The 56,017-nt window shown below is 65.2% G+C and carries 56 protein-coding genes, 1 tRNA gene and 1 pseudogene (2 of these 58 cut by a window edge); 18 read left to right on the forward strand and 40 right to left on the reverse strand.

Annotation, left to right across the window (positions count from 1 at the left end):
• The 6 genes from thrB to FHX37_RS12755 form a co-directional block, all read right to left on the reverse strand.
• Nucleotides 1-105 carry the 5' portion of a homoserine kinase gene (thrB, locus tag FHX37_RS12730; protein ID WP_141924093.1) on the reverse strand. The gene continues 879 nt to the left of window position 1, outside the view, so the window shows 105 of its 984 coding nt (coding positions 1-105); it begins with the start codon at nucleotides 103-105; its stop codon lies off the left edge, out of view.
• A gap of 42 nt (nucleotides 106-147) precedes the next feature.
• Nucleotides 148-1,206 (reverse strand): threonine synthase, encoded by a 1,059-nt coding sequence (gene thrC / locus FHX37_RS12735; RefSeq protein ID WP_211351923.1) that lies wholly within the window; start codon nucleotides 1,204-1,206, stop codon nucleotides 148-150.
• 140 nt (nucleotides 1,207-1,346) lie between these two features.
• Nucleotides 1,347-2,645 (reverse strand): homoserine dehydrogenase, encoded by a 1,299-nt coding sequence (locus tag FHX37_RS12740; RefSeq protein ID WP_141924095.1) that lies wholly within the window; start codon nucleotides 2,643-2,645, stop codon nucleotides 1,347-1,349.
• A 225-nt stretch (nucleotides 2,646-2,870) separates the two neighbouring features.
• Complete coding sequence (gene lysA, locus FHX37_RS12745; RefSeq protein WP_141924096.1) at nucleotides 2,871-4,265, reverse strand: diaminopimelate decarboxylase; 1,395 nt, start codon at nucleotides 4,263-4,265, stop codon at nucleotides 2,871-2,873.
• A 114-nt stretch (nucleotides 4,266-4,379) separates the two neighbouring features.
• The gene (locus tag FHX37_RS12750; RefSeq protein WP_246062266.1) at nucleotides 4,380-5,507 is read right to left on the reverse strand and encodes a DALR anticodon-binding domain-containing protein; all 1,128 of its coding nucleotides are present in this window, start codon (nucleotides 5,505-5,507) and stop codon (nucleotides 4,380-4,382) included.
• Nucleotides 5,508-5,560: 53 nt separating this feature from the next.
• Nucleotides 5,561-5,941 (reverse strand): response regulator, encoded by a 381-nt coding sequence (locus FHX37_RS12755; protein WP_246062267.1) that lies wholly within the window; start codon nucleotides 5,939-5,941, stop codon nucleotides 5,561-5,563.
• A 107-nt stretch (nucleotides 5,942-6,048) separates the two neighbouring features.
• Here FHX37_RS12755 and FHX37_RS12760 point away from each other — a divergent pair.
• Nucleotides 6,049-6,120 (forward strand) — tRNA-Arg (locus FHX37_RS12760).
• 190 nt (nucleotides 6,121-6,310) lie between these two features.
• Here the strand turns inward: FHX37_RS12760 and FHX37_RS12765 are convergent.
• From FHX37_RS12765 to FHX37_RS12795, 6 genes are all read right to left on the reverse strand, one after another.
• A complete protein-coding gene (locus tag FHX37_RS12765; protein WP_211351819.1) occupies nucleotides 6,311-7,693 on the reverse strand; it encodes a tyrosine-type recombinase/integrase in 1,383 nt (460 codons plus the stop codon).
• A gap of 208 nt (nucleotides 7,694-7,901) precedes the next feature.
• Nucleotides 7,902-9,605: a replication initiator gene (locus FHX37_RS12775; protein WP_141924100.1), complete on the reverse strand. Its 1,704-nt coding sequence runs from the start codon at nucleotides 9,603-9,605 to the stop codon at nucleotides 7,902-7,904.
• A complete protein-coding gene (locus FHX37_RS12780) occupies nucleotides 9,605-11,044 on the reverse strand; it encodes an FtsK/SpoIIIE domain-containing protein (RefSeq protein WP_141924101.1) in 1,440 nt (479 codons plus the stop codon). Before FHX37_RS12780 ends, FHX37_RS12775 begins: the two co-directional genes overlap by 1 nt.
• The gene (locus tag FHX37_RS12785) at nucleotides 11,044-11,334 is read right to left on the reverse strand and encodes a hypothetical protein (protein ID WP_141924102.1); all 291 of its coding nucleotides are present in this window, start codon (nucleotides 11,332-11,334) and stop codon (nucleotides 11,044-11,046) included. Before FHX37_RS12785 ends, FHX37_RS12780 begins: the two co-directional genes overlap by 1 nt.
• Nucleotides 11,335-11,436: 102 nt before the next feature.
• Nucleotides 11,437-11,856: a plasmid replication, integration and excision activator gene (locus FHX37_RS12790; RefSeq protein WP_141924103.1), complete on the reverse strand. Its 420-nt coding sequence runs from the start codon at nucleotides 11,854-11,856 to the stop codon at nucleotides 11,437-11,439.
• Nucleotides 11,857-11,969: 113 nt separating this feature from the next.
• The gene (locus FHX37_RS12795) at nucleotides 11,970-12,701 is read right to left on the reverse strand and encodes a GntR family transcriptional regulator (RefSeq protein ID WP_141924104.1); all 732 of its coding nucleotides are present in this window, start codon (nucleotides 12,699-12,701) and stop codon (nucleotides 11,970-11,972) included.
• A gap of 977 nt (nucleotides 12,702-13,678) precedes the next feature.
• Between FHX37_RS12795 and FHX37_RS12805 the strand changes: the two genes are divergently transcribed.
• Nucleotides 13,679-14,458: an aminotransferase class IV family protein gene (locus FHX37_RS12805; RefSeq protein ID WP_141924106.1), complete on the forward strand. Its 780-nt coding sequence runs from the start codon at nucleotides 13,679-13,681 to the stop codon at nucleotides 14,456-14,458.
• Nucleotides 14,459-14,493: 35 nt separating this feature from the next.
• The gene (locus FHX37_RS12810; RefSeq protein WP_141924107.1) at nucleotides 14,494-15,468 is read left to right on the forward strand and encodes an SUMF1/EgtB/PvdO family nonheme iron enzyme; all 975 of its coding nucleotides are present in this window, start codon (nucleotides 14,494-14,496) and stop codon (nucleotides 15,466-15,468) included.
• Nucleotides 15,469-15,729: 261 nt separating this feature from the next.
• On the opposite strand, the gene FHX37_RS12815 is transcribed toward FHX37_RS12810, so the two are convergent.
• A complete protein-coding gene (locus tag FHX37_RS12815) occupies nucleotides 15,730-17,505 on the reverse strand; it encodes a recombinase family protein (RefSeq protein WP_170181572.1) in 1,776 nt (591 codons plus the stop codon).
• Between the two features lie 303 nt (nucleotides 17,506-17,808).
• Between FHX37_RS12815 and FHX37_RS22875 the strand changes: the two genes are divergently transcribed.
• On the forward strand, nucleotides 17,809-18,057 hold the full coding sequence (locus tag FHX37_RS22875) for a hypothetical protein (protein WP_170181573.1): 249 nt from the start codon (nucleotides 17,809-17,811) through the stop codon (nucleotides 18,055-18,057).
• 250 nt (nucleotides 18,058-18,307) lie between these two features.
• Here FHX37_RS22875 and FHX37_RS23980 read toward each other — a convergent pair whose 3' ends face one another.
• Both FHX37_RS23980 and FHX37_RS12825 read right to left on the reverse strand, forming a co-directional pair.
• Entirely contained in the window at nucleotides 18,308-18,745 is a 438-nt protein-coding gene (locus FHX37_RS23980) for an XF1762 family protein (RefSeq protein WP_342777614.1), read from the reverse strand.
• Nucleotides 18,746-18,843: 98 nt separating this feature from the next.
• Nucleotides 18,844-19,701, reverse strand: coding sequence for a hypothetical protein (locus tag FHX37_RS12825; protein WP_141924109.1), 858 nt, complete (start codon nucleotides 19,699-19,701; stop codon nucleotides 18,844-18,846).
• Nucleotides 19,702-20,089: 388 nt separating this feature from the next.
• Between FHX37_RS12825 and FHX37_RS12830 the strand changes: the two genes are divergently transcribed.
• The 11 genes from FHX37_RS12830 (at nucleotide 20,090) to FHX37_RS12875 (ending at nucleotide 32,070) form a co-directional block, all read left to right on the forward strand.
• On the forward strand, nucleotides 20,090-20,722 hold the full coding sequence (locus FHX37_RS12830) for a hypothetical protein (protein WP_141924110.1): 633 nt from the start codon (nucleotides 20,090-20,092) through the stop codon (nucleotides 20,720-20,722).
• Between the two features lie 311 nt (nucleotides 20,723-21,033).
• A complete protein-coding gene (locus FHX37_RS12835) occupies nucleotides 21,034-21,270 on the forward strand; it encodes a pilin (protein WP_246062268.1) in 237 nt (78 codons plus the stop codon).
• Nucleotides 21,267-23,108: a hypothetical protein gene (locus tag FHX37_RS12840; RefSeq protein WP_141924111.1), complete on the forward strand. Its 1,842-nt coding sequence runs from the start codon at nucleotides 21,267-21,269 to the stop codon at nucleotides 23,106-23,108. The genes FHX37_RS12835 and FHX37_RS12840 overlap by 4 nt, the downstream gene beginning before the upstream one ends.
• Complete coding sequence (locus tag FHX37_RS12845; RefSeq protein ID WP_141924113.1) at nucleotides 23,109-24,080, forward strand: PrgI family protein; 972 nt, start codon at nucleotides 23,109-23,111, stop codon at nucleotides 24,078-24,080.
• Nucleotides 24,046-25,839 carry a VirB4 family type IV secretion system protein gene (locus FHX37_RS12850; protein WP_246062269.1) on the forward strand — a complete coding sequence of 598 codons (1,794 nt, stop codon included), beginning with the start codon at nucleotides 24,046-24,048 and terminating at the stop codon, nucleotides 25,837-25,839. Before FHX37_RS12845 ends, FHX37_RS12850 begins: the two co-directional genes overlap by 35 nt.
• Complete coding sequence (locus FHX37_RS12855; RefSeq protein WP_141924114.1) at nucleotides 25,836-28,160, forward strand: type IV secretory system conjugative DNA transfer family protein; 2,325 nt, start codon at nucleotides 25,836-25,838, stop codon at nucleotides 28,158-28,160. The genes FHX37_RS12850 and FHX37_RS12855 overlap by 4 nt, the downstream gene beginning before the upstream one ends.
• A 12-nt stretch (nucleotides 28,161-28,172) precedes the next feature.
• Nucleotides 28,173-29,051 carry a replication-relaxation family protein gene (locus tag FHX37_RS12860; protein ID WP_246062270.1) on the forward strand — a complete coding sequence of 293 codons (879 nt, stop codon included), beginning with the start codon at nucleotides 28,173-28,175 and terminating at the stop codon, nucleotides 29,049-29,051.
• Nucleotides 29,044-30,102 carry a C40 family peptidase gene (locus tag FHX37_RS12865; RefSeq protein ID WP_141924115.1) on the forward strand — a complete coding sequence of 353 codons (1,059 nt, stop codon included), beginning with the start codon at nucleotides 29,044-29,046 and terminating at the stop codon, nucleotides 30,100-30,102. The genes FHX37_RS12860 and FHX37_RS12865 overlap by 8 nt, the downstream gene beginning before the upstream one ends.
• A gap of 365 nt (nucleotides 30,103-30,467) precedes the next feature.
• The gene (locus tag FHX37_RS12870) at nucleotides 30,468-31,568 is read left to right on the forward strand and encodes a helix-turn-helix domain-containing protein (protein ID WP_141924116.1); all 1,101 of its coding nucleotides are present in this window, start codon (nucleotides 30,468-30,470) and stop codon (nucleotides 31,566-31,568) included.
• 140 nt (nucleotides 31,569-31,708) lie between these two features.
• Nucleotides 31,709-31,864, forward strand: a complete 156-nt coding sequence (locus FHX37_RS22880) for a hypothetical protein (RefSeq protein WP_170181574.1) — start codon at nucleotides 31,709-31,711, stop codon at nucleotides 31,862-31,864.
• Nucleotides 31,861-32,070, forward strand: a complete 210-nt coding sequence (locus tag FHX37_RS12875; protein ID WP_141924118.1) for a MerR family transcriptional regulator — start codon at nucleotides 31,861-31,863, stop codon at nucleotides 32,068-32,070. The genes FHX37_RS22880 and FHX37_RS12875 overlap by 4 nt, the downstream gene beginning before the upstream one ends.
• A gap of 620 nt (nucleotides 32,071-32,690) precedes the next feature.
• Here FHX37_RS12875 and FHX37_RS12880 read toward each other — a convergent pair.
• The 19 genes from FHX37_RS12880 to FHX37_RS12965 form a co-directional block, all read right to left on the reverse strand.
• Complete coding sequence (locus tag FHX37_RS12880; protein WP_141924119.1) at nucleotides 32,691-33,671, reverse strand: N-6 DNA methylase; 981 nt, start codon at nucleotides 33,669-33,671, stop codon at nucleotides 32,691-32,693.
• Nucleotides 33,672-34,161: 490 nt separating this feature from the next.
• The gene (locus FHX37_RS12885; protein ID WP_141924120.1) at nucleotides 34,162-34,485 is read right to left on the reverse strand and encodes a hypothetical protein; all 324 of its coding nucleotides are present in this window, start codon (nucleotides 34,483-34,485) and stop codon (nucleotides 34,162-34,164) included.
• Nucleotides 34,486-34,529: 44 nt separating this feature from the next.
• Nucleotides 34,530-34,862 carry a hypothetical protein gene (locus FHX37_RS12890; protein WP_141924121.1) on the reverse strand — a complete coding sequence of 111 codons (333 nt, stop codon included), beginning with the start codon at nucleotides 34,860-34,862 and terminating at the stop codon, nucleotides 34,530-34,532.
• A 167-nt stretch (nucleotides 34,863-35,029) separates the two neighbouring features.
• Complete coding sequence (locus tag FHX37_RS12895; RefSeq protein ID WP_141924122.1) at nucleotides 35,030-35,548, reverse strand: hypothetical protein; 519 nt, start codon at nucleotides 35,546-35,548, stop codon at nucleotides 35,030-35,032.
• Between the two features lie 103 nt (nucleotides 35,549-35,651).
• Nucleotides 35,652-36,449 (reverse strand): hypothetical protein, encoded by a 798-nt coding sequence (locus FHX37_RS12900; protein ID WP_141924123.1) that lies wholly within the window; start codon nucleotides 36,447-36,449, stop codon nucleotides 35,652-35,654.
• 846 nt (nucleotides 36,450-37,295) lie between these two features.
• Entirely contained in the window at nucleotides 37,296-39,866 is a 2,571-nt protein-coding gene (locus FHX37_RS12905) for an OmpA family protein (protein ID WP_141924125.1), read from the reverse strand.
• Nucleotides 39,867-39,878: 12 nt separating this feature from the next.
• Entirely contained in the window at nucleotides 39,879-40,286 is a 408-nt protein-coding gene (locus FHX37_RS12910) for a hypothetical protein (protein WP_141924127.1), read from the reverse strand.
• Nucleotides 40,283-40,702 (reverse strand): TadE/TadG family type IV pilus assembly protein, encoded by a 420-nt coding sequence (locus FHX37_RS12915; protein WP_141924129.1) that lies wholly within the window; start codon nucleotides 40,700-40,702, stop codon nucleotides 40,283-40,285. Before FHX37_RS12915 ends, FHX37_RS12910 begins: the two co-directional genes overlap by 4 nt.
• Entirely contained in the window at nucleotides 40,699-41,097 is a 399-nt protein-coding gene (locus FHX37_RS12920) for a pilus assembly protein (RefSeq protein WP_141924131.1), read from the reverse strand. Before FHX37_RS12920 ends, FHX37_RS12915 begins: the two co-directional genes overlap by 4 nt.
• A gap of 4 nt (nucleotides 41,098-41,101) precedes the next feature.
• Nucleotides 41,102-41,269 (reverse strand): hypothetical protein, encoded by a 168-nt coding sequence (locus tag FHX37_RS22885; protein WP_170181454.1) that lies wholly within the window; start codon nucleotides 41,267-41,269, stop codon nucleotides 41,102-41,104.
• 19 nt (nucleotides 41,270-41,288) lie between these two features.
• On the reverse strand, nucleotides 41,289-42,185 hold the full coding sequence (locus FHX37_RS12925) for a type II secretion system F family protein (RefSeq protein WP_246062271.1): 897 nt from the start codon (nucleotides 42,183-42,185) through the stop codon (nucleotides 41,289-41,291).
• Nucleotides 42,182-43,045: a type II secretion system F family protein gene (locus FHX37_RS12930; protein WP_141924132.1), complete on the reverse strand. Its 864-nt coding sequence runs from the start codon at nucleotides 43,043-43,045 to the stop codon at nucleotides 42,182-42,184. The genes FHX37_RS12925 and FHX37_RS12930 overlap by 4 nt, the downstream gene beginning before the upstream one ends.
• Entirely contained in the window at nucleotides 43,042-44,385 is a 1,344-nt protein-coding gene (locus FHX37_RS12935; RefSeq protein ID WP_141924135.1) for a CpaF family protein, read from the reverse strand. Before FHX37_RS12935 ends, FHX37_RS12930 begins: the two co-directional genes overlap by 4 nt.
• Nucleotides 44,382-45,134 carry a P-loop NTPase family protein gene (locus tag FHX37_RS12940; RefSeq protein WP_141924136.1) on the reverse strand — a complete coding sequence of 251 codons (753 nt, stop codon included), beginning with the start codon at nucleotides 45,132-45,134 and terminating at the stop codon, nucleotides 44,382-44,384. The genes FHX37_RS12935 and FHX37_RS12940 overlap by 4 nt, the downstream gene beginning before the upstream one ends.
• The gene (locus FHX37_RS12945) at nucleotides 45,134-45,790 is read right to left on the reverse strand and encodes an SAF domain-containing protein (RefSeq protein WP_141924137.1); all 657 of its coding nucleotides are present in this window, start codon (nucleotides 45,788-45,790) and stop codon (nucleotides 45,134-45,136) included. Before FHX37_RS12945 ends, FHX37_RS12940 begins: the two co-directional genes overlap by 1 nt.
• 36 nt (nucleotides 45,791-45,826) lie before the next feature.
• Nucleotides 45,827-46,612, reverse strand: a complete 786-nt coding sequence (locus tag FHX37_RS23590; RefSeq protein ID WP_246062272.1) for a hypothetical protein — start codon at nucleotides 46,610-46,612, stop codon at nucleotides 45,827-45,829.
• Nucleotides 46,606-47,151: a hypothetical protein gene (locus FHX37_RS12955; protein WP_141924138.1), complete on the reverse strand. Its 546-nt coding sequence runs from the start codon at nucleotides 47,149-47,151 to the stop codon at nucleotides 46,606-46,608. Before FHX37_RS12955 ends, FHX37_RS23590 begins: the two co-directional genes overlap by 7 nt.
• Nucleotides 47,152-47,409: 258 nt before the next feature.
• The gene (locus FHX37_RS12960; protein WP_141924139.1) at nucleotides 47,410-47,730 is read right to left on the reverse strand and encodes a hypothetical protein; all 321 of its coding nucleotides are present in this window, start codon (nucleotides 47,728-47,730) and stop codon (nucleotides 47,410-47,412) included.
• 684 nt (nucleotides 47,731-48,414) lie between these two features.
• Complete coding sequence (locus FHX37_RS12965; RefSeq protein WP_170181575.1) at nucleotides 48,415-48,861, reverse strand: ATP-binding protein; 447 nt, start codon at nucleotides 48,859-48,861, stop codon at nucleotides 48,415-48,417.
• 132 nt (nucleotides 48,862-48,993) lie between these two features.
• On the opposite strand from FHX37_RS12965, the gene FHX37_RS12970 reads away from it, so the two are divergent.
• Together FHX37_RS12970 and FHX37_RS23880 are read left to right on the forward strand one after the other, a co-directional pair.
• Nucleotides 48,994-49,896: a Scr1 family TA system antitoxin-like transcriptional regulator gene (locus FHX37_RS12970; protein WP_170181576.1), complete on the forward strand. Its 903-nt coding sequence runs from the start codon at nucleotides 48,994-48,996 to the stop codon at nucleotides 49,894-49,896.
• 2 nt (nucleotides 49,897-49,898) lie between these two features.
• The gene (locus FHX37_RS23880; protein ID WP_170181577.1) at nucleotides 49,899-50,120 is read left to right on the forward strand and encodes a DUF397 domain-containing protein; all 222 of its coding nucleotides are present in this window, start codon (nucleotides 49,899-49,901) and stop codon (nucleotides 50,118-50,120) included.
• 333 nt (nucleotides 50,121-50,453) lie between these two features.
• On the opposite strand, the gene FHX37_RS12980 is transcribed toward FHX37_RS23880, so the two are convergent.
• Entirely contained in the window at nucleotides 50,454-50,792 is a 339-nt protein-coding gene (locus FHX37_RS12980) for a hypothetical protein (protein WP_141924143.1), read from the reverse strand.
• A gap of 171 nt (nucleotides 50,793-50,963) precedes the next feature.
• On the opposite strand from FHX37_RS12980, the pseudogene FHX37_RS23600 reads away from it, so the two are divergent.
• A pseudogene (locus FHX37_RS23600) lies at nucleotides 50,964-51,146 on the forward strand (transposase); the annotation flags it as partial.
• Nucleotides 51,147-51,194: 48 nt separating this feature from the next.
• Here FHX37_RS23600 and FHX37_RS12990 read toward each other — a convergent pair.
• The 5 genes in view from FHX37_RS12990 to FHX37_RS13010 are tightly spaced (at most 34 nt apart) and all read right to left on the reverse strand, a layout consistent with a single transcriptional unit that may run on beyond the window.
• Nucleotides 51,195-52,304 (reverse strand): hypothetical protein, encoded by a 1,110-nt coding sequence (locus tag FHX37_RS12990; RefSeq protein WP_141924144.1) that lies wholly within the window; start codon nucleotides 52,302-52,304, stop codon nucleotides 51,195-51,197.
• Between the two features lies 1 nt (nucleotide 52,305).
• Nucleotides 52,306-53,559, reverse strand: coding sequence for a methyltransferase, FxLD system (gene fxlM, locus FHX37_RS12995; RefSeq protein WP_141924145.1), 1,254 nt, complete (start codon nucleotides 53,557-53,559; stop codon nucleotides 52,306-52,308).
• An 11-nt stretch (nucleotides 53,560-53,570) separates the two neighbouring features.
• The gene (locus FHX37_RS13000; protein WP_141924146.1) at nucleotides 53,571-54,353 is read right to left on the reverse strand and encodes a thiopeptide-type bacteriocin biosynthesis protein; all 783 of its coding nucleotides are present in this window, start codon (nucleotides 54,351-54,353) and stop codon (nucleotides 53,571-53,573) included.
• A gap of 34 nt (nucleotides 54,354-54,387) precedes the next feature.
• Nucleotides 54,388-55,590, reverse strand: coding sequence for a lanthionine synthetase C family protein (locus FHX37_RS13005; RefSeq protein WP_141924147.1), 1,203 nt, complete (start codon nucleotides 55,588-55,590; stop codon nucleotides 54,388-54,390).
• Nucleotides 55,587-56,017, reverse strand: the final stretch of a protein-coding gene (locus tag FHX37_RS13010) for a lantibiotic dehydratase (protein WP_211351821.1). 2,692 nt of this gene lie beyond the right edge of the window; 431 of the gene's 3,123 nt are visible here — the last part of the coding sequence; its start codon lies beyond the right edge, outside the window; the stop codon is at nucleotides 55,587-55,589. Before FHX37_RS13010 ends, FHX37_RS13005 begins: the two co-directional genes overlap by 4 nt.

Consider the following 56,017-nt stretch of genomic DNA (forward strand, 5'->3'; position numbering starts at 1 on the left):
GTCGTACAGCCCCAGAGCCAGGCCGAACGTGTCGAACCCCGGACCGAGGTTGGCGCTGGTCGCCGGGGTGCGCACCCGCACCCCGGAGGGGAAAGGCTGGGACATAGCAGTATCTCCGGTGTTCAGAGGGGCGGCGGGCGTCGTTCCTCAGTCCAGGCCCAGTGCGCCCGCGGCAGCGTGCGCGTCGACCGGGATCCTCGTCGCCCGGGGAGCGCCCGAGAGCGCCCAGTCCGGGTCCTTGAGCCCGTTCCCGGTCACCGTGCACACCACCCGGCTGCCGGGCTCCACCCTCCCCTGCTGGACAGCCTGCATCAGCCCGGCCACGCTGGCGGCCGAGGCGAGCTCGACGAACACGCCCTCCTGCGCCGCCAGCATCCGGTAGGTCGTCAGGATCTGGCGGTCCGTCACCGCGTCGATACGCCCGCCGGACTCGTCCCGGGCCCGTTCCGCGTGGCTCCACGAGGCGGGGTTCCCGATCCGGATCGCGGTGGCGATGGTGCGCGGCTGCGACACCGGTTCGCCGTTGACGATCGGCGAGGAACCGCTGGACTGGAACCCGAACATGCGCGGTGTTCCGCCCGCCGCTCCCGCGGAGGCGTACTCGGTGTAGCCCATCCAGTAGGCGGTGATGTTGCCCGCGTTGCCCACCGGCAGACAGTGCACGTCTGGGGCGTCCCCGAGGGCGTCCACGACCTCGAACGCCGCCGTCTTCTGGCCCTGCAGCCGGTAGGGGTTGACCGAGTTCACCAACGCGACCGGATAGTCCACCGACAGTTTGCTGGCCAGTTCCAGGCAGTCGTCGAAGTTGCCCTGGACCTGCAACGGCCGAGCGCCGTGCACCAGCGCCTGGGCGAGCTTGCCCATGGCGATCTTCCCGTCCGGGATGAGCACGGCGCATGTCATTCCGGCACGCACCGCGTAGGCGGCGGCGCTCGCCGCGGTGTTGCCGGTCGAGGCGCAGATGACCGCCTTCGCCCCCTCCTCAGCGGCCTTCGTGATGGCCATGGTCATACCGCGGTCCTTGAACGACCCGGTGGGGTTGAGCCCCTCGACCTTGAGGTACACCTCGCAACCGGTCAGTTCGGACACCCGGTTGGCGGGAACGAGCGGTGTTCCCCCCTCGTGCAGTGTGACGACCGGTGCTTCCTCGGTGACAGGAAGACGGTCCCGGTATTCCGCGACGACACCTCGCCACGCCCGCGCCATGCTCACGTCGAGCCCTTTCCACGATCGAACGACATACTCCTGAGGCGGTGCGAGCAGCCGCGGCCAGCCCCGTGATTACCCCCGAGTCTAGAAGCCCACGGGCAGGGCACGCGCCCCGCGCCACGAGCGGGAGTGCGGACTCACGCCTGGTCGGCGAACGCCTCCACCCGCATGACACTGGCGACGGAACGCACCATGTCGAGCCCGCGCAGTTCCTCCACCGTCGCGCCCAACGCGGCGTCGGGCGCCTGGTGGCTGACGAGGACGAGCTGCGCGTCCTCTCCGTGCCCCTCCTGGCGCACGTTCTTGATCGAGACGCCGTTACCCGCGAACACGTCGGCCACCCGGGCGAGCACCCCCGGACGGTCCGCCACGTCCAGCGCTATGTGGTACCGCGTCACCGTCTTGCCCATGGGGTGGACCGGCATGCCGGTGTCGTCGCCGCCCTCCCCCGCGGAGGTCGCAGCGAGCCGGTTGCGAGCCACCGCCACCACGTCGCCGAGGACCGCACTGGCCGTGGGAGTGCCGCCCGCACCAGCACCGTAGAACATCAGGCGCCCCGCGGACTCCGCCTCGACGAACACCGCGTTGTAGGCCTCGTTGACGTTCGCCAGCGGGTGCTCCCGCGGCAGCATCACCGGGTGCACACGCACCCCGACCGCGTCGCCGTCGGCAGAGCGCTGGCAGATCGCCAGCAGCTTGACGACGCACCCCATGGCCCTGGCGCTGGCGATGTCTCCCGCCGACACCTCCGTTATGCCCTCCCGGTGCACGTCGGCAGCGGTCACCTGTTGGGTGTGGAACGCCAGCCGGGCCAGGATCGCGGCTTTGGCGGCGGCGTCGAACCCCTCGACGTCAGCCGTGGGGTCGGCCTCGGCGTAGCCCAGCGACTGCGCCTCCTCCAGGGACTCCGCGAACCCGGCCCCCATCGCGTCCATCCGGTCGAGGATGAAGTTCGTCGTGCCGTTGACGATGCCGAGCACCCGGTTCACCCGGTCCCCCGCCAACGAGTCCCGCAACGGCCGCAGCAGCGGGATGGCACCGGCGACCGCGGCCTCGTAGTACACGTCGACCCCGGCTTCCCGGGCGGCCGTGAGGATGGTGGCGCCGTCCTCCGCCAGCAGCGCCTTGTTGGCCGTCACCACGGACTTACCGGACTTCACCGCGGCCAGGATGAGCGAACGCGCCGGCTCGATGCCGCCGACCACCTCGACCACGAGGTCGATGTCGGGACGGGTCACCAGGCCCATGGCGTCGGTCGTGAACAGCTCCGGGTCCAGTCCCGTGCCGCGTGTGCCTCCGACGCGGCGCACCGCGACCCCTCCGATCTCCAGGGGTGCTCCCACGCGTGCGCCCAGCTCGGCCGACTGCTCGTTGATCAGCCGCACCACTTCCGCGCCCACAACGCCGCACCCGAGCAGCGCCACCTTCATCGCCATAGGGGGATGACTCCCACTTCTCTCACGTCGTTCTTCGCAATCCTCACGGCACCCGGACGCGGCCGGGGCCAAGGCCTGTCCGGCGGACACGTGTCCCGCCGCGCGCCGGCGGTTCCCCGCCGGCCGGCGGAGACTCCGCTCCGCCTCGCCCCTCGGGCGCACCGACGCGGCACCGGTCGCGCCGCTCGTGGCGAACAGCGCCCGTCGAACCGGCCCTGGCTCCTTTCAGCCTACGTCGCGGCGGAGCAGGTCCTCCTCGGTCTCCCGGCGCACGAGCGCACGGGCTTCCCCGGACCGCACCGCCACCACGGCCGGCCGCGGGAGGTTGTTGTAGTTGCTGGCCATCGAGTGGCAGTAGGCACCGGTGGCCGCCACCGCCACGAGGTCGCCCGCACGCACGTCACGCGGCAGGTACAGGTCGGGGACGACGATGTCGCCGCTCTCGCAGTGCTTGCCCACCAGGCGGGCCAGCACGGGCTCGGTGCCCTCCCCGTTCCGGGACGCCAGGAGGCAGGTGTACTCCGACCCGTACAGCGCGGTGCGGATGTTGTCGCTCATCCCGCCGTCCACACTGACGTAGGTGCGCAACCCCTCGACGTCCTTGACCGTACCGACCCGGTACACGGTGATACCGCTCGGGCCCGCGATAGCGCGTCCCGGTTCCACTCCCAGGCGCGGCACGGGTATCCCGTGGGTGTCGCATTCCCGTTGGACGATGTCGAGCAGGCTGTGCGCGATGGTCTTCGGATCCAGTGGCGTGTCGGAGGAGACGTAGGCGATACCGAGACCGCCGCCGAGGTTCAGCTCCGGCAGTGTCACCCCCAGCTCGCGGTGCGTCTCCGCCAGGAAACGGGTGACGCGGGCGGCGGCGACCTCGAACCCGGCGGTGTCGAAGATCTGGGAGCCGATGTGGGAGTGCAGCCCCACCAGGGAGAGGTTCTCGGCCGCGGACACTCGCCGCACCGCCTCCGCTGCGGCACCGGTGCTCAACGCGAGGCCGAACTTCTGGTCGTCGTGGGCGGTGGCGACGAACTCGTGGGTGTGCGCCTCCACCCCCGTGGTGACCCGCACCAGCACGTCGGGGACGCTGCCGCGTTCGGCCGCCAAGCGTTCCAGCCGCTCGATCTCGTCGAACGAGTCGAGGACGATCCGCCCGACGCCGGCGTCGAGGGCGCGTGCCAGCTCCTCCTCGGACTTGTTGTTCCCGTGCATCCCGATGCGCTCGGGCGGGAAGTCGGCCGCCAGTGCAACCGCGAGTTCGCCCCCGCTGCACACGTCGAGCTTGAGCCCCTCCTCCCGGACCCACCGCGCCACGGCTTTGGTGAGCAGCGCCTTACCGGCGTAGTAGACGTCGGCACCGCCGCTGCCGAAAGCGTCGCGGTATTCGCCGGCGCGGGAGCGGAACTCCGCTTCGTCCAGGACGAACAGCGGCGTTCCGTACCGGTCGGCGAGCTCGGAGACGCCGATCCCGCCGACCGTCAGCTCACCGTCCAGGCGTTCGGCGGTTCCCGGCCAGACCCGCGGGTCGAGGCCGGAGGGGTCGTGCGGCGGCGTCGGCGGGTGCTCCTCCGGTAGCACGTCGGCGTGACGCGGACCGGCTGGATGGGCGTAACGACTCATGGGACACACGCTCTCGGCTGGATCGTCGGCTTTCTCGGTGGCCGCGCGGACACGGCACGTCATCGCCCCACCCGGGTTTCCGGGAACAGGGCCGGGGCACCCGCACAGCGGCGGTCACAACCTTGTGGGCGCGGACACGCCGAGCAGGAACAATCCCGTTCGCAGCACACCCGCCGCGGCGGCACACAGGTCGAGCCGGGCGGCGGTCTCCCTGCGCGCGGCATCGGCCGCCTCCCGGCCGGTGGTCTCCCCAGGGATGACGCCGCAGGGCCCTCGCCACTCATGGTAGGCAACAGCGAGAGTCTCGAGGTAGCGCACCCAGAGGTGGGGCTGGCCGCGTCTGCCGGCGGCCTCCAGCATCGCGGGCGCGTCGAACAGTTTCCCCAGCAGCGCGTGCACGGAGGGGGTGTCGAGTGCGGCCTCCCCCGCGCGGGTGGTCTCCCCCGTCGCACTGGCGGGGGGCAGCCCCGCGTCCTCGGTCCACTGCCGGGTGGCCACGGCGTGAGCGTGCGCGTAGCGCAGGCAGAAGGCGGGGTTGCTGGCGGTGTGCCACGCCCAGTCTCCCGGGTGGTGGGCGTTCGGTAGTGCGGGAAGCCCGGGGCCGGTCTCCTCCCCCGGGCGGAGCTCCTCGGAGGAAGAACGGCAGAACGCGATCCGGGCGCTCGCCTCCCCCACGGCGTTGAGCAGCCGCGCGCTCTCCGTCCCGCCCGCGGGCGCGTCCAGGTACGGGTCCCGCCACGTCACGTCGTCGGTGGCGGCGGCCGGGGGCATACCAGCCGGGGCGGCCGCCACGGGAGCACGGGCGGAGCGGAGCCGCCGCCGCGCGTCGGCGCGTGCCCAGCGGCGGGCCTCTGCGACCGGTCCCGCGTCGGCCAGCACGGCCGGGGGTTCGGTGGCGGGGTCCCGCGTCCCGTCCCAGCGCCCCTCGGTGAGGTGCTCCGCCGCGTTCCGGGCGACGGTTCCCGCCAGCGCGACCCAGGCGGCCGTGGTACACGTCACGGAGAGGAACCCCCGGTCCGTGTGGGACACGGCGGCGAAGGCGCCGCTGGCGCGGAGCTCGGCGGCGGTGGCGGCGGCCGTCTCCGCTGCTGGGCGGCCGACGGTTCCCGCCAGCCGCAGCGGCAGGGCGCTGACGCAGTCACCCGCCGCGCCCCGCCGGGGGCGGTGCGGGTGCGCGTCCGGGACCGCGGCCAGCTCGACACCGTTGGCTCGGGCGGCGGCTTCCCGAAGTGCGGTGTTCACGCGAGCGGGTGTGGCTACGTTCCGGGGCGTCGTGTGGTCCGGCATCGGCGGCGTCAACCGACCCCGGCGAGGTCGCGCACGACGCGAACGAGCTGTGTGGGATCGAACGGTTTGGTGAGGTAGGCGTCCACCCCGAGTTCCCGGCCGCGCCGCAGGTCGTCGTCCTGGGCCCGCGCGGTGATCAGCACGATCTTCACTGCCTGGGTCTCCTCGGCCTCCCGCAGCCGGGATGCGGCGATCCACCCGTCCAGGTCGGGCATCATGATGTCGAGCGTCACCACGTCCGGCCCGACCTCACTCGCCCGGCGCAGACACTCGTGGCCGTCGACGGCCGTGTGCACCTCGAAGCCCTCCAGCTCGAGGTTGACGGTGATCAGATCCCGTATCACGTCGTTGTCCTCGACGACCAGTACCCGTGCCAGCGTTTCACTCACGCCCGCGAGGTTAGCCGCATCCAGCCCCTGCCGCTGGCGGATTCCGGAACACGGGCGGAATGCACGAACCACCCCGCGACCCCTGCTAGGATGGTTCTCAGCGCAGCGCCCCCTTAGCTCAGGGGATAGAGCAACGGCCTCCGGAGCCGTGTGCGGAGGTTCGAATCCTCCAGGGGGCACCCTTGCGAGAGCAGCGAAGACCCCGGATGACCAGCTATGAAGCTGATCGCGGGGTCTTCTCTCGTATGCAGCGGTATGCCGCTCACCGTAGCCGCATGCGCGTGTTCCCGGAATATGTGCGGAACGGGTGAGGGGCACGTCTTTGCAGGTTACGGGTATCGCAACTCGTCCTCTGAGAAGGGTTCCGCGTTACCCCATCTCGTCTTCGATGCGCCCGAACCAACGGTCGTCATCACCGTCCAAGCAATGGGCGTAGACCCGGTACAGCACTTCCACACTGTGTCCGGCCCACTCCGCGACCAGCGCCGGAGGAGTGCCGGCGTTCAACCGCAGCGAGATCCCAGCGTGCCGGAAGTCGTACGGGGTGGAAGCCAGCGGTGAACCTACCTGATCTTCTGTGAGGGCGGTTTCCCTGGCTACTTGCAGCACCCGCCACAGCGTGGAGGGTTGGTACTTCCCTCCTGTGTATGTGCGGAACAGCCGACCGTCCGAAGCGAGACCGTACTGTTCGATATGCGTACGCAGCATGGATACGAGAACAGGCGGGATCGGGACACGACGACGAGTATTGACCGGCCTTCCCTTCAGCCCACGTTCCTCGTGGACCTCACCAGCATCGGTCCACTCTTTGCCCGCTGCCGAGTAAACAGCCTCGAAGTCCAGCGCTCCCCATCCTTCCTCGGGAAGTTCACAGGACTTCCCCTCAAGAGAGACAGCTTCCTGCGGCCGGAGCATGCCGTAGTACATACATCCGTACAGCGCCACCAGTCGCGGACCCTGGGTACTACCAACGTTCCCGATGGCATCCAGAAGGTTCCGTATCTGATCGGCATTAGCTACCCTCCGGCGATCGACGGTCGCGACTACCGTAGGGGGTTTCCAGTCCTCGGCTTTCTTGTCGTCGAGCGGATTGCTCCGGAGCCGGTCGAGACGAACCGCGTACTTCAACGCCCCGGAAAAGGCACGTCGACGGCGGCGGTAGTACTCCGGAGCGGCTGGCTTGCCATCGAGTCTGCGTGCGCAGGCATCCAACGCCGCCGTTACCGTTCGTGGATCCTCCAACGCTGTGAGCGGTAACGAGTTACGTTCCAACCAGCGCAGTGCCGTTTCAACCTCCGATGGCTTGGGTGCGTCACGCTGCACTACGTTGAACGACCAGCGGCGCAACGCACGACGAAGCACAGTGCCGTCCGGCGCTCCCTGAGTGCTCTTAACCAGGGCGAGCGTTACGGCGGTCAGTCCTTCCGCTACAGAGATCCGCTCCTTTGCCGAAGATCTGGACCATTTGTGGTCTACGTACGAAAGCGCGTGCTCGAACCATGTGACCGTAGGCCCCTGCAGCGACGAGTCGGGAAGACCCGAACTGACGTCGAAGGCTTCTCCGCTCTTCGCCGCCTGGCGAAGATCAGAAAGGAAGTTCTTGGCCCCCTCCCTGTTCTTGAACGTCCGGGACTTCTCACGGCCAGCGACGGTCCAGCGGACCGTATGGGAGGTCACCTGGCTCTTCCCCGTCGTGGGGTTCTTTTTCCGATTGGTCTTGACCGACCAGAAGCGCACATCATAGGAGTTCACGCGGCATCCTCCCGGAGCGTCAGTAGCCATGCCTCCACGTCGCTCTTCCAGAAACGAAGCTCGCCGTTGGGAAGCTTGATGCCACAAGGAGCGTGACCAACCTCACGCCACCGGTAGAAAGTTCGGCGCGGTACTCCACCGAGCTCAGCCAGTACTTCCGAAACGGTCATAAGACGATCGTTCTTACGCAGGGGGACGGTCGCGGTAGTCATGCGGCTCTTTCCGTTGCCGAATGGTGGTGTTGCCGAACGGTGTCCAGGTGGGCGCGGCGGTTGAGCCGCTCGCCCACGGCCCGGAGTAATCGGTGTTCGCGGGGTGCCACGTCCGGATCGGTGGGTTTGGCGAGTTCCCACACGCAGTGCTCGTTGGTGGTGGTTGCCGAGAGAACCGGAGCACCCGGGTGCGAGGTCGTCTCGGAGCCGGTGTCGTCGTCGGGGTCGGGGTTGGTGGGATCCACACCGAGGGTTTGCAGCACCCAGGTCAGCCGGTCGGCTTTGTGGTCGGCCAGGGTCTTGTTCGACCATTTGCGCGAGACCAGCACCCGACGGCCGGCATAGCCCAGGTGTTGGCGCTTGTGGGCTTTGGACCGGCAGAAGCCCGGTTGCATGCCCGCTGTGGGGTTCTGGGGTTGGATGCCGTAGCGCAACCAGTTCGCGCACCGGGGTGAGCAGGGTTCGAACCGCAAGGCGTCCATGAAGCGGTCCACGTGGCGCTGTTGGGCGGCGGTGGTCACCGGGTGGCACTCGGCGATGTCCTTGGTCAGGTATTTCGCCAGGTAGCGCACGCACCGGTTGGCATCACCACTGCCGGCCACCACGCCTTTGGCGTCCACTTGGGGACCCAGCCGACACACGTGCATAGGTTCGGCCTCCGGGTCGGCGTCCAGCACGTCCAGGGCCTGTTCCCAGGTGGCCAGCACCTGTCCCGTGTCCGGGTCGACGTAGTTTCCGGTGTCCTCGTCGAAGAGGGGAAGGTGATCGTTGTCGTAGACGACCTGTTCAGCGTGGGGCCACCAGACTTGGTGGTAGGTCGCCGCGGCGATCTGGCGCAGTTCGGCCCGGGGCAGGGTGCCCCGGATCGCCATGTGTAGGTGCGGGGCGAGGCGTTTTTGGGGTTCCACGGTGGCGAAGTACTGCACGTCGAACCCGGCCACCCTACGGAGGTTCTGCACGAACCGGTCGATGAGCTTGGAGAAGTGCAGTGTGTCGCGCGCGCAGCGTTGATAGTCGTAGGTGTCGGGATCCACTGGGGTGCCGTCCGAGCGCACCCGCCCGTAGGAATCCAGGGTCAGAGTGAGGAACAGGGACGGGCGAAACGTCGTGCCCGTGGCACTGTCCTGGAAACTACGGCCCACGGTTCTGCGAGCCATGGGGCGTTTGGGCAGGTCGGGAACGTCGCTGCGGCGTTTCGTCGAGCGTGTACGCCGTGGGGAGGAACCACCCGAAGAAGCACCCCGTGAGACCGAGCCGCGCAGCCCGGTGGCGGTGATCTCCTCATCCATGGCGGTCATGGCGTCATCGAGTTCAGCCAGTTCCTCCGGTGCGGCACTACCGGAAGCGGCGAGATCGTCACGGCGGGCCGTGGCCCGGGCGCGGTATTCGACCCACCAGCGCTGGAGGTCGGAGGGATCATCCGGAGTGGGTGTGGGTTCCTCGTCCAGGTGCCAGCCCTCTTCGCACTGGCTGCGCCGCAGGGAACGCTTACGAGCCGCACAGGCCGGACACTGGCTGTCCAACGTGGAGCCGCACGGCACATCCACGATCTCTGAGGCACCGGTGTCCAGGTTGGTGCGCCGCAGTGAGACCGGACGGATGCACACCCCGTTGTCGGTGGCGACCTGTTCGGCGACGTCTTTGGCCAGGGGTTGGGCTTGGCGCTCGGCCCGTGTGGTTTTGCCGGTCGGACTCGGCATCAGGCCACCTCCACATCCGGCACCGGGTGCAGAGAACGAGTTCCGTACTCGTTCGCCATAGCCTCGATGTCGTCGTCACTGACGAAGGCGGCCCGCACGCGTACCGGCAGCGGGGAGCCCTCCATGCGGACGAAGGCCACCCCGGGAACATTGGGGTCGATGAGGTGGGCGTTGGCGCCGCGTTCGCGGGCGTCATCGCCCAGCACCATGTCCACCTGGCTGGCCTCGTCCAGCCGCAGGGCAACCTTGTCGGGAAACAGGTTGCGCAGATTCATGACCTCTTTGCGCGGGTCCTGGAGTGCGGCCAGCACGCACACCCCCACCGCACGCCCCTGCGACGTCAACGTGGCGATGGCGTTCTCGGCCCGGCGGCGGATGTCTTTCTCGGGGTGGTAGGCGGTGAGGAAGGCGACCTCGTCCAGTACCACGAGCATGAACGGGTCCTCGACTGTGGGGGTGTGGGTGCGCCGGATTCCGGCGTAGCGATCCGCCCGGGCGTGCATCTCGGACACGGCCGCCTCCAACACGTCCACGGCCGCCTCAGCGGTGTCGGCGTAGCGGGCGAACAGAGACCGGCCGTAGGACAGTTCCATGCGTTTGGGATCGATCGCCCACACCTGCGCCGTCCCTGCCACCATGGCCGGAGTCATCGCCCGGATGGCCGACCAGAGCACCGAGCCTTTGCCCGAACCTGTCACTCCGACCGTGAGTACGTGGGTGCCGTGCAGCCGCAGGTCCCACGGGGTCCCGTCTTCACACAGGCCCACCTCGAGAGCGGCCATGTCGACCTGATCCGGGACGGGGCGTGCCGGCAGGGGGTTGGCCAACAGGTCGCGGCGGGGAAACTCCAACACCACGTCGCGCGGCCCGCGCGTGTAGACCCGGCACGAGGGCGCTTGGAACCCGTGGGCGAGCTCGGTCACCCGGTCTTCGAGGTCTCTGGGAGTGGTGCCCTGTACCAGGGTGATGCGCACTCGGTCCGCCCAGGCGGTGCAGGACACGGTTTTGATGCGGGGCAGGTAGTGGCGTTCCTGATACGACTCGGCCAGTCCGGCCACCACGAGCACGGGTTGCCAGTGACGCCGGTACACCCACAGCCAGCGCCAGCACGCCAGGCTGCGCAGCACGACCAGGCGGTGGAACACGGCGGGCCAGTACCACCACCACACCCCCAATCCCACGCCAGCGAGAAGTATCCCCGCAGCGAGCGGGATCCAGCCCCAGACGGAAACGACCATGGCACCGGTACTCAGCAGGGCGGTTGCGATCGGGAACCGGACGGGGGTGAGCACCACCAGGCGCAGGAGCCGATAGACCCACCGGGACACGATGACGATGCCCGGCGTTTCCACCACCGGGGTCGTGAACCGTACCCCGTGCGCGGGAAGAGGGGTGGTGGGCTGTACTTGGGCACTTCCGGCACTGCGGTCGCGCAGCATCACGAGTCACCCCCCAGCACCTCGAACAGGGAGGCTTGGTACTCGGCCCGTAGCGCCGCGTTGCGCGCCCGGTAGGCGGCCAGATCCGCCCGAGCCGAGGCCGCCACCACGTGCGTGTGCGGGTCCTCGCTGGCATCAGCGATGCGCTCCAACAGGCTGGTCTTCCAGGCCAGCAGGTCTGCGTTGTCCTGATCGGAGGCTGCGACCGGACGCTGGGAGCGTGAGCGCAGTTCCGCCAGGAACCGCGAGATCTCACGCGCACGGGGTGAACCGTGGGGCTGATCAGACATAATGGTGCTCTACCTCTTTCGTTTTCACTGGTTGGGCGACCGTGAATGAGGGGTTGGGGGCGGCCGTTGGTGTTGGCGCACCAGGCCGCCCCGCGTGTGTTCTCAGGCGGCGTCCTTGGCAGCGCCCGCGTTGGCCGAGGCAGCCTTGCGCCCCGAGGCGTTGGGGGCTTTCACCCCGCGTGCCCGCAGCGAGTAGGCCACCCGAGGGCGCCGGCCCGACTCGTCCACATAGGGCATCACCGACATCTGTTCGAACTCGGCCGGACGGAACGGCAACCCCGGAACCTCGTCCGGCAGGGTCGGGCACACCTCAGCGGCGACCTTGACTTTCACGCTCTTGGCCTTGCCCCGGGCCTCCGGGTCGGCGTCGATGACCTCCACCGCCCACAGCGGCAGCCCCGAGGTCTTGTCGGTCTGTTGGCGCTTGGTCTCAAAGTCGGTGATCGCTTCCACTCCCAGGGCGTAGGCCCCGTGCGGGAACACCGTTCCGAACTCCACCGGCAACGCACCCTGAATAGCCATCAGAACCTCATCTCTCAACGAACACTCAAGTACTTGTCTGAACGAGTGTGCTTGCACCTTAGCTAACTCAACTCGTTCGCACAAGTGATTAAGCCGACGAGGCTGGAGAGGTTCTAGGAAGCGGGGTAGCTGTCCTCTAGTTCATGCAGGTCACCGGGTAGGGCGATGTCGGCGACCGTGATGACGTTATCCGAGGCATCCAGGACTCGGGCGAGGATTCCCAATACCGGTGTCCCTGTATTCAGCTTCAGGTTCGCTTGCTCATCATCGGTCGCTTGTCGTGCGGACAGACGTTCGCAAACCCGAGCGGGACGTAGCTGCTTGACTGCTTGGAGGTGTTCCCTGGCACCGATACCAATAAGTTCGGTCTGGCCGAGGTCCGTTCCGTCAGCTACGTCCAGCGGGAACCATAGAGTGACCAGTTCGCTTGGTTCGTCCCTGTCCAGAATGACCCGCTGACGCATGATGACCGGTGAACCTGTGGGAACACCCAATGCTGTGGCGATAGCGGGAGGCGTGACGGAACGACCCGCTTGGAGGATCCTGTTGTCTTTGGAACTCTCAGCGGAGTCGAAGGCTGTTGCGCCCGCATGTGAGCGTTCCACCGACTCTGTCGGGACACCCTTGACGAAGGACCCCCGGCCGTGTTCGCGCTCGATCCAGCCTTCCAGACTCAACACCTGAAGCGCCCGTACGACAGTGCTACGGCCCGCTCCGAACTCCCGCACCATTCGCGTTTCCGAGGGCAGCATCTCGCCAGCGGGATAAGTGCCGTCTTCGATGCGCTCTTGGATTGCGTGGATGATCTGAACGTATTTGGGAGGAGCGAACCCTAGGCCCGACATAACAACCGCCCGGTGACTCTAGTACTTGTCTGGACAAGTAGCATACTGCTTCTACCTTGGTTCGTCACCCGTTTGGGATGGACTCGGCCTACGAACCTGACGCAACAGGAACCACCGTCCGGTCTGAGACAAGGCAATCGTGCCGCACAGCACCGGATTGCTACCGAACGCGTGTCGCCAAGTACACACCGTCACGGAGCTGGACCAAACGACCTTCTATCCACAGAGACGACAATGGCGAAGCATCGCCTATCCGCTCGGGAGGATTGTCCAACTGACGCATGAAGGCGTCCGAGTCCTCTTCGATGACCGTAGGTGCGTGATCGGCCTCTGGGTCGACAGCCGTTGCGATCCACAGATGTTGAGTACGACGAATGTCCCAATGCTCGCCGTAGCGTTTCCTCAAGAGCGCCAACAGTGGATCAGTGTCACGGTTCATCGCGCACTCTCCGCTCTGTCCCAAGCGGCTAGGGCAGCGTTGCAGCACTGTTCGCAGCAGGCGTCTTCACATGCCTGGGTGCATCGTTCATGGACCAGCACATACGACCGTACATACGACGGTGTGTCATACGGGGTCGAATCTGATCCCGAGTAGGGAGGAACTAGCCTTGTCATCGTTCCACCTGCCTTGACCAGGTTGGGACCGCGCCCCCGGACGGCCGCTCCGTCGCGGGGGCTATGTGTGCAGCATCACGCGGCAGCCGTTCCGGAACCCTGACAGTCGGAGCAAGGGACAAAACGAACCTTCACCGGAGTCCCCGACCTTGGCTGTATCACCACGAGCTTTCGTGACCGCACACTCTTACGCCCCCGACCTCGGCAGGAACGGCACCTCTCGACGGCTCGCGTGTTGCTCATGTACTCAAGGATCCGAGTGAAGGCGGGGTATTTCCCATGTCGTGCTGCTGCCTCAGTGCTGAACTTTTGCTGCACTCAGCGCCTGTCAGCGGTCCGTGACCCAGTGACAGACTGGAGCCATGGCAGAACTTAACGGCGAACCGGTCACGCCTGAGGACCTACAGACGCTCGCGTTGGTCAACTACGGCCACTTCACCTCTATGCGTGTGGACAACCAGCACATTCGCGGACTTTCCCACCATATGGAACGTATTGCCAAAGATTCTCTGGAAGTATTCGGAACTGAACTCGACAGAGATTATGTGCGCGAACTCGTTCGCCATTCCATTGGCAACCAGGACGGGGCATTTGTTGTGCGAATCACTGTATTCGATCCAGAAATACAATTAGGAAATCCTGGAAAGTCATCCAATCCGAATGTACTGATAACGACCCGACCAGCGATGGCACTGCCGGCAACTCCGCTCCAAGTGCAATCAGCCACGTACGTAAGGGATATGCCCTTAGTCAAGCATATCGGCCTATTTGGCGCGATAAGGCATCGCCGAAATGCTCAAATGAACGGGTTCGATGATGCCCTATTCGTCGACCAGAGTTCCTACATATCTGAAGGCGCAACATGGAATATTGCATTCTTTGACGGAGAAAATGTCGTCTGGCCAGACTCGGATGTCCTTCCTGGCGTTACAATGCGCCTTCTCCAACAAGTCCACGAGAAAACAGTAATTTCTCCGGTTGGCCTCAAAGACCTTGAAAGAATACAAGCCGTGTTTGCAACAAACACAACGGTTGGAGTGCGGCCTGTAACCGCGATCGACGGCGTTAATTTTCCAGCGGAACACGAAATATTCGAATCTCTTCGGAAAGAGTACGAAGAGATACCAACAGAGCGGATCTAAGTTCTTAAATCATACCGTATATTCAGGAAAATTGAATGCCCAGCACTACCGTCCAGCTTTGGTCCGGACAGGAAGTTCGTGCCCTGCGCGAGGCTAAACGGATGAGTATTCGCGCGTTCGCTGCGCATCTTGGAATTAGCGAACGCATGGTATCCAAATGGGAAAAGTATGGTGAGGATATCCACCCTCGTCCCGTGAACCAGCAGGCTCTCGACTCATCTCTAGCCGCTTCAGACGCTAACGTGCAAGCTAGGTTCGCCAACCTCGTTGGGATCGACTCAACGGAGAAAAATGAAGAGGACCAGGAGCAAGAGGCAGAGATAGATGTAGCGCCGATACCCACGGATGAGCCTCACCAAATTCGACATCCTGTCGATGGAAAGCTTATGGCGCTTGTAGACGCTGGAGTCTACTTGTCCGGAGAAGACAATAAGCCTGTTTATCTCCCTGCCTTCTATATCGACGTTTTCCCAACAACAAACGCCGACTACTCTCGTTTTGTTGCCGCAACAGGTCATAAAAAGCCTCAACATTGGAATGACGAAAAATTTTCGGACGCCATCTACGAGCATCCAGTTGTATTCGTAACCTGGGATGACGCTGTAGCTTATACTAAATGGTCAACAAAATCCCTTCCCACAAGTCAACAGTGGGAGAAAGCCGCACGAGGAACCAGAGGTGATTCCTTTCCGTGGGGAAGTCAAAAAACACCTGCAAAATGCAATGTCCGAGAAAACGAAATCCGTAGCACCACACCGGTTGACCGATACCACAGCGGAGTAAGTCCATACGGGATTTACGATATGTGCGGAAACGTTTGGGAGTGGTGTGCCACCGAGTCGACACCGGGACGATACGAGCTGAAGGGAAGTGCTTTCACAAGCCCGTTCTTTCGGGTAGAACCAGCAACCTTCAACGATGCCTCATCCGAAATGCTCGATGATGACACCGGGTTCCGATGCGTCACTCCAGTCGAAACGATGCAAGCGCTTCTGAAGATCAACACGTAAAACGTTGCCGAATTGGGCTATATGGGATCAAGGCGGCGGCGCTTCGCGCCGCCGCTGACCTACAGGTGGGGGCCGGTCGAGCTGCGGGCTGCCGCCCGGTCCCGACCGGCCCCCAACACCGGCCTATAGCAAGAACTCCACACCGCCCGGTGCCGCCAGCACCAACGAATACGCCAGGCGGCGTTCCCCTGTTGCCGCCCTCCATCATGCCGACGCGGCACGGGCCGTCAAGGACGCTGCTCGCGCCGCTACGCGGTGACGCTACGCGTCATCCTTGACCGCCCGCACCGCTCTCGGCAGGCTCGCGGCAACAACAGGGGAACACAAGAAAAACGGGTAGGCCCGAGGAAGAGCCCTGGTACAGCATCCGTAGTGGCGAAACCGCTCCCCCAACCACCACGGAATATGTACGGAACACCGCCCCGCTCCCGATACCGAAAACGGAAGTTCTCCGCAGGTCAGGGCCAAAAATACAACGTGACACCATCCGGCCTCCGGAGCCGTGTGCGGAGGTTCGAATCCTCCAGGGGGCACCCCTCCGGACAGCAGGCGAACCTGCGTCTGGTGATCGTGAGCTTGCATACTGTCGTTGGCCGGTATGCGGAAAACCGGCTGTACGGTGCGTTCGCCGGTGATGCGAACCTCGGCGACCAGACTCTGGACAAGATTCTTGACGACCGGCGGACTGCCGTTGGTGACAGCGTGGTGGATGTGGTCGCGCATCGCGGCAAGTTCCTCCTGGGTTGGTGCTGCTTCTGTTTCCTGTGAGCACAGGCGGGCGAGTTCGCCGTGGCGGTCGCGCAGCTGAGCAGCCTTGCCAGCGAGCTCCTTCACCCGTGACCCGCAGACGGATTCGGACATGGTTCCCGACTCGAAGGCAGCCAGATAACGCTCGATCGCGGCCTCGGTGTTGGCGAGATCGGTCTCAACACTGGTGAGTTCGGCACGGTAATGCTCGGCCAGTTCGCTGCGCCTGCGAGCGACTTCGGCGATAGCTTCCTCAAACAGGTCGGTGCGCTGGTAGGTCTCCAGCAGCGCCTCTAGGACGGCGCGTTCAAGCTGGTCGGCGGGAAACTGCTGGGAGGAGCAGGTCTTCTTGCCGTAACGCAGCCGGGAATAGCAGGAGTAGTAGCGGTAGCGGTACTTGTTGCCGTGCGCGGCATGCCCCAGGTAGTTCTTATGGCACTCCGGACATGTGAGGCACCCGGACAGCAGGTAGTCCGAAGCGTTTCCGGCGCGTTTGGCACGGTCGTCGCCGCGTGCGGTGAGGATTTCTTGGGCCGCGGCGAAGACGTTCTCCTCCACCAAGGCAGGATGAGCGCCGGAGTGGTACTGGCCACGAAAGAAGACCTCGCCGATGTAGGCACGGTTGCGCAGCACAGTCAATACGGAGTTGCGACTCCAGGGCTTGCCGGTCTTGGTGCGGTGCCCCTGGTCGTTGAGCTGGTTGGCGATCTCCTTTGCACCCAAGCGCTTGTGCGTATACATCTGGAAGATGTGCGGGGGAAGCCCAGCCTCATCCTCTTTAACGATGAGCTTGTTGGTATGCGGATCAATGCTGTAGCCGTAGGGACGCGCACCGCCGCACCACTCGCCGCGGGCAGCTTTGCGTTCCATGCCGTTGATGACCCGGTCGATCAAGGTCGCACGCTCGAACTCGGCAAAGACCGCCAGCATCTGCACCATCATGCGCCCAGCCGGATCACTGGTGTCAAAAGGCTCGGTGGCCGAGCGGAAGACGACACCAGCGGAATCGAGCTCGTCCATGAGCTGGGCCAGACCCCGTACAGAGCGGGAGAAGCGGTCTACTCGGTAGACCAGCACAAGGTCGAAGCGTCCGGCGCGCGCTGCAGCTAGTAGTTTGTTCAGCTGCGGACGCTCCGTAGCGGACCCGGATGCCTGTTCGGAATAGATCTGGACCACATGCCAGTCGTCTTGGCTGGAGATGTAGGACCGTAGCTTGTTCTCTTGGGCCTCCAAGGAGAACGGTTGGTTCTCTTCATCGGTAGAGATGCGAATGTAAATAGCAACCCGCATCCAGGCATACCTCCTCATTGGGGGGTGTGTTCTCGATCACGCGGGAAGTGTGGCGCGATCGAGACGAGGCGCTGACGTATTCCTGCATGTCCGGGACGTGCACAGTGTCCACCTATGCCCAGCAGCGGAGTAGCTGACCGGTGGGACCGCCGGTATGGGGTGCTGTGTCTCTGACCGGCCACGCTGATGCTGGTTGGGGCATACACGCAGCGCTCGTGCTTGGCATCACTTCGGTTTTCACGCTGGTGCGTACGCACAGCATGCTGTGCGTACGCACCAGCGCTATTCGCGGGAACTGTGGTCGTGACGCTCGAGGGCCTCGACCAGGAGTTCGGCAAGAGCATCAATGACGGCACGCCGTTGGGCCTCGCTCATAGCGACGAACTCGGCCGGCCTCACCTTCACCTGTTGCGTCTGCGACCCATGTCCGGTTGCGCCGCGCTGGCGCGCGGACTTGTCAGGATAGGCGCTCCCACTGTGTTCGTCGCCCTGTTTCACCTGGTCAAAGCGTTTTTGTGGCCGTTTAGTCATAACGGCCTCACCTCCCAGTAAGAGCGCGTGATGCCGTATGTCGCACTTCCGGAAGCCGAGGGTCTGTTGCCGATCGCCCTGCCCCAGACGGCGGCTGAGGTGAGTGGTGGCATTCGCTCGGTACGAACGGAGCTCGCAGAGGATGTGGCGTGAGTGCGAGCGGCAGTAGCGCTTCCGGTCAGCGCAGAACTACCGGAGGAAGTGCCAGTAGGCTCTGTGCCGAGGCGGCAGACGCGACAGTGCTGGCTGCGGTGTCGATGGCTAGTGGAGATCATGGCACCTCCCACCGGGTTCGGGCGATGCCACCGGCAGCAACGGCACCGGGACGATTCCAGCCCTCCCGCGGAGGCAATACTGCCGCAGGACGCCATCCAGCCGCGCGCAGGGAAGCGCCACTCTCGTCCGTATGGGTGTAGGTGACCAGGCGTTCATAACCCAGCGCGCGGGCGGCTCGCCATGTCGCTCCGTACAGTTTCGAACACGCGTTGTGCGTGCCGTCGGTAGCTAGACGGGTCACTTCCAGCGTTCGCGCGTCATCAAGGCCACGGGCTATAGGCCGGCCGACGATAGCCACCCCCACCACGTAGTTTTCCGCGTTGACCACACCGAGGCTGAACTTGTGTCCTCTCGGGGATCGGGAGTGGTGGCGGTGCCAGATCGCGACATAAGCGGCAGCGTCACGGAACGATACGGGAACGATCCACAGCATCACGCCTCACCTCCCGCCTGTGTCGCGGCTCTGGATGCTGGAGAGGTAGGAGTGCGGCTCGCGTTGGTGGTGCGTTACCAGCGGCAGCGTGAACGTGTTCATGTGCCGCCCCCGTTCTCTACCGTCTGGCTACAACGCGTGCCGCGGCACGCCCGTGGCACACACGCTTCGGTTCCGGCGTCGGTGGCGGCATCGAGCTCGACCTCGGCCAGCGGGAGATGGGCCGGGTGAAGGTAGCCGGTGGTACCGGGTGGCATGCCGCCCGGTACCACTGTGGCTGGGTGGTTCCGTAGGGCGTCATCCACAGCTAGGGCCTCCTGCCACGCCTGCGGATCGGTGGCACGCAGTTCGGCCCAGCCGGCATTGGTGCGGTTGGGGCAGCCGATACAGGCCATGTCGGGGACATAGGCCAGGTCGTGCTGGGCGAGGTGGGCGAGGCAGTTCTCAGTGCGCCAGCCCAGTTCCACCAGCGGATAACGATTACGGCGGTAGGAAGCGGCGGCGGGGTGGGCCAGGTCGGCCTGCTCGGCACACAGCCCTAGGACGAACTCGACGCCTGCGCGGGAACCTCCGAGCAGGTCGCGCCCCGCGTCGTCGATGGCTTCCCGCTGGCGTGCGGCGCAACCGTTGGCAAGCCGTCCAGGAGTTCCATCAGGGGCGCGGGTGTGCAGCGGCAGCGGGCAGGACGTCGATGGGTCGAATGCAGTTGCCGCGGTTACGGCGCCGGCATCGGCCCAGAGCACCTCGATGCCAGCGCCGGTGGCCAGATGGGCCAGACGGTCCAAGTACTCATAGGCGCTGGTGGGATACCAGCCGGTGTCGGGGATGAGCGCGGCGTCGGGCCGCGGCAGGGCACCATGAGCGGCGAGAACGAGCAGTGTCGTGGCACCGGGGGTGCCGTCCAGTAGTAGCAGCCGCAGGGGTGTGGTGCCGTGGCGTTCGCTTCCGGTGTGCATGTGTTGGTGTCGGCTGTGGCCATCGAACTTCTCGCCCCATCAAGAGGAACGATCCCGACGGTTGCGCTCACCCTGAACGGAGAACGGCGTTTGCCCGGCGTAGGCTTGGCGTAAGCCGGGCGAGTGCGTATGACCGGCGGAACAACAGGCGGTCTTGGCACGTGCCACGTTTTCCCTTCTCCCGGAACTCTCCACTTTCTCGCCATCCTTCGCATGGGTTCGCGCGAAACGTGTGCGATTTTTCGGAGAATCGTTTTTGTCTTGATGGGACTCCCGAAACGACAAAGGGAGTTCGATCATGGTGTCCGCGTCACCGTTTGCTGTTCTACAGAAATCGATCGATCTACTTACCACCGGCCCCGGGCAGCCCGTACTTCCCACTGGGGATGTGTCCGGCCTTGATGCCAGTGAACTGGGTGCTGGTGCGGTGGTCACAGCTTTGCGGGACGGCCCGGTGGAGGTGACCGATGCGTTGTGGCGCCGGGTTCTGAGGCGGTCGCGTTCCGGGCAGGCGAACTGGACCGTAGTCGCTGCGGGGGCGATGCTGCCGCGGCTGGTGGTTGCCTGTTCCCGCTTCGGACGGGTGCCGCGGGGCCACGTCGCTGATGTGGAGGCCGAGATGTTGGCCGCCCTGTTGGAGGAGATGCGGCGTTTGGATCTCCTCCAGTCCGAGTTGGGAACGCGGTTGTGGCGCGCGGCGGCCAACACGGCGTGCCGCTGGGGCTATCACGCGCGCCGGGACCGGCAGCGGTTCTCTCCACAGCAGTCACTGGACCGTCCGGCGACACGGCACGTGCGGGATTCGCGGGGTCCGGTCAGCGTGTTGGCCGAAGCTCTGGCCGCCGGGATGGTGACCGAGGTGGAAGCCGAGCTCATCGCCCGCAGCCGGTTGGAGTCGCAGACCCTGGCCCAGGCCGCACACGATCTGGGACTGACTTACATCACCGCACGGCGTTGGCGTAAAGCTGCCGAGGAGCGTCTGGCGCGTTCCTTGGGACGAAGAAATGTTCCTGCGCGATGAGCGCAACAGGGATCTGCATTCCTCTTGAGGGGTGAGAAGGGGTTTCCCGCTCACGGTGGGTCGGGGCGCGGTGGTCATCGATCTCTCACGGTTTCTGGCTTTTATCGGAAAGGAGGAATCGGCGTGCGCCCCGGCCCGTATCCGCACAGTTCCGCGGCGACGATCGCGTCGCCGCGTCATGCGAGGTGACGGTTATGCAGACGCACACACATCGCTTTCGCGTTATAGGCGCCCTTGTCTTCGTGACCGTTGCGGTGGTTGTGGGGGGCGACGCGGCGCCGGTGTTGGCGGACGGTGTCGAGGAACCCGGTGTGAGTGACCTGGAAGAGGTCATCACCAACATCCGCAACTGGGTGGTCGGCCTGCTGGTGGCTCTGGCCACGCTGCTGTTGACGATCGGCGGTATTCGCTACCTGCTCGCTGGTGGGGACCCCGGCGAGGTCAGCAAAGCCAAAGACACCCTGAAATATTCAGCTCTGGGATACGGGGTCGCGGTCCTGGCCCCATTGCTGGTGGAGATCCTGCGTGGATTCGTGGGGCTGGAATGAGTGCCGTTCTGCGGCTTCTGGCGGTCCTGATGGCAACGGTGGCTGCCGCCGCCGGTGCCGCTTCCGCTCCGGCACTGGCGGGTGCGACCGTCACCAGTGCCGCGAATGCCGTCCCGGTCGAGGGCCAGCGGCCTGAACCCGAGCCCGAACCGGGGCCTTCCCCTGAGGAACCACCCGCCGACAACGACGACGCGTCTCCCGAACCCAGCCCGGAGCCCTCTCCGGAACCCTCACCAGAGCCTGGACCGGAGCCCAGCCCACCTTCCGAGGAGGGTGGAGGCAGCGGCGGTCAGGGCCCCGGGGCAGGTGAGGCTGATGGGGAGTGCGCGCCGTGGAACGTCAAGTGCCGTGTTATCCAGGCATTCAGCGCATGGGCATCGGGGGTGGTGACCGATTTCCTTAACGCTGGTCTGGTGCGAGCGGCCATCGGGTTGATGCTGGGCACCCCGCCTACGAGTGGGGTGCAGTCGGTGTGGCAGACGGCGCTGGCCGTGGTCAATACCGGGTTCGTTCTGATCGTCACCGCGGCCGGTGTGATGGTGATGGGCCACCAGACGTTCCAGACCTCGGCCGGGATCAAGGAGGTTCTGCCGCGGCTGGTGTTGGCGTTCATCGCGGCCAACGCCAGCTGGTTCCTGTGCCAGCAACTGGCCCAAGTCGGCAACGCCACCAGCGCCGCGGTCCTCGGCGACACCGCATCCCCGGATGCTGTCGCCAACACGATTCAGCGCATCCTGGAGAACCCCAAGGTTGAAGGGCTCATCACACTCCAGCTGGCGCTGATGAGCGTCCTCGCCGGGTTCTTCTTCACCTTCACCGTGATCATCCGGATCATGCTGTGGGTTCTGCTCACCGCCGCCGCCCCGCTGGCGTTGGCCGCACACGCCCTTCCCCAGACCGAGGGGTTGGCGCGGCTGTGGTGGCGTGCGATCGGTGCCCTGCTCGTCATGCAGATCGCTCAGGCGTTGACACTGCGCGTGGTCATGACGCTGTTCCTGCAACGTGAAGGGCTGGACGCGTTCGACCCTCTCGGTAGTGCCGGTTCCATCATCGACCTGGGAGTGTTGGTCGCCTGCCTCTACGTGCTCGTGCGTATCCCGTTCTGGGCCGGAAAACGCGTGTTCGGGTACCAGAACTCTCCGCTGACGAAAGCAGGGAAGGTCGCCGCGAGCCTGCTGATCTTCCGTAACGTCGCCTCTGCGGTGCGAGCCTCGGGCAGTTCCGGTGCGCTTCGTTCGGGGCGGCCTTCGGGCGGCCCGAGTGGTTCAGGGGGGACAACCGCGCGAGGGACTCCCCCAGGCCCCTCACCGAAGCCCCAAGGTCCTGCCGGTTCCACCCGCCCTTCTTCGTCCGCTCACTCCTCAGCGCCACGGCCGGGAGCAACAGGATCGAGGGGACGCTCGAACGCCCGCGGTTCCGGTGCTTTTTCCTCCAAAGCCGCTGGGACTGGCCCTTCTCCGACGGGCACCGGTTCAGAAATGAACGGATCGGCGGCGTCGGGCTCTGCCTTCTCCCACTCCCAACGCCGCGAAGGCTCCGCCGCCAACACGTCACGCTCCTGGGGTGGCTCCCGGCGGGCCCAGTCACACCCTTCCCACCACCAGCGTGCGTCTCCCACGTCGGGATCCTCGCGATCTGACTCCCCACGTGGGGCCACACAGCACCCGCCGGGTTCCTCATCCCGCTCTTCACCACGGTCAGAGGCCTCTGCCGGAGCAGGAAAACAGCCCATACGTCCCCAGGTGCGCCTGCACCAGCCACGCAACCGGCGTTCTAGCGCTAACCGGTCTCGTCAGCGCCGCCCGCGTTGGGGACGCGGGCCCGAAGGGAGGTCCTAAATGCGGGTGCGTATGCCCGCCGATGTCGAACGTGACGACACCATCCTGGCGAATCTCACCGCGCGCCAACTGGTGATCATCGGAGTTCCCGCCCTCGGGATCTGGGCCGGTACCAGCACTCTGCGCGATGTGGTGCCGCTTCCGGTGCTGGCGGCCATCGCAGTGCCGCTTCTGGGGGGATGCGTCGCCGCGGCATTGGTAAAACGTGACGGTCTCAGCCTGGACCGGTTCGCGGTAGCGGCCATGCGGTTCCTTCGCTCCCCGAAGCGCCGTTCCTGCCGAACCCGTGCCGCCTCGGAGACGGTTCCGTCGTGGATCAGCGCCACCACTCCGCCGCTGCCGGCCCCGTTGGACCTGCCGCTGCGGGCCATCGCCGATGACGGAACCCTGGACCTGGGTGAGGAGGGGACCGCGATCCTTCTGTCCTGTTCCACAGTCAACTTCGGTTTGCGCACCGAGCAGGAACAAGACGCTCTGGTCGCCGGATTTGCCGGGTTCGTGAATTCCCTCGCGGACTCAGGTGGGGTCCAGATCCTGATCCGTGCCGAATCCCTCCACCTGGATCCCATAGTCGCCGGGCTGGAACATGCGGCACCGACCCTGCCGCATCCGGCACTGGAGCAGGCCGCGCGTGAGCATGCGGCCTTCGTCGCCGACCTCGCCGAGTCACGCGACCTGCTGTACCGCCAGGTGCTGCTGGTGCTGCGCGAGCCCGACCGTGCCGGACGGCACGGCGCGGCAACGGTGAAACGTCGCGCCGAGGATGCCGCCCGCGCCCTGGCTGGTGCCGGCAGTCGTGCCGTGGTGTTGGACGGGCCAGCCGTTGCCGCGGTGCTGTCCTCAGCCGCTCATCCCACCACCCGTGTTCCCGCACAGCAGGGACTCGCCTCACCCGAGGCCGTCATCACGAGCCCGCCCGCAGGAGAGGAGGAGAACAGTGCTGGGCAAGCGCCTCACACCACCGGAGGATGAACGTACCGGAGCAGACCCCCTGGACACCGACGTTGAGATCACCCCACGCCGCATGCGTATCGCCGACGGTCTGGCCGCGAGCTTCGCAGTGACGGGCTATCCGGCCGAGGTCAGTCACGGGTGGCTACAACCCTTGATGGACTATCCGGGCCGACTGGACATCAGCCTGCACATCGAACCGGTGCCGCCCCAGGTGGCCAGTTCGCGGCTGAAACGCCAAATGGCGCGGTTCGAATCCTCCAACCGCGCGAGTGCCGAACACGGCAAGCTGGAGGACTTCGAGAGCGAGGCTGCCGCCGAGGACGCCCGCGAGATGGCCGCCGCCCTGGCCCGCGGCGAAAGCAAGCTCCACCGCGTTGGTCTGTACCTGACCGTGCATGCGGACAGTGAGCAGGAACTGGACGACGAGATCGCCCACCTGCAGTCTCTGTGTGCCTCCATGCTGGTCGAAACCCGACCGGCTTCCTACCGGCAGCTGCAGGGATGGGTGTCCTGCCTTCCGGTGGGCGTGGACTTGCTGGACCAGCGTCGCAGCATGGACACCCACGCCCTGGCTGCCTCCTACCCGTTCGCCAGCCCGGACGTGGCGGTGGAGACCTCACCCACCGCGGTCCTTTACGGCCTCAACTCCGATTCCTCGGGTGTGGTGTTGTGGGACCGCTGGAGCCTGGACTCCTACAACACTGTCGTGCTCGCCCGAAGTGGGGCAGGCAAGTCCTACTTCTGCAAGACCGATCTGCTGCGGTCGATGTATGCCGGTGTCACTGCGGCGGTCATCGACCCCGAGGACGAGTACACCCGCCTGACCGAGGCGGTCGGGGGAACCGTCATCCAACTCGGCGCCCCGGGGGTGCACCTCAACCCGCTGGATTTGGCACTGGATGAACACGCCACACGCGATGCGGTGTCCCGGCGAGCCCTGTTCCTGCACACGCTGCTGGCGGTGATGCTGGGCGAACAGCTCACGGCGCGCCAACGCGCAGCCCTGGACCACGCCCTTATCACCACGTACTACAACGCTGGCATCACCGCCGACGAACGCACCTGGAACAACTCCGCCCCGTTATTGGGGGACCTGGTAGCCACCCTGCGCAACCAGGATGACGAGCACGCACACGAGCTGGCGTTCCAGCTGGAACCCTACGTCAGTGGCTCCTATGCCGAACTGTTTCGCGCTCCCACCACCCGGCGGCCCACCAGCCATCTCGTCTCGTGGAGCCTGCGCTCCCTTCCCGAGGAGCTCAAAGGCGTGGGAACGCTGCTTGCGCTGGACTCGATCTGGCGCACCGTCGCCGACACCACCCCGGACCACCCCCGCATGGTGCTGGTCGACGAGGGCTGGCTGCTCATGCAACAGCCCGAAGGTGCGAAGTTCCTGTACCGGCTTGCCAAAGCGGCACGGAAGCGCTGGGTCGGACTAACCGTGGCCACCCAGGACGCCGCCGATGTGCTTGGTTCCGAACTGGGCCAAGCCGTGGTGGCTAACGCCGCCACCCAGGTCCTGATGCGCCAATTTCCCCAGAGCATCGACCGGATCGCTGAAGCGTTCGCTCTCTCCGAGGGAGAGAAGCAGCGTCTGCTCACCGCAGCACCGGGAGACGCGCTGCTGTGCAGCGGAGACCGGCGGGTGGCCTTCCACGTAGTCGCCAGCGACTACGAACACTCCCTGGTCACCACCAACCCCGCCGAACACAGCCCTCCCCCCGGTCCGGAAGCCTCAGCAGACACCGGCATCGAGGACGAGGAGGAATTCCTGTGACCTGGCTGCCCCGGTTGGACGAACTCCCCACCGTTCTGGCCGACCTTCTCATCGCCCTCGTCATGGCCCATGGGCTCACCCTCGCCATCACCATCCCGCTGGTGGCGGCCGGGATCATCACCACCAGCCACCTGCTCACCTGGGCACGCCAATGGCGTTGGCGCACCCAGGCCCGTCTGGTGGAGATCCTTCCCCCGCCCCAATCCGAGCTGTCGGGAGCTGAGGACCTGTGGCGGCAGATGCTGGGAACGCTGCGCCCGTGGTGGAAGCGTCTGCTGTTGGGCCAGCCGCATCTGGTGTGGGAATGCGCCATGAGCATCACAGGGCTACGCATCCGCATGTGGGTGCCCGGCCCGGTCCCTGGCGGGATGGTCGAACGCGCGATCACCTCCGCTTGGCCCGGATCCTTGGTGTCCACCCGTCCGGTTCCTCCACCGCGCGACGATGTACGTGCCCACGCGGGCGCGGTGCGTCTGGCCCGCCCCGACCACTACCCCATCGAGACGGCATTCGCCGAAGACCCGTTGCGGGCGCTGATCGGCGCGGCCGGCGACCTTACCGGTGACGACGAGGTCCTGGTCCAGGTAGGGGTGCGCCCGATCACCGGGCGTCGGCTGCGTCGCGCCAACAAGGCGGCGGCCTCGCTGCGCTATGACTACACCCCCACCCGTGGCGCGTTCGACGCCCTCACCCCCGGCGGACACCGTTCGGCGTCGTTGTTAGCGCTGCGTCCCGAGGCCGGACGCGAGATCCAAGCGATCCTGACGAAGAGCACCCAACCAAGGTTGGAGACCGCGGTGCGCTACCTGGTTTCCTCACCCGGTGCTACCCCTGAGGATCGTCAGCGTCGCCGGGGCCGCGCTCATGCCGTGGCCGCGGCCTGGTCCGTGTTCAGCGGCCATAACTACTACCAGCGCCACCGGGTGTGGGCATTGCCCAAGTGGCGGTTTCACCGGCGAACCATGGGTCGTGGCGATCTACTCACCGCCAGGGAGCTCGCCGCCATCGCCCATCTCCCGCTGGATGAGACCGTCCCGGGACTTCAGCGTGCCCCTGCCCGGCCCGTTCCGCCCCCGCCGCAGGTCGCACTCGACACTCCGGAGTCGAGGGTTCTCGGTACAGCGGAACAGAGTGAACACCGAACGGTGGCCCAGCGCGCCGCCGACGCCCGCCAGCACACCCACATCATCGGCGGCACCGGGACGGGAAAGACCACTCTGCTCATGGGCATGGCGCTGGACGACCTCACCAAAGGTCGCGGGCTGGTGATGATCGAACCCAAAGGTGAGTCCGATTTGCTGCTCTCCCGGATTCCTGAGGAAGCCCTAGACCGCGTTGTACTGATCGATCCCGAGGACAACACGCCTCCGCCGAGCTTGAACGTACTGGGCGGAGGCGATCCGGTACGGGTGGCCGATATGGTCACCGGTGTATTCTCCCGGATCTATCGCGACTCGTGGGGGCCACGCACCGACGACATCCTCAGGTCGTGCTGCCTGACGCTGGCAGGCACCCCACAGGCGAGTCTGGCCAACGTTCCCAAACTGTTGGAGAACGACGCTTTCCGTCGTCGCACCACCGCCGACCTCGACGACAACGGGATTTTGGCGGGGTTCTGGCGTTGGTACGACAACCTCTCCGACCAAGCCCGCGCACACGCGACCGCTCCCCTGCTTAACAAGCTCCGGGCCGTACTGCTCAGGGATTTCGCGCGCGATCTGCTGGCCGCCCGCCCTCGCCATGCCTTGGACCTGCCCACACTGCTCGATCACGACGCCGTGGTCCTGGCGCGCCTGCCCAAAGGAGTCCTCGGCGACGACACCGCATCCCTACTCGGATCCCTGATGTTGGCACAGACCTGGGACGCCGTGCTCTCCCGGGCCAGACAGCGTGAAGCCGACCGCCGCGACACCGGCATCTACCTCGACGAGGCCCAGAACTTCCTTACGTTGCCGTATGGGTTGGGAGACATGCTCGCCGAAGCGCGCGCCTACCGAGCCGGCCTGGTGATCGCCCACCAGGACCTCGCCCAGCTCCCCCGCGACCTGCGGGAGGCCACAAGCGCCAACGCCCGTTCCAAGATCTACTTCGATGTCTCCCCGGAGGACGCGCACGACCTGAAGCGTCACGTCCATCCCGAACTCAGCGAACACGACCTAAGCCACCTCGCGCGGTTCCAAGCCGCCGCACGCCTGGTTACCCACGGGGCGTTGAGTCCTGCGTTCACGCTGCGCACCCGGCCCTTGCCGCCGCCCGTCCAGGGGCGGGCCACGGCCGTACGCAAAGCCTCCCGATCCAACCACAACAGCGACCAGCGATAAGGAGGAACGTCGATGTCCGTCGTGCTGCGCCCCGACCACCGCACCCCCATCCGCCCCCGCTCCTCACCCGCGGTCATCAAGGCGTTGGCGCACCGGCTCACATCGCGCGACCGGTGGATGATGCGTATGGTCTGGCACCACCGTGTTTTGACCACCCCTCAGCTCACCACGCTCGCGTTTACCAGCTACAACACTGCTAAGGACCGCTTGGCGATCCTCTATGAGCTGCGGGCACTGGACCGGCTGCGCCCCTGGAACGCCCCCTGGCACTACGTTCTCGACGCTCCCGGCGCCGAGATCCTCGCTGCCGATAATGGGCTGACCCTGAGGGAGTTCGGTTTCCGCTCCGACCGCGCGCAGCGTCCCGTGAAAAGTTCGCACCTGGCCCACACGCTCGGCGTCAACCAGGTCTTCGTCGATCTCTACGCCCACACCCGAACCCCCGACCACCATGCCCACCTGGAGTGGTGGACCGAGGGCCAGTGCGCCTGGCATTACGGCGATATCGTCCGCCCCGACGCGGCTGGCACCTGGCAGGTCGGCACGTACTACACCAGCTTCTTCCTCGAATACGACATGGGAACCGAGCGGTTGCGGCGCCTGACCGCGAAGCTCGACTCTTACTCCGAACTCGCCGAGACCACCAATGTGCGTGGAGTCGTGCTGTTCTACTTGCCCTCACGGCGCCGGGAAGCCCAACTGCGTCGCGCGATTGGCTCCCGCCCTCCGGTACCGGTGGCCACCGCCGTTCACGGCGCTCACCCGGCCTACGCGGTATGGGCACGTGTCGACGACCCTGAGCTACGTCCGCGCACGCTTGTCGACCTCGTCCCAAAACCCGCCGTCGAACAACCTTTCCTGCCTGACCTGCCGGAGACCGAGGATGGCTAACCTTGGCTGCGGCGCCGCCCTCCTCGGTGCCGTTCTCCTCGCCGGCGTGGTGTTCAGCGCCCTCTCCGCCGCCGTCGACCTCCCCCAAGGCGCAGACGCCCCGGAGGAGGTCGACGGCATCGATGACACCCTTCTGGACGCCTACATCCGCGGCGCGCAGTACCTCGACACCGACGAAGGCTACGACCAGTGCACCGGCATGCGGTGGTCCATCCTCGCTGGCATCGGCGCTGTGGAGTCTGACCACGGAGCAAGCGTCACCATTAGTCCCGATGGGACCACGGATCCACCGTTCGTCGGTCCCCGCCTCGACGGCAGCGGCGTCGGCGGAAATGAGACACCCCACCATGACACCGACGACGGACGCTGGGACGGCGACACCGAATACGACCGCGCAGTCGGCGTTACCCAGCATTTACCGGCGTCCTGGTCCGACTATGGCGTCGATGCCACTGGTTCCGGGAAGGCCGACCCTCACAATGTCTACGACAGTGCGGCCAGTACTGCCGTGGAACTCTGCAAAAGCGCTGGCGGCGAAGCCGTGGACTTCTCCGACCATGACAGCCTCGCTGATGCGCTCTACAGGTACAACCCGGCTGAGTGGTATGTCGACGACGTCATGTCCGGGATCAAGGGCTATGACAGCATGTCCGCTGATCCTTCAGCTAAAGGCGGTAGTGAAGCTGGGCATGTCGCTGTCGAATGGGCCCTGGAGCAGCTTGGCAAGCCGTATCAGTGGGGTGGTGAAGGTCCAGACGTCTACGACTGCTCGGGCCTGACCATGAAAGCCTGGGAGGCGGCTAGCGTATCGATCCCCCGCGTGACGGTCGATCAGTTCAACCACGGTATCCGCGTCAGCTTGGATGAGCTACAGCCCGGAGACTTGCTGTTCTTCTATCGCGGCCCTGATCCGCAACCCGGCCATGTCACGATGTACGTGGGCGACGGAGAGATGATCAACGCACCGTCCTCAGGAAAAGTGATCCGGACCGACCCCATCGACATGGACTACTACGCCAGTGCGTTCGCTGGAGCGGTTCGCCCCGCCTGACCAGGGTCTCACCGCAGATGATGTTGCCTTACCGGTTTTACGGGGAATCGTTCCCCGGGATTCTACCTGGAGAGTTTCAGCAACCCTGGCGTGTGCAAAAGTTTTGGATTCCGACAATCATCACTGTTTTGCAGATTTTTTGAAATATATGTAGCCCGGTGTGCGCCATAGCGTACGAGCAGCTCCCGGATCAGGCTTATATTGAGATCGGACTGCACATGGTCCGCACGGGATGCGCCTTCAACAACGCCGAAGCCCCAACGAGGGGGACTGATTCGGTGCCTCTGCGGTGCTCGGTGACCTTCCGCCATGGTTAAGGCTCTGCTCTAACCTGATAGTGCGACCTACAGGAAGAGCAGAGCCTTATGAACGACTCTACACCCCGGGGGTTCGGTGACGAGGTCCGCGCCATCCTGGCGAGCCAACGCGTCAGCGTGCGCGCCCTCGCGCGGCGGACGAACTACGACCATGCCTACCTGTCACGTGTCCTGGCAGGGAAACAACGCCCTTCCCGGGACATGGTGGAAGCCATAGATGCCCAGCTCGGTGCCGAGGGGCAACTTACGGCGCTTTCCTCGAGTCATACGCCTGATACAGAAGAACGTCTTGTCAAGGCGACCAACGTTCCACGTCGTCTCGACGTATCTGCCGTTGAATCCCTAGCGAACATACTTACCCAGCAGCGACGACTCGAGGACGCGATCGGTTCAGCGCCGTTGCTAGAGCCGGTCAAGTCCCAGCTTGCTACGGTGAGCGAGCTTGTTTCCGGGGCTCGAGGAAGCATCCGTAATTCGATAGTCGATGTGGCATCCCAATGGGCACAGTTCGCGGGATGGTTGCACACCTCCAGCAAGAGCGACGACCACGGCTTCTACGACCAAGCTCTTTCCCTGGCGATGGAGTGCGGCAACGACGCCATGGTTTCTACCGCGCTGAACATGAAGTCGCATAAGGAATGGGTTCGGGGTAATCCAGCACCCATCGTGGGACTTTCCCAAGCTGCCCAACGCCATGGAACGCCCGGTGTCCGAGCCATGGCAGCACAACAGGAAGCCCGGGGCCACGCGCTGGCAAACGATGCCGACGAAACCGAACGATGCCTCGACAACGCTGAATCCTTGATCGAACAGGCCATAGAACACCCTGAGTCCGAACCGCCCTGGGTGTACTTCTACAGCCTGGATTATCTCCAGATGCAACGAGCCCGGGCATACATGTACCTCGGCTATCACGAGAGCGCCGCCCACCTGCTCTCAACCAGTCTCGACGCGCTTCCGGACGAACAGAAACACACCGAATGGACGGCTTGGTACAAGGTCGACCTTGCCAAGCTGTACCGGCACCTACATGCAACCGAGCTTGCGGAAAAGGTGTTGGAGGAAGTGCAAACGGTCGCTTCCACGACCCAATCAAGTCGCCTCGAACATCAGGCACAGCACCTAAAAAAGGCGTTTGGTGACTGGTGACAGCCACCCAGTCACCATTGGTCGTCTTATCCGAACCGATCGGTCACACGGATCGTGGCCTTATGGCTACTTCGTTGTCTTCCAGTGCACCGCCCTCCCGGGTGGGAATGCATGCCTCAACCGGGACTTCCCGTGAGATCATGTCCTGCGTGGAGGAACTCACCAGACGGTTTTCCCACGCCAAACCGCGTCCACCGTACGGCGACGGGCTCGACGACGTCCGCGCGGAACTATCCCCGCTGGTGCGCCAGTGGGTGGACCAGCACGAGGCGAACACGGTGAGAGTGGTCCGGTGAGTACCCCCGAAAATTGGCCCTCCCTCTTGCTGCGGCCCGGCGATGTCGCCGAGGCGTTCGGTGTGACCACCTCCACCGTCAACGCCTGGGTGCGTCAAGGCCACCTGAACTCTGTACTGGTCACCCCGGGCGGGCACCGTCGGTTTCGCCCGGAAGACGTATCCGCTCTGATGACCATCAACACGCCAGGGGAGGTGGAGTCGTGAGTCTGAGCCCTGAGGAGCCCCACCAGCTGCGTGTCTGCTGTCCGTACTCGGACGCCGCACCGACGACAGGGACGAGGGCACCGTGATGGTGGCCCGTCCGCAAGAGCGGAGGAAGCGGTAATAGACACGCGTCCCCCTGACCGGATGTCCGCGCCCGATCGATTCCCGCTCCTGGATGGTCATGGCCGACCACCAGGAGCTCAGGGCCGCGGGCTCTGCCGGACGGTCGGGCGGGTGGTGAACACGGTCGGGAAGCTGTTCCTCGATGGCACCTACGGACTGTTCGTAGACGTCGCTGGTTTGCGCGAGGCACGTCCAAGTCTCGCGCAGCTTCCCATCTGGCACCTGCGCACAGCTCCATCTGCCGTGGTACAGATGCCAGCGTCAGCCCTGGTGCGTACGCATTTCGTGTGCAATGCGTACGCACCAGGGCTCCCCACAGGCGACAGCGTGCTCCAACCGTCAGGCATGGCCCGGCGCTGTGTGCGTGAATGTCTCGGTCCGGCTCAGGCGTCGTTGTGTTGGTGGGCGATCTGGACGACCTGTTCACACTCACGTCGTGTATTCACTTCGGCCTCCTCGGCCGTGAGCGTTCCGAGAATGGTTCCGCTCGTGGTGGTCTATGGCGGGCCCTGCTGGTCTGGTCCATCTGAAGGCTGCTGGATGAGTGCTTCGGCGTCCTGTAGGGCCTGCACCAGGTTCTTGTCGCGACGAACCTGGCGGGCAAGCTCAATGGTTTCGCGACGTTCCGCTTGGGCGCGGGACTTCCACTCATCGGTCAGCACGTTGCCGACACCCAGCAGTACCCGCGGACCGAGGTCCCACAGCACGACGTTGACGGCTAGGCACGCGATGGCCAGTTCGTCGACGTCGGCCGCGATCCAGGTCACGGTGGCGGGATCACGACCGTGGGCACGCATGGCTTGGGCAGCGGCGCGCAGCATCCCTCCGGTTCCGGCTGCTGGCTCGTGCACCGACTGGCCTTCCTGCGGACCGCCGAGCATGCGTGCCATGGTGTCGGTGACGCTCGCGGGAGTGTAGAACTTGCCATGGCTTTCCGCGGCTTTACGCCCCCGAAGCAGGGTCACGACCTTGCCCAACAGGTCGACCTCACGGCGCAGCTCGGCATCGCCGGTGAGATGGAACTGTCCCTGTTTCACCGCAGTGTCTGCGACCATCTTGGCCGCATCCAGCTCACAAGCGCGCACCGGGTGGTCGCCGTGCCAGGGCTTCATGAGCGGCCAGGCACGGTTGAGCAGGTCGGGCCGGGCGTTGAGGTAGATCGCCCACTGTGTGCGCATCAGCGCGGCGAATTGGTCGGGCTCCAGAGCAACCACCTCCTGGGCCGCTTCGTCGCGGTGCTGATGGTGCGGGGCCAATATCGCCAGCACCGCGACGACGGAGACGGGAACCTCAAGCTCGCCATGCCCGTGGACGCGGTGCCAGGTATCGTCGACGGCCTCAGCTATGACAGTGGCGTGGTGGTCGGCATTTCCTGACGGCCGTGCGATGGCGATATTCCTCCGGTCTTGTTCCGAGGAGCCGTTCTCCTTTTTCTTCGATCCATCCATGATGACCACCAATAAAATCGATTCACGCATACATGAAGATACGGGATGAGCATCGGAATTGACGCCACAGTTACTGATGGATGTCCGCGCCGAAACCCCTCACTGATTGCCAACGCAGGGGAAAGGGTCTGCCCCGTGGTTCAGTCTGTATACGCCACACCATGTGCGGCCTACTGCGCACCTACGAAGATGATTGGCACTGATGGGATCGACATGCGGACTCCGAGGTAGCGCCGTCGTGCGTTAAACTGGTGGCGCTGGCATCCATCGATGGATGCCAGCGCCGATGCTCCACGAAGCGTCGGTGTTGGCGCCCGGCGGGTGTGTTGGCGACACTTCGGTGTTTCACTCGCCGGGTCTTTTTATATCTTTTTCTGATAATTTAACTCTTAATTCAAAGCATTCCATAACCATTCATTACCTTATTTTTCTTTTTCTGCGAGTTTTTCTGTTATCTTGCTGACATTAAGCGGAGAAACAAAATCGCTCCGAGGTGACGGGAAATGATGTTGGGATTCGCCTAATCGGAACGGTTCACACATGGTCCACATATCCGAATCTCGTCGCCATCCAGGAGATTGCCGCAGTGTTGGCAGCCGTCGTGCGTGGCGAGGTCCTCATCGAAACGATCGCTGGCATCGGCCATGAGTTCTCCGGCGTCGACGCCTGCGGCCTCGCACAGGTGCAGTAGATCCGTCAACAGTTCTGTAGCGGCATCGGCGACGGCGTCAGTGCTGGTAGCGAGTTCGACGAGGTCGGTATGGAGTGTGTGGGAACGGTAGTGGGCCAAAGTGGCGATAGCCCGAAGTCCTTGGGCCTGGTTTCCAGAGCGCAGGAACATCACAGGATCCCTCCTTCATCGGTGAGGGGTTGGCGAGAGATCTGGGTTTAGTTGTCGGCGTGTTCAACGCTGATGCGCCCGGCGTGCAGACTCCAGCCGTTGAAGGTTGAGGGGGAGTCACTCATTACTGCCTCTAAGCGGGCCGCAAGGATGTCGACAGCCTGGGCACCGGAGGTGGCCAGGCATCGCGCCTCGATAAGCGCAGCGCCGTCGTATGGGGTGATCTCATATCCCAGGAGCGGAAGCGGCCCATCAGACTGGGCGCTCAGTGGCGCGAGCGCCACGTACAGCGACGCATACACGCCAGCGGAATCCATGTGGGTGACGGTGGAGGTCTCCTCGATTGTCTGGGCGAAGATCTCGATGAAGAGCACAGCCATCGTGTTCTCTCCTCGGTCGGTATCACCGGCGGGCGGCGCGATCCGAGCCCGGGTGGGTGATTGTTTCTTCCGTGGCGTCGGTGCTGGGACCGGACGATTTCCGCAGATGGCGTGGTCAAGGAGGGTGCGGGCCGGGAAGCCGGTCCCGGCCCGCACAGCGGGGATCGCTAGGCGGCGTCGGTGTGCCGCAGGACCGCAGGAGGAGGGCCCAGCAGATAGGTTCCGGGGTGTAGCGCGGTCGTCTCCATATGGGACATGGGTTCGCCTGTATAGGGCACATGCATCACGAGACGGCCGGCCAGCTCACTGTCGGCATCAGCGGGAACGCGGCGAATCGTCAGGGCGAAAGCTCCGCGCGGGTCCCCCACGGAAAGAGTCACGGTAACCGAATCTTGTTCGGTGTCGGTAGTAATGCCAGCGCCGTTGCACCATGACAGCGCAATCCGCTGCGGATCGTGGGTCCCATTGGCGAAGTCGGGGTCGCTGTCGTCGGTGGGTTCGAATTCGGGGCAGCACGCGCCCCAGCGATCGGTTTCGAAACCGCGCGGAGTTTCGCTTAGCTTCTCGCCGCACGCGCGGCACCGGTACTCAGTCGCGCAGGCGTCGGGGTCAATCTCCATACGAACCGAGACGTCTTCGTCCAAGACGGTAACCGGTTCGCCGTCTACGGTCAGACCAGCAAACATGACACAGCTCCCCACAGCACACAGCAGGAACAGACAGATCGTCGAAGGGGGGAAGCGGGTCACCCCGCAATCGGAGAGAGGGTGACCCGCCGCTCAACAGTGGTTAGAAGACGAGGAAACCCACACGGCCGGTGGCACAGTTCGGGCATGCAATGGTGGAGCCGTCGTGGTCGTCAGCGTCGTCGAACTCGAACCCCTCAACATCGTTGCCGTACTCAGGCTGGAAGTGCCAAGAACCGGACTCAGCGAACCAGCGTCCAGCGCACGCGTCACAACCGGCCAGGCAACTAGAGGCAAGGAACCCTTCGTGTTCGACGACCCAATAGAACAGGACATCATCAGCGATGCCCGGTTCACCCTCGTCTGCCGTGTCGAGTCCGGTCGCACCGACATACGACAGGGCGAAATCGCCAACGAACGCCACCAGGTAGGTTCCGGTCTCTATCACGTCGGTTCGGTCAGTGATCGACCAGTGGTCGGCATAGTCCAGGATGGAACCAGACCAGCGGTAATGCACTGTGACCAGTGAGAACGGACGCGCAACGCGCACCACAGTCAGTACGCGCCCCTTATCGAGGTAGGACGTTCCCGTCGTTTCGGAATAGACGTCGTAGGTTTCGATGAATCCGACGTCTTCCAGCTTGCGCAGAACTCCCGATTCGTGGCGCTCGGAAACTTCGGGCCACTCGTCGTCACGTGGCGGCCCGGGGCGGAAGTCCTCACGATCCACGCGCGCAAAAGGCGCAACAGCAAAAGCGGCGTCTTGCATGCTTGCTGTTTTCAGGGCTTCACTCAACCGCGCGCCACGCTCAACATCGCCCGAGTCCAGAACCTCGTTAACCGTGTCACGCGCGGAAACGGACAATGAGAAGCGCGAAACATCAACATCCATGACTGTCATGAAAAACAGCTCCACAAAACGGTGTTGGCTACCAAGTCAGAGTTTGGGGTTGGCGTCCCGTTCCCTGACACTCCCTATTTTAGTTTGCCACACATAAAAGACAAGGGCCATGGATTGATTTCTTTGGATAAATTTTGGGGGCGCCACAAACACGAAAACGTTCATCCAAAGCGAACCACAAGCCACAGGGATCCATAAACACCACCTACACTGACAAACAAGGCCATAATTCTATAAACCAAAAGAACGATCAGCGAAAAATAGAATTGCCACTACAGAACATTGCTACTTCCAATTTCTTGCATCGCCAATACCTCTCATCCGCATACCGTCCGTGCGCCCTCAACAATTTTCCAGGGTGCCTACGGCACCTGTCCGGGGCAGGACTGGGGGATTCTATACATAGGGTGACCTGCTCCTTCTTATGTGCAACCCTCCCCCAGTCGGCCTGGTGGAGGGTGCAGTGGAGGGCAAGAGGACCCCATGACGGAAAGACGAAAGCGCATAAAAATCCGACGCAAGAAAGCAAAACGCCATGTCTATTCACCAGACCGCCACCCAAAGGGGCGGGGGTAGGATCAGATCCGAGTCGAGGCCGGTGGTGGAAACTGAGAATCTACTCCCACGCGAGAATCAATGAGAAAAATTTCCACTTCCCCGAATTCTGGAGTTCGATCTCATCAACAAGGCCAACGAAGCTCGGCTGGCACATTCCGCTTCGCGAGTCTTGCGAACTGTCGCTTCGCCCCTGCACCGACATACGGATTCACCGGTTTCCCGTCGAGGGTTACAGTAGCTGACAGCACCGGGATATGTGCCGTTTCGAAATGTCGGGGAGAGGAAAGTTCAGTTGCTTCGTTTCGCCTCGGCTACGAGCTCGCTCACATGGGGACTGGGGTCGGTGTCGATGCGGCGCAGTTCCCCGACACAACGCTGGTAGGCGGCGTGGGCCTCCTGGTTCTCCCCGCGGGTGAGGTGGTGCCGAATCAGCTCCTGGTGTGTGTCCTCGTTGGTGGGATCGAGCTCGACCGCGCGCTGCAGGATCGAAACCGCTTCATGGGGATGGGCCCCAGCGAGCTGGGTTGCGTGGTGACGCAGGGTCCGGACCAGACGTTGCTGCAGGCGGATGCGGGTGGGTTCGATCCAGGGATAGTCGGCCTGGGCGGCGAGGTCACCGGTGTACAGCGCAAGGACAGACTGCACGTGGGAATGACGTTGCTCCTGGTGATCGGCATTTTCCGCGGCCTCCAGCGCTGCGGTGAATTCCCACAGGTCGACCTCGACCAGTGTCGGTTCGAGAACGTAGGTATCACCGACACGAGTGATGATGGTCGGCGCGTCCTGGCCCTGGCTGGGGCGTAACAGGTGGCGCAGGCTGCTGACGGCGTCGTGGAAGCGGTGGGTCACACGACGCGGGTCCTGCTGGGGCCACATGTCCTCGATCGCGTGGTCACGGCGTATCCCGTCCGGGTGGACGGCGAGGTAGGCGGCGACTTCGTAGGCGCTGTTGCGCCGTACGTCCACTCGTGTGCCGTCCACCGTGATGTGGACCCGCCCCAACAGGTGCAGGCGCACCGGCGGTTGTGTCGTCTTCTGTTCGGCGCGCTCGGCCGCCTTGGCAGTGTGTGGTTTCTTCTCCTCCTCGCCAGCCGTGGTGGTGTGTTCCGGCGTTGGTTCGTGCTCGGAGGAAGCGGGAGAGGCGACCGTGGACTGGTCGTGGAGCAGGTGTGTCAGGTCCGGAACAGCGCAGGTGGGCCAACGTGCGCCGTGTAGGTGGGGCCGGGGCGGCGCGGTCTCGGTGATCGTGCCGTGGTCCTCAAGGGTCAGGGTTTCGCCCGGCGGCCAGCTCTCCAGTAGTAGGGCTGTGATGTCCAGGTCGGTTGTGGACAGGAGCAGAGCTGCCAGGTCTTCTTCGTGATCGGGATGTGGTGTTGCGACGAGAACCACCGGAGGAAGCGTTCCGACTCTGCCGGACCTGCGCAGCTCGGCCACTGTGTCCACCCCGGCCTCACGAAGCTGGTGCTGGCGTTCCACCGAGTAGGTGTGCAGCAGGTTCATCGCCGCAGGTAGCGAGTCGAGTACCTCGATGGTGGGAACCTGGAGCTGGGTGAGTAACGTGCGTCCTTCCTCGCCGAGGAGCATGGGGACGTCCTGGCTACACAGGAGAACGTGGACCTCGGCACGAGCGGGAGCTGTGTGTTGGAGGGCGGCGGCGATCAGAGCGCGTGCGGAACCGTGGGCGCCGGCCCCGGTGACCCCCAGCCCGGGGGACCGCGTTAGCTCGAGTGCCAGTTGACCGTCGAAGCGGAGTGGACCTTCATCCGCGGGTTCGGAAACCTCGGGGGTCTGGGGGTTGTGGGGCGACTCGTCTGTGCGGACTGGAGGTCCTGCCGCGCTGGCCGCCGAGGGCTCGTTCTGTCGTGATGGTGCCTGGTTTCGGAGACGGCGGCGTGCGGCCAGCGCGTAGCCGCCGACCGCGCCTGAGGCTGCGGCTGCGGCTGCGGTCAGGCTGAGTGTGGCTCCGGAAGGCAGCAGTAGGACCACCGCCTGTTGTTCCTCGTCGCCCGGGTCGGTGGACTCAGGCTCGGGTTCCGGCGTGGGTGCGGGGGAGGTGTCTTCGTCGGCGGAGGGCGGCGGTGCGGGGGTGATGGCATAGGAGATGTCCACGCGACGTTGGCTCGCCGCGTCGCTGTCGGGAAGCGGGTCTTCCTCGCCCTTACCCCGGGTTTGGATGGTGGGCGCGTTCTTACCGAGTTGGGAACGCAGATGACTGGCGACCGCTTCGGCGCGGCGGTGGGACAGTTCCCGGTTGTAGGCGGCATCGCCTGCGGTGTCGGTGTGGCCGGTGACCACTACAGGTTCGTCGGCTGTACCGTGCTCGGCTATCAGGTTGATCGTGGGCACAAGGTCGGTCTCCATTCGCTGGGTGAGGGCGGCGTCGTCGTAGCCGAACCCACTCAGGGTGCGGCTACGGGCGATGTCCCCACCCGCTTGTGCCTCGTTGCGTTCCGATACGGCCGTGCCTCCATCGGAGGAAGTCTCCTGGCCTGGGGCTGCGGGGGCCGGTGGTGCGGCGGCGTGGGCGGCCGGGGTCGCCAGGGTGGCACCGAGCGCTGTGGCTGCCACGACCTGTAGCGGCCCCAGTGGGCGTGTCCGGGGTGGCCCTCCGCGTAGCCAGGCGAGAACCTCGAGAGCTGCGGCAAGCAGGTACGTTCCCCACACCACCCACAGCGCTGTTATGAGCAGGGCGGTGGGAATCCCCGGCGGCAACCGGCCGCTGTGCGCGTACACCTGGATCGTGGTCCAGGACAGGTCCAGATTGGGCCAGCTCATCACGTTGATGAGCAGGTAGGGGGTTCCGGCCAGTAGCGCGATGCTGGTCGCCAGCGCTGCGAGTTGGCGAAGACGGTGGAGCATGGCGGCCTCGGATCAGTCGGCGGTGGTGTGCGGACTGGCGCTGGCACTGGCTTCCAGCGTGCGTGTTCCGACCGGCACCAGCGTGAACGTGTGGGTGGTGCGGGCGGTGACCGTGACGGTGTCGCCCTCTACACGAGCGGTTCCGTTCGCGTCGGCCTGCTCGAGGAACGCCTGTGCGGTGTGTCGGGCGTCTCTGGGGGCGAGGGTGCTGTCCTCGCCGGCTCGGTAGGCGGCCAGGTCGAGCTGTTGCGCGCCGGCGCGGGCGGCTTCCTGAGCCAGGAACAGAGCACTGCTGCGGGCCGCCAGCGCCTGTCCCCCCTCATAGACCAGCGCGAACAACAGCGCCAGCTCGGCGGTGACAGTGACGGCGAACGCTGTGACCTGTCCCTGCTCGCTTCGGTTGGAGTGGCTGCGTCTCATGGGTTTTCCCGGTAGGTGTCGACGACTGCGGTGGCCTGCCCTTGGGCGGCGTAGGTGCCGGGGACGGCAAGCTCGGAGAGGTCGGCCAGGTCGGCGTGGCAGGTGACCGAGACCCTTACCTGTGCTCCGGGGCGAAGGCCGTCCGTGGCGACGTCGAGGTCATGGCGTCGGCATGCCAGATCGTGCGTACGCATGGCGTTCGCCGCCGCGTTCTCGGCGGCGGTGTGTGCCGCCTGCGGACTGCGTTCCAGAGAAGCCGCTCGGGCTGCGGCGTGGGCTGCGGCATCAGTACCCGACTGGGCAGCCACCACGCGCAGGGCCAGTACCACCAACAACACCAACGCGAGGAACAGCGGGGTGAGCAGGCTGAGTTCCACCGCGGCACCGCCGTGCTCGTGGGGACCTTTCGTGCTCATGGTCCGGCTCCTGCTTCGGGTATGCGTTCCACTGGCGCGGAGAGCTCGTGGGTCACCGGCCAGGACGTCCCGGGGACAAGGCTGGGAACACGTGCCTCCACCCGGATTTGGGCGGTGGTGGTGCTGCGTTGTGTCGTGACGGCGAGGTCGGTGAGGAGTTTCCCGGAGAGCTGTTCGGCGGCCTGTTCGGCCTGGGCCTGTCCGCTGCGTTCGCTGGCATCCGCAGCGCGGGTGGCGGCCAGCCCGTGGGTGGCGATGGTTTCGGCGACCTGGTGGCCATGGGCCCACACGGCGATCTGTGCCACCGTCATCAGCAGCAGGAGTAGCAGCGGTGCAGCGATCGCTACCTCTGTGCTGCCGCGGTCGTTGCGGATCCTGCGGGCGGGGAGAGCCATGGGGCTACTCCAGGGTGATCTCGTCGACCCGTTCCATCACCGCGTCGGAGATCACCGCGACCGCGCCCACGGCTAGGAGCGCCAGGAGTGCGGTCACCACGACGGCTTCGGTGGAATAGCCGCCGTCAGTCCGGAGGTGGGGGGTGAATAAGGCGGCGACACGACGCATCATGGGCGTTCTCCCTTCGTTGCTAAAGGGTGGTGGTGATGAGGCTCAACGCCGGATAACCGATCATGATCAGGAATCCTGCGAACAGGAGGACGACGGGTAGGCTCATGCGTTCGGTGGCCGAGTGGGCGTCGGCCTCGAGCTGGGCGAGATGCTGGGTTCGAAGCGTGTGGGCTTTGGCGGACAGGGAGGCGCGTACGCGGGCGCCGTCGGCTCCGGCCAGGCGTAGGCTGGCGGCCAGTTCATCGAAGGCGGCCACGTCGTAGCGAGCGCCCAGTTCTCCTAGCGCCTGCCACGGGGCTTCGCGGCGCAGAGCCGCCTGGTGCAACGCGGCGCGGATTCGGCTCATGGCCCATCCGGTCCCGGACTGGCTGGCGTCCTGGAGCGCGCCGTTGACTCCGGCACCGCCGGCCAGAGAGATGACGACGAGGTCGGCGAAGGCCGCGGCGGCGTGGCGCAATTCGTCTCGGTTGCGCTCCGCTTGGTTGCGTAGTGCCAGGTCAGGTGCCAGCCAGCAGATCAGAGCGAACACCGCCCACAGTCCGCCTGCCACGGGGGTGGTGATGCTGATTCCGGCCAGGGTCAGCACCGTTGCCAGCAGGGGCGGAACCGTGATCGCCACCAACCCGGCTGCGGTCTTCTCCGCCAGGTAGGAATCCGGGGTGCGATCACACACCGCAAGGCGGGCTCGGGTGTGTGCGGTGGGCAGACCGAGGGCGGAAAGCAGGGGGACGCCGCTGCTGCCACAGCGTGAGAGCCAGCCCGCCGAGGCAGGTGGGAAGGTGGTGCTGTCGGGGCTGGGCGGATCCGCGAGGCGTTCGGCCAGACTCGGCCGGGTGTGGCGGATCATGAGCAGAAGCCAGACGCCCAAGCCGATGACTGCTCCGCTGGCCCCAGCCGTCACTGTCACAGTGTTCACTGGACCACCTCCTGCGTGGTCTGTGGACGCAACACCCGTGGTCCCAGGTCGCTACGGGAGAGGCGGGCGATCCAGCCCAACGCTGTCGCCCACACGGCCCCGATCACAGCCAGTACGAGTTGTCCCAGGAGTCCGTCGTAGGGCTGCAGGTAGTCGGGGTTGAACGCCAGCAGCAGCGTGGCCATGACGGTGGTGGTAGCGGTGATGATGCGCATCGCGGTACGCACCCGCATCCGGGTCGCTGCGATCTTGACCAGCATGCCGGCCTGTTCGCGCGTGCTCGAGGCCAGACTCGTCAGAAGCGTCCCCAGATCGGCGGCGTAGCGGTCAGCCGCCCGGGAGAGCGCTTGGGCCACCACATCGGCGGTGGGAACATCCACCTCCTCGGCCCACTCCGCCAGGGCTTGTGTGGCGGAACGTCCCTGACGTACCTGATCGGCCAGACGCTGCACCGAGGCGCGGATCGGTTCGGGAGCGATCGGCGCGGTAGTGGTAATCGCCTGCTGCAGACCGGAGGCACTGGCCATGAGGTCACGAATCTGTTCGGTCCACGCGGCCACCGCCTCGATCCGGGCAACGCGCGCCTGGTGTGCACGGTCGGGCCCCAGCACGGCAGGCAGCCACCACGCGCCAGCGATGCCGAGGAGTCCTGCCACCGGCCAGCCGGTTACCACCCACATCCCGCATCCCGCGGCTGCGCTGGCCGCCAGGCGTAGCCCACGGTGGCGTTCCCGCATGGTGCGCCAGAGGCGGACGCGGAGGTTCGTACCCGCGGTCGGAACCAGTGCTGCCAGAAACAGCGCGAGACCGGCTCCTCCCAGAGCGCCAGCGAGCACAGCGACACCGACGGAGACACTCATGGAAGCCACCCCGCCACCTCGGTGTTCTGCAGTATGCGGGTGGTGTCGAAACCGGACTCGGCGAGCGTCTCGACGGTGTCCGGACTGGGCGGGCTCGCCTGCAACAGGCGGCCGTCGCGGCCGCGACGGTAGATCTCGTTGGAGGACACCTGGGTTCCGTCAGTGCCCACGATCTCGCGCACGCTGGTCACTACCCGCTCTCCGCGAGGGCTGGAGGACAGGTGCACCACCAGGTCCACGGCCGGACCGAACAGCATCGCCACCTCCTCCCTGCTCACCGGATGGGGCGCATCGACGGCATAGGCACAGAACCGCGCGAACGCATCGGCACTGGAGTCAGCGTGCAGGGTCGTCAGCGAACCTTTGTTCCCCTGGGTCATGGCCTTGAGCAGGGGAAGCGTTTCCTCACCCAGGGTTTCGCCGACGATGACCCGGTCCGGGCTCATCCGCAACGCGGCACGCACCAGCTCCGACATCCGCACCTCGCCCTGACCCTCCACATTGGGCGGACGCGCGTGCAGGGCAACACAGTCCGGGTGGGCTTCGCTGTCGTGTTCCAGCCCCAGTTCCGGGGTGTCCTCGATCGTGATCACCCGCTCCAGGGCAGGGATCTCCGAAGCCAGCGCCCGCAGCAGGGTTGTCTTGCCCGCACCGGTGGCGCCGGTGATGACGATGTTGCACCGGGCACGCACCGCTGCCCGCAGCAGTCCCACGAGCGCGTCATCCAGCGTTCCCATCCGACACAGCTCGCCCAGGCTGGTGTTGCGGTGATGGTGGCGGCGGATGGAGACAGCAACGGCGTGGGAGACATCCATCACCGCATGCAGCCGCGACCCGTCGGTCAGGGGAAGGTTGAGGATGGGCGCGGCCGGGTCGAACCGCCGCTCCCCCGCGGGAGAATCGGCGGCCAGACGACGCACCAGGGCGGCCAGTTCCTCCTCGTTGTCCACCACCGGTGGACGCTCCTCGCGGCTGCCGTCGGTGTGCCGTACCCACACCCGTGTCCCGGTCAGATTGATGTTCTCCACGTCGGGCTCGGTCAGCAGGTCTTCCAGAGGGCCCAGTCCACACACTCGGGCCACGGCACGCCGGGCGATCTCGGACTCGCTCTCGGGATCCAGTACCGCGTTCCCGCGCGAAACGGCGTTGGCGGCGGCCTGTTCCAGCACGGTCCGTACCACCGATATCGCACGTTGGCGATACTCCGCTGCGGAGAACACGGCCTGACCGGTAGTGGTGTCGTTGAGTTGGCGGCTGGCCTCCTCAGCCACGTAGACGACCCAACGGGTGAAACGGTCGTCACCAGTGGCATCGCCGGGGGACGGGGTGAACGTGGTCATGACGCCCCCGTCCCAGCTGGCTGCAGGACCGCGTGGTGGAGGTGGTGTGCCAGGCCCCGGCTCGCTTCCATGAGCCGGCGCCGGCCGAAACGCGCGGTGCCCTGCCCACGAATCAGGGCAGCCCCGCGGTTGTCCAGGGGAATACGAGCGGCGACCGGGACCTGTATCGCCTCGGTGAGCTCCCGGGATGATTCGCGGCGTCCCACCACCGCCACCACGGGGTTAGCGATCGCCGCACATATCCCGGGGAGGCTGTCCTGTAGTCGTTTGAGCTGGGCGAGATCCTCTGTGGTCACGAGGAGAACCGCGTCGATCCCGGGGGCGGCGGCAATGTGGGTTCCGGACGTGCGTGGTGTCAATCGGCCCACGTCCACCACGGTGACCGCTGCATCCGTGGAAGACAGCACGCCAGGGTGCTGTGCCAGGAGTCGTACGGCTCCTGCGGCCCGTTCCGCGGTAACCGGTGCGAGGCACACCCGCACGCCTCCCGGAAGTACTTGGCTGCGTGACAGTGGGTCCACGCCGCTTTCGCCAGGCCCGGAAGAGGAGTCGTGGCGGGCTGCTGCGGCCAGTTCCACCATTCCGGGAGCGGTGGGCATGTGCCACCAGGCGCCCACATCCCCGCCGGAGGCGTCCGCCTCCACCACGACCGCGGGTCCTTCGGCGGGCCATGTGCTCGCCAGGGCCACAGCCAGCGTTGTCACACCCGGTGCTCCGCCCAGCGATCCCACGGCAACCGTCGCTCCCATCACGGCACCTCCCCAGCCGGGGTCCGTACGAGGGCGACACGGTTGGCGGCAGTCGCCCTGCTCACCTCACGGGCGTCTGCCTCCGCCACGAGCAGTTCCACCCTGGCTCCGTCACCTTCGCTGGCGGTCAACGACTGCACCCGCGCGCTTACTGCTGCGTCAGAGGGATGCTCCTCGGTCTGTCCCTCCTTCGCAGTCGTGATCACCGATACCGGGGAGCCCTCCCGCAGGGAGGAGGGGTACTGGGAAGGTTCCACGACGGCGCCCACCACGACGTGTCCCGGCTGGGGGTAGGTGTCTGGTTCGACCAACGCCGTCTCGGCGAGAAGCATCCCCTCGACCATGGGTGTCGCGACCGTCTGGCCCACGACGCGGTCCATGTGGGTGCTGGGAACCGCCGCCACCTCCTCGGATCCGGCGATCTCCGCCACCCGCACGTCGTCCGGGCTCACCACTTGGCCCGCGGACAGGTCACCCGCAGCGACCAGTACCCCCTCGCGGTGGTCGGCCTGGGTTACCGCCCACCCCGCTGTTCCCGCTCCGACAAGCATCAGAGCCACAGCCAAGCTGACCCTGCGCCAGCGACGCGCTCCTGTTCCCAGCAGCCGTGACTGCTGGGTCGCGCGTGTCTCACCGTTCGCTGTTCGTTCCGACATCGCGATCCCTTGCGCGCTGCGTATGGTGTTCCTGCGCTACTCCACTCCTGTCACCAGCCCGTGCGACTCGACCACAGTCACCTCCGTGCTCTGGGAAGTCACCAGTGGGTCCAACTCCCCACCTCCACCAGGGCCCTCCCAGCTGACCTGCCAGACCACCTCTACCTCCAGCGCATAGGTCCCCCTCGTCTCATTGATCGATGAGCGGGTGTAGGTGTGGCCGCACTCCGGTGAGGACTGCTCCGGGTCATGCTTGGCCGGAACGTAAGCCACGCCCCCGTCGCATTTCACCGTTTCCCCGTCGCCCATGTCCCACAGGGCCCGCGTGGGCTCGGCGGTCACTGATACCGCGCCACCGTCGACCTCGGCCTCAGCCGAGTACGGCCGCCAGCTCTCCTCGTCCAGCCACAGCCACACCGGCACCTGCACCAACAGGTTCTGGTCTGCTGCGGGCGAGCTCGCCAATCCCGGTGTGGGAAGCCGTAGAGAGTCTCGGGCCGTGTCGGCGGCCGCAGCCGGATCTGTTTCCGCATCCTGTGCTGCGGGAATCGTGGTTTCGCACTCTTGAGTCATCCCATCGACCTCTTCGCAGGTCGGATCCGGTTCGGACGTCTCCTGGCCGGTTCCCGCGTTGACCTCTCCCCCATCACTGGGAGGTTCGGGTTGGGAACTCTCACCGGACTCGGCTGAGGCTTCGCATCCCGTTTCGTCGCACTCGGCGTTGCCTTCGAAGAAGTCCGGATCCGCCCATGCGGGGAGTGGAAGCGCCAGGACAGCAGCCGTCACCCCGAGGGTCACGATGCCGCGTCCTGGCTTCAGCATGATCCGACCTGTCCCAGAAGCAGCTCGGAAACGCGCCAGGACAGTCCGTCGAACTCCACCGTGGCCTCGGCCCGCCGGTGAATGGGATCCTCGGGTTTCTCCTCGACGAGCTCGCCCGTGTCGGCGTCCTCCCGCAGCCACTCGGTGGAGTCCACACAGTCTTGAACCTCGGCTGTACCCTGCTCGGTCTCGATCTCGACGACGTCGGCGGAATGGGACGTGTCTCCGCGTGCGACCGCGTTCTCCTGGACCCGCTCCTCCAGGCTCTCCTGTGCGAACTCCAATGCCTGGTCGGTGGCGTAGGGCTCCAGTGCGGAATAGTCCGGGTCAGTGGTGTGGGACTGGGTGACGATGACCTCCCACATGCCCGTGTAGGCATTCAGGACCCGCTCCTCGTCCGACGGTGAGGAGGAGGACTCCGCGGGCGAGTGCGACGTGGGCGAGGGGCTCGGATTCCTGGTGCCGCTGTCCGGAGAACAGCCAGCCACCGTCAGGACGAGCAGTGTGCTGGCGATTCCTCGCACACCATGACGCGGCACAGTCCGGCTCCTCTCACGAGGTATCGCTACGAACCTGCGTGGAGTGCCGAGGTTAGTACCGAGGGTGATTATGCCCAAGAAAGTCGTAGGACGATTACCAGCGAAAACATAAAACTCACTCGAAAGTAAGCACAGAGAATACTGCCGCCACGACGCACACTCTCGGAACGCCAGTCTCCACATACCTCTTCACCACTGTCGTGGGAGCGAGCGAAAACGGTGCTGTCAGCGACTATCTCCGGAGGGCACGCGCGACAGTTACGCGCCGGCATCTGTTTCCGGAGACCGGTGCAGTTCCTCCACCTCGGCTGTCAGCGCTGCCACCCGAGACTGAAGGTGTCGCACACGCGCTTCGAGTTCGTTGGAGTCGTTCGTTGCTGTGGCGGCGAGTTTGCTGGTGGCGATGGTCCGGAGAACGTCGGTGACCCGGTCCAGTGCACGGCCGGTTCCGCGAATCAGGCTCTTGCCCGAGGAGGTCAGGCCGCAATGCATGCACACGGCGTCCTTGGAGCTCGTGGCAGGTCTGGTGTGATGCTGTTCGAAGACGGGGCCCGTGTCGCTGGAAGGTGACTGCAACAAATGGCTTTTCTAGGGGGACACGAACACGGTGGGACTGTCCGGTCCTGCCGGAGGTGGAGAGGATGCAGGACCGGACAGCCAGTGAGGACCGCTCGCTCCGGGAGTGGCACGAGAGCGAGCGGTCCCGACCTCCACGCGAGCCCCCTCACATCGCGTGGAGGAGTATCAGCCCGAGGAGTACTCCCATTTGTGGGAAGAGTCCCGGGGTTAGGCGGCCTGCAGCGATGGGTCCAGGTATGCCCGTGATCTCTGGGGTGTACGTGAACGGTCGGCGCAGCGGCGCTGTGTCGATGGGTACGGGGAAGGTTCCGTGTGCAGGATCCGGTCCAGGCTTCCCAAGGTTTCGGCGGTGATGATGTAGTCCCCGGCCTGGGCCGCGGGGCGGTCTCCCACGGTGCCGATCGTCCAGGCTGGCCACCGCCGGTGCATCGGGTGTCCGGCGAATAGGGGAACGAGCACTGGCACAGCCAATACAGCAGGATCGTTCGTTTGCGACTCCGCAAGCTGTGAGTGCGGGTGTGTCCTCGTTGGCATGGTGGTTGCCTCTAAAGCCGATTCTTCACGCGGATGGAGGCGTTGAGACAGGGGGCGGAACGGCCGGTTGTTGGCGCCTTGAAGCGTCGATCCAAGTTCTGTGGTGAACGGTCCGTTGCCTGTTGGCACGGATCACCCTCGTGGGGCTTCTCATACAGAGGGGCACAGAGAGTCTGTGGTGTCCCAGTCAAGTTCGAACCACGTGAGCGAACCGACAGGCCGGGGGATGAACTCCCACCGCTTGCAGAACGCATCGATGATGCTGAAACCACGCCCGTGTTCATCGAGAGGACCGGCGGCGGTGAATTCCGGGAGCGCAACGGGTGCTTTCGGACCTGCGTCGATGACCAGGCCGCGCAGCAAGACGGGATAGCAGATCACGATGACCTCGTAGATGCCGCCGGCTTCTCCGGAGCGACTGTGTTGGATGGCGTTGCTTGCGGCCTCGGCGAGAACGTGTTCGGCGTAGATCCGAATGGAATCTGGGGCGTAGTCGAGCTGGTCGCGTAGCCACTGTCGCAGCCGGACAAGTTCGTGGGGTGTCCCGGCTGCATGGCAGTGCAGCCGCTGAATTTCCTGAGCAGACATGCTGATCACCCAATAACGGTGTGGGGACCGTTCCTGTGCTGGAGGCCACAGCATGACACCGGATGGACCTATATGCAAGCTTCCATTTGGAACATTCCATATGGGTCCATCCACGTATGGCTATGCTTTAAGCTGCGGATCATGGCGCGTCGAGGATCCCGACAGGACGAAACTACGAACAGCACTGGGCGACCAACCGTCGCCCGATGGGAACTGGCCAAGCGGTTGCGGGCACTTCGGGGAGAGCGCAGCTTCAACGAGGTCGTCAAGGCCGTGCGCACTGCGGGAAGCAGCCTGAGCCGTTGGGAGAACCCTGGCGAAGGCGGGTCCGTTCCCGGACAGCTGGCGTTGGAACGGCTGTTGCACCACTACGAGGTCGACCAGGAGACCTGGGATCGGATGCTAGAGCTGCGCCAGCAGGCCAAGGTGCCTGGCTGGTGGCAAACGCTCGACGTCGCTGAGTACTACGGCACCTTCATGGCTCTGGAAGAGGCCGCTACCGACATCCGCACATGGCAATCGCAGCTGATTCCTGGACTACTACAAACCGAAGAGTACGCACGCGCGGTCCTGAAAGCGGACAACTCGGATCGTCCTCCCGACGTTGTCGACTATCACATGGACATACGCGCCCAACGTCAGGAAAGGTGGAAGGCTGACGACAACGGTCCCCATATCTGGGCCATCATCTCCGAGGCCGCCGTTCGCCCAGCCGTCGGCGGAAACGCAGCCATGGCGCGCCAACTGCACCACCTCATCAGCATGGCAGACCACCACCGTGTCACCCTGCAGGTTCTGCCGTTCAGCGTAGGCACACATGCGGGAATGGTGCTGTCATCTTTCGTTATTCTGCGCTTGGCCGAGGACTTGCTGTCGACCGTACACCTGGAAGGACAGGGCGCCAACCTTTTCCTGGACAGCAAGGATGACCTGGCCGAGTACGGATCGCGCTTCAATAAACTCCGTGCGGCAGCACTGGGAACAGCAGCTACATGCGAGTTCCTTGCGAAGGTCGCCGAGGAATTAGAGAAGGAAAATCTCTGATTATGCCACCAGAAGAGTTCCGTTCCCGCGCCAATGGGAGATGGACCAAATCCACTTTCAGTGGCCCTAATGGTGATTGTGTATTCGTGGCACGCGTCGACAATACCGTCGGGATCATCGAGACCGACGATCCCGACGAGTCCTCTGCCCCCATCGTCCTTACACCGCTGGAGAACTTCCGCAAGTTCTTGGCAGGCGCCAAGTCTGGCGAGTTCGATTTTTAGCAATTCTTACTTACACAGCAAGATTGCTTTATCCTGCGGTATCGAACCTGAGCGTTTCGGATCCCTGGCCGAGATGACTGCCGGCCTGCCGCTCGGCCCAAGCGTTCAACGACTCCGCTGATAACGCGCATCGGCAAGACCGATCGCCAGCGTGGATATGAGCCCAGCGCCCTCGACTCTTGCATTTTCGGGGTGGGGCCGGTTTGTGATGTCTTGCGGTGTAGGTGTGCATGCGTCGGCCCTCGCCGAGTGAACTCGGCGAGGGCCGACATTAGTCATGATCGTAGCTCGCCCCCTGTCACTGTTACTCCTACTTCGGGAAGCGGAGCAGGCTCAGTGATCCTTCAACAACGGCCAGGATTGACTGTCGGTGAGATTGCAGGGTTCCTCGAGCCACTCATCGCCTTCCTCGTTGGTCTTGGCGCACATATCGCCTTTGAAGAACCAGTACCCAGCGTCGCTGCCAGCGCACCAAGTGACCGCGTCGAAGTTCCCCTCGGCGAGATCGGTCCCCTGAAATATCGGCCAGGCTTCGGGGGCAGTGATTTTGCTCTCGCCGCCGGCCAGAGTTTTCGTTCCCGCCCGGTCAGTCTTGATGCACCTGTTTCCCTTGAAGAACCAGTACCCCTCAGGGTCCCCGACCATGAAAGGCAACAGCGTCAGGGCTGTCAAAACTGGAAGACAATGAGACCTCCTGACTCCCCAAGGGCCACGACGCACCGCCTGGTGTTGGACAAGTTCGGCTCCCGCGGGGGCTGGACTTTTCACGGTGTGCCATCGACTCGGTCGAACATACGAGCAATCGAAGAGCAGGAGCTCACCGGTCCCAATCGAATCCATCAAGCCCGTATCCGCCGAGCAGTGAAGACCCGTGGCCACTTCCCTAACGAGCAGGCCGCCCCGAAGTGCATCTATCTGGCGCTGATGAGCCTGGATCCCAACGGCACCGGCCGCAAGCGCTGGACCAACCGTTGGGAAAAGGACCTCAACGCCTTCAAGGGGCGCCTTACCGCGACACACCGATAACCAGAACAATAATCACACCGTTATCTTTACAGGCCCGCATTGGTTGGCTCATCCTCCAAAACGGTTCAGTGCTCGGGTGAGCACCGTCTCGCTGGTGTCGAGTGCCTCCTCCACCCGCGTGCGAAGCCAGGCCGGGATAGTACGGCTTCCCAACGCACACCTGCGCACCACCCCGGTGAGATCACTGGCCTGACTGCCGGTGAGAAGCCCGGCGCAGTACTCGTGGGCCACAAACTCGCGGGCGGCGTAGCCATCCCGGCTGGCGGTCACGTGGTGACGAAGGTCCGCGGCGATAGCCCACCTCGCGGGATGGTCGACATCGGCGAGGGCATCGATCACGGACAGGCCCAGACGGGTGTGGAAGACCTCCAGCCCACTGGCTGACACCCCCTGCCGCATGTAGTCGCACAGGGTGGCGATGTGCTGCTCGAAACGCTGGTGGGAGGGCCCACCGCAGAGCACGGCCAGACAGGCGGTGACGGCATCCTCCCAGGGCTCGCCGGGCTGCGTGTCCTCGATCAGGGCCAGGGCGCCGTCATGGTCGGCGGTGGTGGCACAAGCGATAACGGCGACTTGGCGACCGTCGAGCATACGGGTGCCGACGCCGTTGTAGCGGCGCAACCGGGTGCAGGCCTCGTTCCAGCGGCCGGCGCTGGCCAGAGCGCGGGCACCGGTGGCCAACAGGCGGGCCCACAACCACCTGCGGATCTCGTGGTGGGTGTGCGAGGAATCGGTCAGGGTGGCGGCGGGCAAGGTGAGGCCGTCGATGGTGGCATCGGTGCGGTTCGCGATGGCGGTGAACAGCTCCTCCAGCAGGGTGAAGGCGTGCTCGCCGTGTCCCGCACGGATCCGCAGCCGGGCGAGGTTGATCAACGGTTCCAGGGCGCGGCGACTCGCTGGGGCTCCCAGCGGGTGGGTGCGCAGGTAGATCGAGGCGTGCCGGTGGCACCAGTGGCGGGCCAGGTCGGACAGGCCGATATCGGAGGCCAGCAGCGCTGCCAGGTTGAACACGGTCGAGGCCGCCGAGCTGTCGTCGGTCTGCTCGGCGGCGCGGGCACGCTGCGTCAGGTCCGCGACCCGGTGCTCCAGTGGCAGGCAGGAGGGCCGCGGCCGGGCGAGCAGGGGAAACCGCAGCGCGGCCGGTCCGGTGGCGTCCATGTCATTCCCAAGTGACGGTGATCGCGTGGTGGCCGCGTTCCAGGACGAACGTGCCCTCCTGTGGGGCGGCGGCGGGTGGTGTGTCGGGGATGGTGATGCGCACGTTGCGGGTGCGGAAGTGCTGGTTCCAGGTGATGATTTGGTCGGCGACATGTTCGGCGAGCTCGCTCCCGCCGGGGCCGTGGCCGATGACGCCGATCTCGAAACGCCTCTCGCCTTCAGGGGTGGGGGTGGTGGGGCGCAGCGTGAGATAGGCCAGGCTGCCTTCAGCGGTGGTGGTGGCCATGGCCACGGTGGGAAACATGGGTTCCACGAGGCCGCGGTCTTTCGCGCTGGCTTGGACTTCCATGCGCATGATCGGGTTGGTGAGGCTGAGGGTCAGCCACAGGTAGAGCCATTCGACGGATTCGCCTGGGGAGAACCAGACACCGGTCCAGGTGTCGTGGCGTGGGCTGTCCAGAACTCCGGTGAGGGTTTCGGGGGTGGTGGCTGGAGTGTTGTCGGCGTGGGGCTGCAGGGTGACCTCGCCGGTGGTGGTCAGGTCGATGCTGGAGCATATGTCGTCGGCGATACGGCCGCGCAGTGGCATGAAGGTGCACATGTCGCTGTCGCGGGCGGTGTAGCCATTGGTGTCGCGTTCGATGGCGATGCTGCGCGAGGCCGCTCCGGCCAGACGCAGTGGTACGACTAGGCGGCCGGTGGGGGCGAGCTGGTCCAGCCACGCCTGGGGGATCTCGAAGGCGCCGACGGTGGCGATGATGCGGTCGTAGGGGCCAGCTTCGGAATGGCCCAGTGCACCGTCGCCGAGGATCACTTCGGTGTTGGTGACACCGGCGGTGGCCAGGTGTTGGCGGGCGCCGTCGACGAGGTCGGTATCGACGTCGATGGTGGTGACGTGGCCGTTCTCGCCGACGAGTTGGGCCAGTAGGGCGGCGTTGTAGCCGGTTCCCGCTCCCAGTTCCAGGACGCGGTGTCCGGGTTCTACGGCGAGTTGTTCCAGCATCAGGGCCACGATGCGCGGTTGGGAGGCGGCACTGATCGCAGCACGGGTGGCGTCGTCGTGTTTGGTGTAGACGGGGTCGTCGGCATAAGCCGTTTCCAGCGCAACGTCGGGGAGGAACAGGTGGCGGGCCACCGAACGGAGGGCGTTGTCGACTGGGGCGGTGCGCACGGTGTCGTTGCGGAGGCGATCAGCCAGTGCGGCGCGTAGCTCGGAGGCGGAGAGGGAACGGTTGTTGCTTACGGTAGTTGACATGTTACGGAACCTTAGTCGGTGTCGGTGTGGAAGACGGTGTTCACGGCCAGGCGGGCCAGTGTGGCCTGGTCGGTTCCGGAGAGTCCGGCGCGGTTGGCGTGGAAGATGAAGTGATGGGCCAGTACGGCGCGCAGGCCGCGCTGTAATCGTCCGTTGCGGGCGAGGGCGGCGAGTTCCTGACCGGTGTTGTGGAAGGCATCCGCCCATGTGGGGGACACGATCTCTGGCAGGGTGTCGGGGTTTGTGGTCATCAGCCGCCGCATCGCATGTTGCAGCGTGTTCGACGCGTCCGGCGCGAGGTCGTGGGTGGTGGGACGCAGGTCGGTGATCTTTGCCCAGACGTCGCCTTGTTCGGCCCAGTCTTGTCCTGCTGCGCGTAGCAGAGTCGTGAAGAGCAGGACCGTGGTTTCGCGCTGCCCAAGGGCTGGGTGGTGTTTGGAGGCTCGGGTGAGGAGGTGGCGGCTGTCGTGGTGGAACAGCTCATGGGCGGCTTCCATGGCTTCGGGGCCGCCGAAGGCAAGCGTTTCGGGTTCGTAGATGCCCTGGGCCCAGTGGGTCAGGCAGCCGTCGGCGGCCAGCTTCTCCAAGAGTTCGGCAACCACGGTCACGTTGGTGTGGGCTGGTTGGTAGCGCAGGCGCCATGCGGGGGTTTTGCGGATATACCACCAGGTATGCAGCAGTCTGGACTCGTGGGCGCGGGCCAGTTCGGGGGCGATGTGGCGCGCGGTGATCTCCGCGGCTGAGGCGGGGCTGGTGAATTCGATCATGTACTGGTGCCAGGTCGAAGGCTGCATGGGAGTCGAGGTTCCTCACGTGGTTAAGCCGGGCTCAGGCGATCAGGAGGCAGGTGTCCCAACCGGTCGGGGGAACGCCTGTGGAGGTGAGGGCGGATAGCGCCACTCCGGTTGTTCCTTCCAGCAAGCCGGGATCGGTGGGGGTATAGGCGTGTTGCATGAGGTCTCGGCCCAGTTCTGCCAGCCGCTCGGATGTGGGCTGCTTGGCGTCGGTCGCGGCGCGGGCAGCGATGCGGGCCAGTCCGGCGTATCCGTGGCATAGCGAGGCGTCGGTGGTGACGGCGCGCAGGTTCGGTTCGCTCAGGGCGGCGATGAGCGCGTTTTCGGCCATGTGTTGACGTTGTGTGTCGCCGGTCGCGAGGGCGGCGATCTGGTGGGTGCGGGCTTGACCTGCGGTTCCGTAGCACCATGAGGGGGGTCGTGGTGTGGGGTGTGGTTGTGTGCCGTTGGTGAGTTCACAGCGGCGGAGGAGATACGGCCAGGTTGTGCTGGTTGGGGTGCGCCAGTGGTCGATCCAGGTGCACAGGGCGGTGATCGCCTCGCGCTGGCCGGAGACGGCGATGTCGTGTCTGAGGGCGGTGGCCAGGAGCGCTAGAGGGCCGCTGATGCCGTGGGCAAGGCCGAAGTTGGCGTGGCCGCCGGGGAAGTCGTCCTCCTGCTGACCGGTGGGGCCGGTGGGGCTCCACCAGCCGGGAAGCGTTTCCGTGGCGTCAGTGATCGGGCGGGTGAGTTCAACCAGGTATTGCAGGATGGCCCGCAGGGTTGGGCCGGTGGGGTGGCGGTGCAGCAGGTAGGCGCCGATTCCGGCGAGGCCGCGCAGCGTGCCGAACTCGGCTAGGGCGGGGAGGTCACCGGAAGCGATACGGGCGTGGGCCGTCTCGACGCGGCCTCGTGTGTCCGAGGCGATGCGGGCGTCCAGCTTCGCTAGGGCGGTGCGGTAGCTGCCGGTTCGTACCCTGTCGGCGCAGGCCAGCGTGTGGGCCAGGGCCGGTGCGCCGTAGAACGGGCCGCTACTGCCTGCCCCGACGGTGACTGGAGTGCGCACAGCCACGGCCAGCCAGTCCTGGACGCGTTGCCACGGCCGCATTCCTGCGGCTGCGAGTTCGATGTGCAGCAGGGCGATGCCCGGGACGCCGTGTGCGAGGGACTGTGGCCACCACGGTTGTGTGGAAGGCACCCCTGGGGCGTCAGGGTGGGCGAGCTGGTCGGCGATCTCCAGGGCCTGGTTGGCAGTCATCGGTTCTCCCGCCGGCGGGAGTGGTAGGCGAGTGCTGCTGCTCTGGCCAAGTAGAGGCACACGGCTTTCTCCTCAGCATCGATGCTGCAGGCGCGTAGGAAGTGCGTATGCAGCAGGCTGTCCAGGACGTGGTCGACCTGGATTCCTGTGGTGTCGTGGCTGGGGAAGTGGGTGCGGTAGGTGGCCAGCGCCGTGGAGCGCTGGTGCCATGCCTGCACGATCGCGGCGCCGCCTGGTGTGTGGCGCAGCGCGCGGAAATTCTCATGTGGGTCGGCCACGCTTACGGCCTCGGTGAACAGGGGGCGTGGAACAGGGGCCGGGGCAGAGGCCGGGACATGGTTGATCAACCATTCCATGCCTGCGGTCGTGCTGCCGGTGAACGCACAGGCGATGGCAGCGAAGTGGGCCGCGGCCAGGGCCTGTCGGT

The sequence above is a fragment of the Haloactinospora alba genome, from assembly GCF_006717075.1.
GTDB classification, from domain to species: Bacteria; Actinomycetota; Actinomycetes; order Streptosporangiales; family Streptosporangiaceae; genus Haloactinospora; species Haloactinospora alba.

What these genes read in the sequence shown, in the direction of transcription:
- thrC (WP_211351923.1), bottom strand. Translation starts at nt 1,206, where the DNA reads ATGGCGCGGGCGTGGCGAGGTGTCGTCGCGGAATACCGGGACCGTCTT.
- FHX37_RS12740 (WP_141924095.1), bottom strand. Translation starts at nt 2,645, where the DNA reads ATGGCGATGAAGGTGGCGCTGCTCGGGTGCGGCGTTGTGGGCGCGGAA.
- lysA (WP_141924096.1), bottom strand. Translation starts at nt 4,265, where the DNA reads ATGAGTCGTTACGCCCATCCAGCCGGTCCGCGTCACGCCGACGTGCTA.
- FHX37_RS12775 (WP_141924100.1), bottom strand. Translation starts at nt 9,605, where the DNA reads ATGCCGAGTCCGACCGGCAAAACCACACGGGCCGAGCGCCAAGCCCAA.
- FHX37_RS12780 (WP_141924101.1), bottom strand. Translation starts at nt 11,044, where the DNA reads ATGCTGCGCGACCGCAGTGCCGGAAGTGCCCAAGTACAGCCCACCACC.
- FHX37_RS12785 (WP_141924102.1), bottom strand. Translation starts at nt 11,334, where the DNA reads ATGTCTGATCAGCCCCACGGTTCACCCCGTGCGCGTGAGATCTCGCGG.
- FHX37_RS12790 (WP_141924103.1), bottom strand. Translation starts at nt 11,856, where the DNA reads ATGGCTATTCAGGGTGCGTTGCCGGTGGAGTTCGGAACGGTGTTCCCG.
- FHX37_RS12795 (WP_141924104.1), bottom strand. Translation starts at nt 12,701, where the DNA reads ATGTCGGGCCTAGGGTTCGCTCCTCCCAAATACGTTCAGATCATCCAC.
- FHX37_RS12805 (WP_141924106.1), top strand. Translation starts at nt 13,679, where the DNA reads ATGGCAGAACTTAACGGCGAACCGGTCACGCCTGAGGACCTACAGACG.
- FHX37_RS12810 (WP_141924107.1), top strand. Translation starts at nt 14,494, where the DNA reads ATGCCCAGCACTACCGTCCAGCTTTGGTCCGGACAGGAAGTTCGTGCC.
- FHX37_RS12815 (WP_170181572.1), bottom strand. Translation starts at nt 17,505, where the DNA reads ATGCGGGTTGCTATTTACATTCGCATCTCTACCGATGAAGAGAACCAA.
- FHX37_RS23980 (WP_342777614.1), bottom strand. Translation starts at nt 18,745, where the DNA reads ATGCTGTGGATCGTTCCCGTATCGTTCCGTGACGCTGCCGCTTATGTC.
- FHX37_RS12825 (WP_141924109.1), bottom strand. Translation starts at nt 19,701, where the DNA reads ATGCACACCGGAAGCGAACGCCACGGCACCACACCCCTGCGGCTGCTA.
- FHX37_RS12840 (WP_141924111.1), top strand. Translation starts at nt 21,267, where the DNA reads ATGAGTGCCGTTCTGCGGCTTCTGGCGGTCCTGATGGCAACGGTGGCT.
- FHX37_RS12845 (WP_141924113.1), top strand. Translation starts at nt 23,109, where the DNA reads ATGCGGGTGCGTATGCCCGCCGATGTCGAACGTGACGACACCATCCTG.
- FHX37_RS12860 (WP_246062270.1), top strand. Translation starts at nt 28,173, where the DNA reads ATGTCCGTCGTGCTGCGCCCCGACCACCGCACCCCCATCCGCCCCCGC.
- FHX37_RS12865 (WP_141924115.1), top strand. Translation starts at nt 29,044, where the DNA reads ATGGCTAACCTTGGCTGCGGCGCCGCCCTCCTCGGTGCCGTTCTCCTC.
- FHX37_RS12870 (WP_141924116.1), top strand. Translation starts at nt 30,468, where the DNA reads ATGAACGACTCTACACCCCGGGGGTTCGGTGACGAGGTCCGCGCCATC.
- FHX37_RS22880 (WP_170181574.1), top strand. Translation starts at nt 31,709, where the DNA reads ATGTCCTGCGTGGAGGAACTCACCAGACGGTTTTCCCACGCCAAACCG.
- FHX37_RS12880 (WP_141924119.1), bottom strand. Translation starts at nt 33,671, where the DNA reads ATGCGTGAATCGATTTTATTGGTGGTCATCATGGATGGATCGAAGAAA.
- FHX37_RS12890 (WP_141924121.1), bottom strand. Translation starts at nt 34,862, where the DNA reads ATGGCTGTGCTCTTCATCGAGATCTTCGCCCAGACAATCGAGGAGACC.
- FHX37_RS12895 (WP_141924122.1), bottom strand. Translation starts at nt 35,548, where the DNA reads ATGTTTGCTGGTCTGACCGTAGACGGCGAACCGGTTACCGTCTTGGAC.
- FHX37_RS12900 (WP_141924123.1), bottom strand. Translation starts at nt 36,449, where the DNA reads ATGACAGTCATGGATGTTGATGTTTCGCGCTTCTCATTGTCCGTTTCC.
- FHX37_RS12905 (WP_141924125.1), bottom strand. Translation starts at nt 39,866, where the DNA reads ATGCTCCACCGTCTTCGCCAACTCGCAGCGCTGGCGACCAGCATCGCG.
- FHX37_RS12910 (WP_141924127.1), bottom strand. Translation starts at nt 40,286, where the DNA reads ATGAGACGCAGCCACTCCAACCGAAGCGAGCAGGGACAGGTCACAGCG.
- FHX37_RS12915 (WP_141924129.1), bottom strand. Translation starts at nt 40,702, where the DNA reads ATGAGCACGAAAGGTCCCCACGAGCACGGCGGTGCCGCGGTGGAACTC.
- FHX37_RS12920 (WP_141924131.1), bottom strand. Translation starts at nt 41,097, where the DNA reads ATGGCTCTCCCCGCCCGCAGGATCCGCAACGACCGCGGCAGCACAGAG.
- FHX37_RS22885 (WP_170181454.1), bottom strand. Translation starts at nt 41,269, where the DNA reads ATGATGCGTCGTGTCGCCGCCTTATTCACCCCCCACCTCCGGACTGAC.
- FHX37_RS12930 (WP_141924132.1), bottom strand. Translation starts at nt 43,045, where the DNA reads ATGAGTGTCTCCGTCGGTGTCGCTGTGCTCGCTGGCGCTCTGGGAGGA.
- FHX37_RS12935 (WP_141924135.1), bottom strand. Translation starts at nt 44,385, where the DNA reads ATGACCACGTTCACCCCGTCCCCCGGCGATGCCACTGGTGACGACCGT.
- FHX37_RS12940 (WP_141924136.1), bottom strand. Translation starts at nt 45,134, where the DNA reads ATGGGAGCGACGGTTGCCGTGGGATCGCTGGGCGGAGCACCGGGTGTG.
- FHX37_RS12945 (WP_141924137.1), bottom strand. Translation starts at nt 45,790, where the DNA reads ATGTCGGAACGAACAGCGAACGGTGAGACACGCGCGACCCAGCAGTCA.
- FHX37_RS23590 (WP_246062272.1), bottom strand. Translation starts at nt 46,612, where the DNA reads ATGCTGAAGCCAGGACGCGGCATCGTGACCCTCGGGGTGACGGCTGCT.
- FHX37_RS12970 (WP_170181576.1), top strand. Translation starts at nt 48,994, where the DNA reads ATGGCGCGTCGAGGATCCCGACAGGACGAAACTACGAACAGCACTGGG.
- FHX37_RS23880 (WP_170181577.1), top strand. Translation starts at nt 49,899, where the DNA reads ATGCCACCAGAAGAGTTCCGTTCCCGCGCCAATGGGAGATGGACCAAA.
- FHX37_RS12990 (WP_141924144.1), bottom strand. Translation starts at nt 52,304, where the DNA reads ATGGACGCCACCGGACCGGCCGCGCTGCGGTTTCCCCTGCTCGCCCGG.
- fxlM (WP_141924145.1), bottom strand. Translation starts at nt 53,559, where the DNA reads ATGTCAACTACCGTAAGCAACAACCGTTCCCTCTCCGCCTCCGAGCTA.
- FHX37_RS13000 (WP_141924146.1), bottom strand. Translation starts at nt 54,353, where the DNA reads ATGCAGCCTTCGACCTGGCACCAGTACATGATCGAATTCACCAGCCCC.
- FHX37_RS13005 (WP_141924147.1), bottom strand. Translation starts at nt 55,590, where the DNA reads ATGACTGCCAACCAGGCCCTGGAGATCGCCGACCAGCTCGCCCACCCT.